Origin of the sequence: Streptomyces sp. A012304, from assembly GCF_026008495.1 — a bacterium.
Classification (GTDB): Bacteria; Actinomycetota; Actinomycetes; order Streptomycetales; family Streptomycetaceae; genus Streptomyces.
In genome coordinates, this window is sequence record NZ_BQUN01000005.1 from 1 (window position 1) to 55,980 (window position 55,980).

Sequence of the window (55,980 nt, forward strand, 5' to 3'; positions counted from 1 at the left end):
CCGCCACGACGCGGCCGCCGTGGCGATCGGCAGGCGCGCCCTGGGGCACCCGATCCGGCGACGGGCGACACCGCCCCCGCACGACCAGAGTGATCGTGCGGGGCATCGGACCGTCCAGGCCCGACCGGAGGCCCCGGGGCGTGAGGAACCCCGCCCCCGCATCCCCGGACCACGGACACGATCCGTGCACGCCGGACGCGGAGCGAACGCGGGAGACCAGGACGCCCAACACCGTTCGGAGCGTCCGGCTGAGCATGGGTTCTGGCAGCAGGACTCACTCCCGCTCAGTCTTTAGGAACGGTGTGCAGCTGGTACACGTTGAACGCCCGCCGGATGACCGGCTGGGCCACGTTCCGCACCCGGACGCCGCCGGCCGTCATCCCGTGCTCGCTGCCCATGTGGGCGTGGCCGTGCACGGAGAGATCGGCGCCCGCCGTGTCGATCGCCTCGGCCAGCAGATAGCTGCCGAGGAACGGGTAGATCTCCGGCGGCTCACCGGCGAGGGTGTCGGCGACGGGGGAGAAGTGGGTGAGCGCCACGCGCAGCTCGCAGCCGTCCCGGTCCAGCTCCTCCAGCGCGCCGTGCAGGGCGTCCGCGCAGCGGCGGGTGTAGCGCACGAACTCCTTCATCAGCGGCTCGCCGAACTCCCCGGCGCTGCGGCCGACGAAGCCGCCGCAGAAGCCCTTGGTGCCGGCCACGCCGACGCGGGTGCCGCCGCACTCGACGACGGTGCCCTCGCCCTCCAGGACCGTCACACCGGCCTCCTGGAGGATCTCGGTCACCTTCTCGGGCTGCTCGTCGTGGTGATCGTGGTTGCCGAGCACGGCCACCACCGGCACCGGCAGGTCCCGTACCTCCTGGGCCACGACGCGTGCCTCGTCCGGTGTGCCGTGCCGGGTCAGGTCGCCCGCCAGGAGCAGCAGGTCGGCACAGTCGTGCAGGGTGTCGAAGGCGGGCCGCAGCAGGCCCTGGCTGTCGGGGCCCATGTGGATGTCCCCGACCGCGGCGACACGGATCATGGCAGGTCCTCCGCATGGTCGGGGGAGGCGGTCTCCGCCACCACGACGTCGGTGTGCACGGCCAGTCCGGCCAGCTCCTCGCGGACAGTCCGCAGCAAGGTCTCGCGGCACTCCGCCGACGGCACCGTGCCGGTCACCACGACCGACCCGGCCCGCACCTCGGCCCGTACGCCCAGCTCACCCAGTTCCTCGGCGGCCAGCCGGTCGCGCAGGTGGGCGACGCGGTACTCGACGTTCTCCGAGGCAGCGCCGGTACCTCCGGCATGCTCTGCCACGGGCTCACTCATGGCCGTTCCTCCTTCGGCCTCGGCGGGATGACCTCCAGTCGCTCCAGGAAGTAGAAGAACGCGTCGGGCATCGGCTCGTCCCCGCAGGCGCCGCGCACCCTGTCCCAGTCGACCTTCTCCCGCAGCGTGCGGGCGATGGGCAGCACCGCCCCGAAGTCGCAATGGTGCTCGGAGAAGGCGGCCACCAGGCTGTGCACCAGGTCGGTCGGCGCCAGCACCGGCATGAAGACCGAGTCGACCGACAGCTCCTGGGCTCTGGCCAGCAGCTCGGTGGTGACCGGCTGGTGCGCCAGCTCGAAGATAAGGTCGACCTGCTGACCGAGGCAGGTGGACTTCAGCAGCCAGTCCTCCGGCGGCGCGTACACCGGAAGCCCGGCTTCCTTGAGGGTCTCGGCGACGGCGTCCGCGTCCTCGGGGCGGAAGCAGAAGTCGACGTCGTGCTGGAGGTTCTGGGAGCCGCCGTGCGCGTACACGGCGACACTGCCCGCCAGGGCGAACGCGTGCCCCTTCCGCTTCAGGATCCCGCCGACCTGCTTCGCGGCCTGGAGGATCGCCTGGTTGCGGTCGAGCGGCAGGTCCGCCTCCCCGAGCACGTCGTTCTGCGGGACGAGACCGGGGTCGCCCGACGCGAGACGCAGTTCCGCGACGCCCGCGTCCCGGGCGAGAGCGTTGTCGTCCGCCTGCTGCGTCATCACTGCCCTTCCTCCTGTCGGCCGGCACGCCCGGCGCACCGACTCCGAAGCACCGAGAGCCCCGAGTACCCGCCCCCCGCCCCCCGACACAGCCCGACGACGGACGACGCCCACCCCGGCCGCGGGTGCCATCACCGGCACGGATGCCGGTGGCGGCCCGTACCTGTGCCGGAACGGCGGACTCAGCCGGGCACGCCCGGGCCGACGAGACAGGCGCCCGACGACGGACCGCCGCACGCACGACGTACCGACCGCCGACGCAGCCTGCGCCCCGCGCCCGCGCGACGGCGGGGCGGGCCCGAGCGGCGGGGGAGCGGTGAGGGTCGCCGCGCGTACCACTTGCCTCCCGCCGGGGCAGCAACGGTCGGTGGCCGTCGGGGGCGTGGTCGGCAAGGGCTCGACGCGGTCGTCGGCATGCGCCTCGCCGTCGCGCGACGGCCGGGCCGTCCCGTCCGAGCCACGATGGCCGGGGCCTTCCCGAGCGGCGGGCCCGGCCCGGGGAGGGGCCTGGCGGCGCGTGGCGTCGACGTGCCCCCGGCACTTGCGCGGGGGGCCGTGACGTCGACATGCGCCCCGCACTCGCGCGGGGGCCGGGCCCGCCCCGCCGGCGGGAGTCGCAGCGCGGCCCGGTGAGCGCGCGTCCGCGTGGCTCGCGGGCGGGTGCCGTTCGGCCTTCCGGGGCACTCGGGACGCATGGACGGCAAGGACACGCGGGTGTGGGCCTCCGGAGCGGAACGGGAGGTCGTCGGGCGGATCGTCGAGGCGTGGCTGGCGGAGGCCGAGCGTCATGATCCGGGCGCGGCCCGGGAGGCCCGGGACGGGTGGGAACAGGGGTCGATGTCGGAGCGGGCCGCCCAGGAGCTGGCCCTGTGGGTCACCGCCCGCGTCACCGACACCGGTTTCAACGAGGACGAGGGCCCGCAGGTCGACGGCCCGCTCCGCATCACCCCGGCCGACAAGGAGACCGTCCACCGCTGGCTGGCGGCTCAGGGGTACGCGATCTGAGCCGCCGAGGACGCGGGCCTACTGGTCCGGCGCCGCCAGCCCGGCCCCGGTGGCCGGATGGGGGTTGAACACCGGGTGGTAGCTCTCCGGCGGCGCCAGGTACGCGGCGGGCAGACCGCCGGTGTCGATGACGATCTGGTCGACGGCGATCGCGGGATCGACCATGAACAGCCGCAGGACGTGCTCGCCGGGCCGCCCGACCGTCACCGTGGCGGTCAGCTTCTCGACGCCCTCCTCCACGTTCCTGGCCCAGGCGTCGCCCCGGTTGCCGGTGGCGACGGCCTGCCCGGACAGCACGGTCACCGGTTGGTCGTCGAGGGCGAGCGCCAGCCGGCGGTGGCCGCGCTCGTCGAGGGAGGGCAGCCGGAAGACCGTGACCGGGAAGGTCCCCGTACTGGAGAACCGCACCCGGTACCGCAGCTCGGCCGCCGCGGTGGCGAAGTCCCCGGTGACCGGAGCCGCCGTCGACGGCACCGCCTCCACCGCGCCGCTGCGCCGGCCCAGGCCCCGCACGGTCCGCCAGCACGCGCCACCCCGCGCCACGCGCTGGTCGGTGTGCACGGCGTCGATCGACACGAGACCGTTGGCCTCGACGAACCCGCGGGCCCGTCGGCGCGCCCGCTCCCCGTCGTTGCGCACCCGCAGCGGTACGGCGATCTCCTGCCCGCCCCCGCGCACGGTGACCGTCGCCTCGTGCGCGCCCTCCGGCACCCTCGCCCAGTCGATCTCCACCCACAGCCGGACCTGCTCGGTCAGCGAGCCGCCCGCCGCGCTGAGCCGCACCCACGGCAGGTCCGCCTCCGCCGCCCAGTCCACCGGCAGGAACCCGGTGTTGAAGACATCCACGAAACGCCGGTCGCGGGTCCAGGAGGAGAACGACAGCGGCCGGGCCGATCCCGTCTCGTTGCCCTCGGCGGCCACCCCGAGCCCCGAGGTCTCCTGACGGGCGATCCGGGTCACCGTGGGACGGCCCGGCGCCTTGGGGATCTGCGAGGGGTACGGGTTGACGATCCCGTCCCATTTCCCGCCCGCCACCTGGGTGTTGTACCGCTGGGTGATCGCCACCTCCTCGGCGTGGGCCGCGTGCGCCAGGTCGGCGAAACGGTTCGTGCCGGCCCCCCGGCCCTGCCGCACGGCGAGCGCGTTGCGGTCCGCCCAGTAGTACTTCAGGTTCATCAGGTACGCGCCGCGCACCGGGTACTCGACCAGCTCGAAGTACGCGTCCCGGTACGCCTCCGGCAGTTCCGCGCCGAGGTCCCGCACCCGCGTCAGCAGCCGCTCGTACGCGGCCAGCCGGCGCCCCGCCTCGTCGCCGTGGTGGACGACGGAGAAGATCCCGCGGTCGATGAACTCCGGCCGCCGCTCCGCCGCCAGCCGGTAGTACTCGGTGCGGATCGCCGCGATCCGCGCGCCGTTGCGGCGGCCGAACTGCCGGCCGGCCCACTCGGCCAGGAAGTCCTCCACGTCGCCGGCCCGCCACCGGTCCACGTCCCAGGCCATGTCCATGCAGAAGGACAGACCGGTCTCGATCGACTTGACGTCACCCACGTTGAAGATCCACATGCGGTCGGCGCCGTGCTCGTACACCCGCCGCAGCTCCTGCCACACCTTGGACAGCTGGGTGGTGTCCAGCCACAGATAGCTGCGGGGCCGGCCCCAGTAGGAGAGGTGGTAGTAGATGCCGTTGCCGCCCGCGCGTGCCCGCTCGGCCGCGTCGGGCAGCTGGCGCATGTTGCCGTGGTTGTCGTCGGGCCATATCAGCGTGACGTCCTCGGGCACCCGGACGCCCGCGTTGTACAGCTCCAGGACCTCCTTGTACGGGATGAAGATCTGCGGCTGGGCCGCGGCGCCCACCTCCTCGGCCAGGATCCGCCGCTGCTCGGCGATGATGTCGTTCATCACCGCGACCTTCTCGGGGACGGTGGTGGCGTGCTTCGTCTCCAGCGCGCTGTCGTGCAGCCCGCGCATGCCGAGCGTCCAACTGCTCTCGTAGCCGGCGTTCTGCCGGGCCCGGGCCCTCCAGTAGTCGGAGATGACCCCGGGGTTCACCGTGTAGTCGTACACCGGCAGGGCCCCGTCCGCGCCCCGGTGCTCCTCCGCCCAGGGCGCCCACTCGTGGACGCCGTTGCGCAGCAGGGCCTCGGGGTGGCTGGAGCCGACGACGATGCCGTAGCGCTCGGCCAGCTCCGGGTTCTCACGGTGCTTGTTGAAGAAGTCGGAGTACGGATGCATGGCCGGCCAGAGGTAGTTGGCCTTCAGACGGAGCAGCAGTTCGAAGATCCGCTCGTAGGTCCTGGGGCCGATGTTCTTGTCCGGTTCCTGGGTGCGGTGCGACCACGTGGTCAGGTTCTGCTCGTCGTTGATGAAGACGCCCCGGTAACGGACGGACGGCTCGTACCGCTTGAACGGCCCGGCCGGCACCGTCACCGAGGCCCGCCGCTCGACCGGGACGTCGGCCCACCAGTACCAGGGCGAGACGCCGATCCGTTCGGAGGTGTCGTAGACGCCGTAGACCGTGCCGCGCCGCTCGCTGCCCGCGATCACCAGGGCGCGGTCCACGCCCGGGAGCGGACGCTCGACCACCTGGGTGACCGAGGCCTCCCACCGTCCGCGCACCCGTGTGACGTCCAGCCGCCCCTGCGCGACCAGCCGGTCGACGACCGGGCTCGCGCCGAGGGTTCCCACCAGGACCAGCCCCGCCGCCCGCTCCGGCAGTGTGTGCCGCATCGCCGGGCGCACTCCGGCGACCCGTTCGACGTCGGCCAGGAGATCGCCGGCCGCCCGGATCACGGCGGCGTCGTCCGCCGCGTCCACGAAGACGTCGACCGGGACCCCGTCCCGCACCAGCGGGAAGTCCGGCCGCCCGGAGACGGCCCGGGCGGCCGATGGGGACACCCCGGGCAGCAGCGGGGCCAGTCCGACGGCCGTCACACCCCGCAGGAACGACTTGCGGGTCCAGCCCTGCGCGGGGTCCTGCGGTGCGGCGTGCGGCATGGTCGCTCCCTCGGCCTGGGGTACCTCGACGGTGATGGCATGGGCATGCTAGAAAGCGCTTTCCTTGCACCCTAGGACCACTGCGGCCGCGCCGTCCAGAACCAAGTAGGCTCCGAAGCATGCGGATCTCCGTCTCCTCCGACATGGACGAACCCGTGGCCCGCGCCCTCGTCGCCCAGCTGCGTGAGCGTGGGCACGACGTCGTCACACACGGCGCGCTGCGCCCCGGCGCCGACCCGCAGTGGGCGGTGTGCTCCGAGGCGGCCGCCCGGGACGTGGCCGACGGGACCTCCCAGCAGGCGGTGGTGTGCTGCTGGACCGGCACCGGCGCCTCGATCGCCGCCAACAAGGTGCCCGGCGTACGCGCGGCCCTGTGCGCCGACGCCTACACCGCCGAGGGCGCCCGCCGCTGGAACGACGCCAACGTCCTCGCGCTCAGCCTGCGCCTGACCTCCGAGCCACTGCTGAAGGAGATCCTGGACGCCTGGTTCACCGCTGAGGCCAGCGACGACGCCGAGGACCGGGGGAACGTCACCCACGTCGACCGGCTGGACCGGGGCCGGACGGGTACCTGACGGGCGGTCGCCCCTGGCGGGGACCCGGAGGCCGGGACAGGGTGGGGGTACGGACCGGCACCACCCCCCGTCGCACCCGATCCGGAAGGAACCGAGATGCCCGTCGACCCGCAGCAGGCGTCCGCCCCGCTCACCGACGAGGAGCTGAGGACGCTGGACGCCCACTGGCGCGCCGCGAACTACCTGTCCGTCGGCCAGATCTACCTCATGGCCAACCCGCTGCTCACCGAGCCGCTGCGTCCGGAGCACGTCAAACCGCGGCTGCTCGGCCACTGGGGCACCTCACCCGGCCTGAACCTCGTGCACACCCACCTCAACCGTGTCGTCCGGGCCCGGGACCTGGACGCCCTGTGCGTCTGGGGCCCCGGCCACGGCGGGCCCGCGGTGGTCGCCAACTCCTGGCTGGAGGGCTCGTACACCGAGATCTACCCCGATGTCACCCGGGACGCGGCCGGCATGGCCCGGCTGTTCCGGCGGTTCTCCTTCCCCGGCGGCATCCCCAGCCATGTCGCCCCCGAGACGCCCGGCTCCATCCACGAGGGCGGCGAACTCGGCTACTCGCTCTCCCACGCCTACGGCGCCGCGTTCGACAACCCGGACCTGCTGGTGGCCTGCGTGATCGGCGACGGAGAGGCGGAGACCGGGCCGCTGGCCGCGTCCTGGCACTCCAACAAGTTCCTCGACCCGGTCCACGACGGCGCCGTCCTGCCGATCCTCCACCTCAACGGCTACAAGATCGCCAATCCGACGGTCCTCGCCCGCCTTCCCGAGCCCGAGCTCGACGCGCTGCTGCGCGGCTACGGCCACGACCCGGTCCACGTCACCGGCGACGACCCCATGGCCGTCCACCGCGCCATGGCCGAGGCCATGGACACCGCCCTCGACCGCATCGCCGCCCTCCAGCGGGCCGCCCGCGAGGACGGCGTCGGCGAGCGTCCCCGTTGGCCGGTGATCGTGCTGCGCACCCCCAAGGGCTGGACCGGCCCCGGACAGGTCGACGGCCTGCCCGTGGAGGGCACCTGGCGCTCCCACCAGGTGCCGCTGGCCGCCGTCCGCGACAACCCCGAGCACCTGCGGCAGCTGGAGGCCTGGCTGCGCTCCTACCGGCCCGAGGAGCTGTTCGACGAACACGGCTGCCCCCGGCTCGACGTGCTGGCCTGCGTCCCCGACGGCCCCCGCCGGCTCGGCGCCACCCCGCGCGCCAACGGCGGCCTGCTGCTGCGCGCGCTGCCGCTGCCCGCCCTGGAGCCGTACGCCGTCGCCGTCGACAAGCCCGGCGCGAGCCTGCACGAACCCACCGCCGTCCTCGGGGAGTTCCTGGAGGAGGTCATGCGCTCCACCGCGGAGCGGCGCGACTTCCGCCTGGTCGGCCCCGACGAGACCGCCTCCAACCGCCTCCAGGCCGTCTACGGCGCCAGCGGCAAGGCCTGGCAGGCCCAGACCCTCCAGGTCGACCAGGACCTCGACCGGCACGGCCGGGTGATGGAGATCCTCTCCGAACACACCTGCCAAGGCTGGCTGGAGGGCTATCTCCTGACGGGCCGTCACGGACTGTTCTCCTGCTACGAGGCGTTCGTGCACATCGTCGACTCGATGGTCAACCAGCACGTCAAATGGCTGCGCGTGACCCGGCGGCTGCCGTGGCGCGCCCCCATCGCCTCCCTCAACTACCTGCTCACCTCGCACGTCTGGCGCCAGGACCACAACGGCTTCTCCCACCAGGACCCCGGCTTCGTCGACCACATCCTCAACAAGAGCCCCGAGGCCGTCCGCGTCTACCTCCCGCCGGACGCCAACACCCTGCTGTCCGTCGCCGACCACGTCCTGCGCAGCCGCGACTACGTCAACGTCGTCGTCGCCGGCAAACAGCCCTGCTTCGACTGGCTCACCCTCGACCAGGCCCGCGTCCACTGCGCGCGCGGCGCCGGCGTCTGGGAGTGGGCCGGCACCGAGGACGGCACCCGCGAACCGGACGTCGTCCTCGCCTGCGCGGGCGACGTCCCCACCCAGGAGGTCCTCGCCGCCGCCCAGCTGCTCCGCCGCCACCTGCCCGAACTGGCCGTGCGGGTCGTCAACGTCGTCGACATCGCCCGCCTGATGCCCGGCGAGGAACACCCGCACGGCATGAACGACTTCGAGTACGACGGCCTGTTCACCGCCGACAAGCCGGTGATCTTCGCCTACCACGGCTACCCGTGGCTGATCCACCGCCTCGCCTACCGCCGCACCGGCCACCGCCACCTGCACGTGCGCGGCTACAAGGAGATCGGCACCACGACCACGCCGTTCGACATGGTCGTCCGCAACGACCTCGACCGCTACCGCCTGGTCATGGACGTCATCGACCGGGTGCCCGGCCTGGCGGTGCGCGCGGCGGCCGTACGGCAGCGGATGGAGGACGCGCGGCTGCGCCACGACGACTGGATCCGGGTCCACGGCACCGACCTTCCCGAGGTCGCCGACTGGTCCTGGGACGGCTGAGCCGCGCCCCGGGCAGGGCGCACGGAACGGGGCGGACGGCGCAGAAGCAGGGGCAAGGGACCGTCGGGTGTGCGCCCTGTTACGGCGTCCCGCAGGGCGCTTACATTGGTCGGCCCAGCCCTGCGGCGCGGATCCGGCGGGGCGAGTCCCACCACTCCCGTGGTCACCGGCCGTCCCGTCCGGCACCCGCCCGGACCCGGGTACGGCCCGCACACCGGCGCGGCTTCAGGGCGACGGGTGCGCGACCACCCGCGCGACAGGCACCACCCCGTGACCCCGCTCGGGCCGTGCTATCGGGTGCCCGCGGTACGAGCGCGTGTCGAGAGCCACTGGAGGCCGTTGTGTCCCGACCGTGCATCGCCCTGATCGCCGACCCCACCTCGCCCGAAGGCTGCCGTGAGTACCTCGCCGAGGCGGTGGAGCTGCTCACCGGCGCACCGCCCGTGCGCGTCGACTCCCGGCACTTCGCGACCGGCGGCAGCGGCCGCGGCATCCGCGACGCGGGCCGGTTACGGCTCCAGGTCCCCGAGGAGCGGCTGGACTTCGTACCCGACATCGTCCTGCTCTACGAGATCCCGCCGCACCGCCGCCGGGACCTCGTCGGCTTCCAGGAACTCCTGGAGCACCACGACGTGGTCACCCTCGGCACCGGCCCCGACGCCTGGCGGACGGCGACCGAGAAGAACCTCACCGTCGAACGGTTCCGCAGGGACGGCATCGCCCAGATGGAGACCGTCGTCCTGTCCCGCCCCAGCGAGCGGGAGGCGGCCGACGCCTTCGAACGGCTCGGCGGCGACACCTGGGCGCGGCCCGTCGTCGGAACCGGCGGCAACGACACCTTCCACGTCACCACCCCGGGCGAACTGGACGACGCCGTCGCCTACTACGCCAAGCACGGCACCGACTGGCTGCTCTCCCGCGACGCGGGCAACGTCACCGCCGACGGACAGCGCCACCAGTTCCGGGTCTTCGTCCTCGGCGGCCGGGTCGTGCACGCCCGTGAGCACCTCCAGCCCGCGCCCGACACCCCGTGCAACACCTGTCAGGGCGCCACCCCCGTGCCCATCGCCCCGCCGGACCTGCCGCCGCGCCTGGCCGAACTCTCGGTCGCCGCCACCGCGTCGGTCGGCCTGCCCTTCGCCGGTGTCGACCTGGCCGTCGAGAACGGCGGGGTGGTCTTCGAGGTCAACGTCCAGCCGGCCTTCGTCGACGGCGAACTGCACACCGTGGCCGTGCCGTACGTCCAGGCGCACCTCGACGCCCACGCGGCGGCGGAGCGCGCCCGGTGGACGCCGCCGCTGAGCCGCCGGGGGTTCACAGCCTCAGCGTGAACCAGGTCGTCTTGCCCTCGTCGGTCGGCCGCACGCCCCAGCCGTCGGCGAGGGTACGGACCAGCAGCAGGCCCCGTCCGGACTCCTCATCGCGCTCCGCCGGACGCGGCTGCGGCAGCTGCGGACTGCGGTCGCCGACCTCGACCGTGAGGCCGGTGGCCGTACGGTGCAGATGCAGCGCGATCGGGCCCTCGCCGTGCTGGACGGCGTTGGTGAGCGTCTCCGACAGCAGCAACAGCGCGTCGTCGGCGACACGGTCCGCGCACCGCCACGAGGCCAGCGCCCGGCGCAGGAAGGCACGCCCCTCCGGCACCGAGGCGGGCACGGCCGGCAGATCGGTGGAGACGGCCGCGAGCGGCCCGGCCGGGAGCCGGGCGAGCAGCAGGGTGACGTCGTCGTTGTGGCTGTCCGGATCGGGCAGCAGGCCCGCCAGCACCTGGTCCGCGGCGGTCTCCAGCGACGGCGTGCCGGCGAACAGCTTCTCCAGCAGCACGGTGAGTTCGCCGATCCGCGACTCGATGTCGCTGCCCGGCGTCTCGACCAGGCCGTCCGTGTACAGCACCAGGGTCGCGCCCGGCGGTATCTCCGAGCTGCCCTGCTCGAAGAGCACGTCGCCCACGCCGAGGGGCGTGTTGACCGGGGCGACGAGCGGGCGCACCCCGTCGCCCGCCCCGGCCACCAGCACCGGGAGATGGCCCGCCGAACAGACGGTGACCGTCCCCGCGTCCGGGGCGATCACCAGGTAGCAGCAGGTGACGAGCTGGTCGGGCACATCGAGGTCGGCGACGCACGTGTCCAGCGCCCGCATCAGCTGCCGCGGCTGCATACCGGTCTTCGCCAGCGCGTGCGCCGCCGAGCGCAGCTGGCCCATCACGGCGGCGGCCTCCAGCCCCCGGCCCATCACGTCGCCTATCAGCACGCCCACCCGGTCGGCGCCCAGCGGTACGAGGTCGAACCAGTCGCCGCCCACCCCCGCGCCCTGGGTCGCCGGCCGGTAGCGGCTGGCGGTGGCCAGGCCCGGCAGCGCGGGCGGGGTGCCCATCAGACTGCGCTGGAGGGTCAGCGCGATGTGCCGCTGCTGCTCGTACAGGGCGGTGAGTTCGGCCTCCGCGCGCTTGCGGTCGCTGATGTCCCGCACGATCGCGCACGCCCCGACCACCGCGCCGTGGGTGTCCCGGGTGGGCCACAGGGTGACGTCCACGTCGAGCAGCGCCCCGGTGCGGGTGACCCGCAACGTCTCGAAGTGCTCGACCTTGCGGCCGCGCCGCAGCCGCTTCAGCAGCGCCCTGACCTCGCCCCGCAGCTCCGGCGGGGCCAGCAGGGAGACGTGCCGGCCGATGGCCTCCTCGGCGGTGTAGCCGTACAGGCGCTGGGCGGCCGCGTTCCAGTAGGTGACGTACCCGTCGAGGGTGTGGGCCAGGATCGCGTCCTGGGAGGACTCCACGAGCGCCGCCAGCTCGTTGATGCGCGCCTCGGCCGCCTTGCGGTCGCTGACGTCGCGCACGGCCGCCGACACCAGCAGCCCGTCCGCGGTCTCCAGGGGGCTCAGACTGATCTCGACGGGGAACTCGGTGCCGTCCTTGCGCAGCCCGTGCAGTTCGAGACCCGCGCCCATGGGACGCACCTGGCGGTTGGCGGTGTACCCGCCCCGGTGCGCGGTGTGCTGGTCACGGAAACGGTGCGGGATCAGCAACTCGACCGGGCGGCCGAGGAGTTCCTCACGGCCGTAGCCGAACAGCGCCTCGGTCTGGGCGTTGACGAGGCGGATCGTGCCCGTGTCGTCGACGATGACCATCGCGTCCGGCGCCGCCTCCAGCAGCCCCCGGAACCGCTCCTCGGCCCCGCCCTCCGGCCCGGCGGTACGCCGCCCGTACCGCCGCCGTGCCACTGGTTCCGCCCGCACCAAGTCGGCCATGATCCACCTCACCTCGCGCGATGTTTCAGGCCATCACAGCGCCTCCACACCGTCTCCGCTCCGCGATGTCGCTTACTGACCGTTCATGCCCGAACCCGCCCATGAGCGTCCCCGGTCTGTCACCGCGCCGGCGAACTGCCGGGTTCTCCCGCTGAGTCGCCGCCGCGTCGCCGTACCCTGGGCGCCGTGTACACGTCCGACAGTCCCGGTGCCGCGGCGGCCCGGCTCACCGGAGGCGCCGTGCTCCGGGAACGCCCGCTGTCCGCGTCCCTCACGGAGGCCGACCTCGACGGCGGTCCGACGGTCATGGTCAAGCGCGCCGACGGCGCCGGCGCGGCGCGGGCGGAGGCCGCCGGTCTGCGCTGGCTCGCCGACGCCGGCACGGTGCGGGTGCCGGTGGTACGCGGGCATGACGAACGCTGGCTGGTGACCGACCGGGTGCCGACGGGCCCGCCGAGCCCCGAGGCCGCCCTGCGCCTCGGCCGGGATCTCGCCGCCCTGCACTCCGCCGGCGCCCCCGCGTTCGGCGCCCCGCCGCCGGACGGCCCCAAGGACGCCTTCATCGGCCTCGCCCCGATGCGGAACGTCACCGGCGACGACTGGCCGGGCTGGTACGCCGAGCACCGGGTGCTGCCGTACCTGCGCAGCGCGGTCGACGACGGCGTGGTGCGCCCGGGCGAGGCGGCCGTCGTCGAGCGGGCCTGCGAGCGGCTGCCCGGGCTGGCCGGCCCGGCCGAGCCGCCCGCGCGGCTGCACGGCGACCTGTGGAACGGCAACGTGCTGTGGGGCACGGACGGACACGCCTGGCTGATCGACCCGGCCGCGCACGGCGGGCACCGCGAGACCGACCTCGCCATGCTGGACCTGTTCGGCTGCCCGTACCTGGAGCGGATACGGGACGGCTACCAGCAGGCCGCGCCGCTCGCCGAGGGCTGGCGCGACCGGATCGGTGCCCACCAGCTCTTCCCGCTGCTGGTGCACGCGGTGCTGTTCGGCCGCGCGTACGCCGAGCGGGCGCTGGCGGTGGCCGAGCGCGTCGGGTAGCGGGCGGGCAGCCGTGAGGGACAGGGCACGGGCCCTGTCCCTCCTCGACGACACGGCGCGCGGCCGGCCGGTCGGCGTTACGTCCGGTTGCCCTTCGGCTTGCCCCGCTGGTCCGGGGTGCCGTGCGGCGGCGGGCTGGACGGCTGCGGCGAGGTCGCGGGCGACACCGGCGAACCGCCGTGCCGCTCGGACCGCTCGGGACGCAGCGCGCCCGGATCGCCGGACGTCGGCTCGGCGCCCGCCTTCAACTGCTCCAGACGTGACGTCAGCAGCTCGGTGACCGGGAGCCGGTCGGCATGCGTGCGCTCGTAGGCGAGCAGCTCCTCCACCTCCCCGGCGGTGAGCGACCGTACGCGGCTCTCCAGACCGCCGATGGGCAGGTGGTCGTAGTCGGGCAGGGGCAGGGTGCTGCGGCCGTGGTCGGCCATGAATCTCACTTCCGTTCGCTCAGTCGCCTCGAGCGGTCGTACGGTCGCGGTGCGCGGCGTTCGCGATGGCGGCCTCAGCGGGGCGGGCGCGCCCAGCCGCCGGGTGGGCGCGTCGCCCCAGTGAGGCGTCCGCGAGCAGGGCACCGCCTCAGTGGGCGCCCAGGCCGCCTCCGCCGAACGAGCCGCTGCTGCCCGGGCTCCAGCGCCGCCGGGCCTTGGACGCGCTGGTCCGGGTCTGCATGTTGGTCAGTTCGTACGGGGTGAGCGGGCGGCCGCCCTCGGGCATCCGGGGCACTTCGTCGGGCTCGCGGATCTCCCGGACCTCGTGCACCGGACCCTCCGGCGGCAGATGCGGCTGCTCCTCGGGGCGCGGCCGGGGCGGCTCGCGCAGTTTGATACGCGCGCCCAGCCAGAAGCTGCCGGCCAGCATGGCCACAAGGACGACGCCGACCAGGAACATGCCCAGGCTGAGCAGGCCGCTCGGCGCGGCCAGCTGCTGAGTTGCGGTACTCATATCAGGCGAATACCCCTGTTACCACCCGCGAACCACGAGGCGACGGCCGTCGCCACACGCATCCGGAGCCTCACGCACGGTGTCCGGCGGCGAGCCCGCAGAGGGGTCGGCGAGGGGTTTGACGCGGGCCGTCGCGGCTACCCGCGTCTTGTGACTTCGACGACATCCCAACAGGAACTCTTCCGGTTCCTGGAGGACCGCTTCGCTTGCGCACAGGCGTGCACCGAGTGTGCCCGGGCCTGTGCGCTGCGCGCGAGCCTCGTGGATCCGGACGGAACCGAACAGCAGGAACTCATACGACGCAAGGGCATCATGTGCGCGGAGGTCTGCGACGCGACCTGCCGGGTGCTGTCCGAGGACAACCGGATGGACGAGGACAGCATCCGCGTCCAGCTGGAATGGTGCCGCACCGTCTGCCTGGAGTGCGCCCACGCCTTCGACAAGCAGCCCGGCGCCGAGGAGAGCGCGGCGGCCTGCCGCGCCTGCGCCCAGGCCTGCACGGACTTCATGGCCACGCTGACCTAGGCACCTCGGCGACCGCTCCCACGCTCATCTCGTGGAGTGTCCGGCGCACGACCGCGACGGTCGGGGCGCCGGATCGTCACGGGCGCCGGATGTCGGCCCGGCCCGCTCCTGCCATTCCCAATTTCTGGAACACGTTCTACGGTGTGCGCCGTCAGGACACCGGCCTTGGGAAGCCAGGAGGCGCCGTGCACCTCGACCAGACCCCCGAGCAGCAGCGGCTGCGCAGCGAACTGCGCGCCTACTTCGCCGAGTTGGTGCCGGACAACGCCTACGCCCGGCACACCGACCCGGTCGCCGCCAAACGCTTCTACCGCGCGACCATCCGCCGGCTCGGCGCGGACGGCTGGCTCGGCGTCGGCTGGCCGAAGGAGTACGGCGGGCGCGGCCTCACCCCCGTCGAGCAGTTCGTCTTCTTCGACGAGGCCGCCCAGGCCGGCGTGCCGCTGCCGCTGATGGCCCTCAACACGGTCGGCCCGACGATCATGCGCTACGGCACCGACGAGCAGAAGGCGTACTTCCTGCCGCGGATCCTCTCCGGCGAGATCGACTTCGCCATCGGCTACAGCGAACCCGACGCGGGCACCGACCTCGCCGCGCTGAGGACACGGGCCGTGCGGGAGGGGGACGAGTACGTCGTCAACGGCCAGAAGATCTGGACCACCAACGGCGACACCGCCGACTGGGTCTGGCTCGCCGTGCGGACCGACCCCGACGCACCGCCGCACAAAGGCATCAGCATGCTGCTCGTCCCGACCACCGACCCCGGCTACTCCTGCACTGTCATCCGCACCCTGGCCTCCCACGACACCACGGCCAGCTACTACGAGGACGTCCGCGTCCCCGTCTCCCGCCGCGTCGGCGCCGAGAACGAGGGCTGGCGGCTGATCACCAACCAGCTCAACCACGAACGCGTCACCCTCGCCGCCCACGGCACCATGGCGATCCGCGCCCTGCACGACGTGCAGCGCTGGGCGACGGAGACCAAACTCGCCGACGGCCGGCGCGTCGTCGACCTGCCCTGGGTACGCCGCCGGCTCGCCCAGACCCACGTGAGGCTCGACGCGCTCAAACTTCTCAACTGGCAGATGGTGGGCGCCCTCCAGGACGGCACCCTCACCCCGCAGGACGCCTCCGCCGTCAAGGTCTACGGCTCCGAGGCGCGCCGCGAGGCCTACGCCTGGCTGCTGGAGGTCGTCGCGGCCCCGGGCGCCCTCCAGGAGGGCTCGGCCGGCGCCGTCCTCCACGGCGACCTCGAACGCGGCTACCGCTCCGCCGTGATCTTCACCTTCGGCGGCGGCAACAACGAGATCCAGCGGGAGATCATCTCCTGGATCGGGCTGGGGATGCCACGCGTACGACGCTAGTCCGCTGTGGCGAGGCTTTTTGGCCGGCGCGTGATCAGCCGAAGCACAGGGTTTGGCCGGCCCGTCGGCTTCAGGGCCCTGTGCGGTGGCTTTGAGAACGATGCCCCGGTGCTCGACTGTCTTGCGGTTCTCGAACCGGGACACGTTGACCGATGCGAGGCCGCGGTCGTCCGGGGAACTGGCGGCCTTACGGTGGTACGCCGGGTGAAGGGTGCGTGCGATAGGGCCGACCGGTCCTGGTGCCCGGGTCCGGTAGGGCCTTCCTCATGCGGTCGTGGACAGGCCGCCGGGGAAAGCCTCCTGTCCGGTCGTCGGACGGGGCCGACCGGCCCATGCGCCGCCCACCAGGCCGCGACAAGCTGGATATGCGGTGCAATCCCGGCATCATGCCCACGGCAGGAAGGTGGGAACGCCATGAAGGGCTATGTTTTCCACGGCCCCGGACAGTCAGCCTGGGAGGACGTCCCGGACCCCGGTATCAAGGAGGCGACGGACGCGATCGTGCGTGTCGACGCCGTCACCATCTGCGGGACGGACCTGCACATCCTCAAAGGCGACGTGCCCGAGGTACGCCCAGGCACGGTGCTGGGGCACGAGGCGGTCGGTGAGATCGTCGACGTAGGCGGTGACGTGCGCACTGTGCGGCCGGGGGACCGAGTACTGGTCTCCTGCATCACCGCCTGCGGCCGCTGCCGGTACTGCCGGGAGAGCATGTACGGCCAGTGCCGGGGCGGCGGAGGCTGGATCCTGGGCCACCTGATCGACGGCACCCAGGCCGAGTACGCGCGCGTGCCGTACGCCGATCTCTCCGTGCACCCGCTGCCCAACGCCCTGGACAGCAGGGACGCGGTACTGCTGGCCGACATCTTCCCGACCGCCTACGAGGTCGGTGTGCTCAACGGGCACGTACGGCCCGGGGACACCGTCGCCGTCGTGGGCGCCGGTCCCATAGGGCTCGCGGCCATCGCCACGGCCAAGCTGTTCGCTCCGGAGCGGATCGTCGCCGTGGACCTCGTCGCCGCGCGACTGGAAGCGGCCAGGCAGCTCGGCGTGGACGCGGTGGCGGACGCCCGGGAAGCCCCCGAGCAACTGATCGAGGACCTCACCGACGGGCTGGGCGCGGACGTGGCCGTCGAGGCCGTCGGCGTGCCGGAGACCTTCGAGACGTGTACGCGCATGGTGCGGCCTGGCGGGCACGTGGCCAACGTCGGCGTGCACGGCAGGCCCGCGACCCTGCACCTGGAAGACCTGTGGATCAAGAACGTGACCATCACCACGGGCCTCGTCGACACGTACTCCACCCCCACCCTGCTCCGGATGGCGGCCGCCGGCCGACTGCCCACCGAGCAGCTGGTCACTCACACCTTCCCGCTGACACGCATGCAGGAGGCGTACGACGTCTTCTCTCAGGCATCCGACACCGGTGCGCTCAAGGTCGTGCTCGGCGGGGAGCAGCACGAGGTCGTCCCAGCTCGGGCGGCCTGAACTCCGGCCGACCTCGGCGGCTGCGGCAGGAACCGCCGGACAGGCCATAGGCTCCGACTACGGGGTTCCGCTTTCAGGTGACAGGGCCATGGGAGATGTGGATGAAGTGGTTGGTCTCGCTGGCCGGCGCCGGGCTCGTCATGCTCACCCTGCGGGACCTCTTCCATACCCTCTGGCACCCCACCCGTCACGGTGGCCTGAGCCGCCTCGTCATGACGGCGTTGTGGCGTCTGGCCCGGCGCTTCCGTGCGCGCAGGCGGGTGGTCGGGCTCGTCGGACCGCTCGCCATGGTCACGGTGGTGGGCATGTGGGCCTTCACCGTCGTCCTCGGCTGGGCCATCATCTACTGGCCCCACATGCCCGGGGCGTTCGCCTTCTCACCCGGTTCCAAGGCGGCGCAGGAGCCCGCGCTGCTCGACTCCGTGTACCTGTCGCTCGTCACGGTGGCCACCCTGGGCCTGGGAGACATCGCACCCGGCGAGGGCTGGCTCCGCCTGGTCTCCCCGTTGGAAGCTCTCGTCGGCTTCGCCCTCCTGACGGCCACTGTCTCCTGGGTGCTGGAGATCTACCCGGCGCTGACCCGCAGGAGGGTCCTGGCCATCCGGCTGGCGCTGCTGCGCGACTCGGACCCGACGCCGCAGCAGATCGACTGCACGGCGGGGGCGCTGCTGCTGGACAGCCTGGCCACGGAAGTCGTACGCGTGCGTATCGACTTCACCCAGTACGCCGAGGCGTACTACTTCCATGACGGGGAGGACCATTCGTCGCTGGCGGCCACGGTCGGCTACGCCGCCACCCTCGCCCAGCGCGGACAGGCAGCCCAGCGGCCGGAGGTGCGCCTGGCAGGTGACTTGCTCGCCGGTGCGCTGAAGGACCTCGCGGCCATCCTTGACCAGCGCTTTCTCCACACCGGTGGCACGGCGACGGAAGTTTTCGCAGCGTACGCCGCGGACCACGGGCGCAGCCTCGCACAGCCCTGACCGACCAGCCCATGCCCGATACACCGGCCACTGGCCGCATTGCTCGTGGCAGGGGCCCGGCTTCGGCTGGACCGGGCGGCGCTGGACCGCGAGCTGCCGCGCGTGGAGGAGATTCCGCTCGACAGCGGCCGCAAGCGCGTGACGACCGTCCACCGCCTGCCGGACGGAGCAGAGTGAATGATCCAGCGGCGCCCTGGGGAGGCTCCGAGGTGATGTCGTGGTGGGGGATGTGCCGACGCAGGCGAGTGAAGGATCTGGGGGCCAGGTCGACGTGATGCTCAGGAGACACCTGGCGGCTGTGGTCCCATCTGCCGGTATGACAGGCGACCCGGGGCTGTTCGGACCGAACTCCGTGACCTGGCAGCTCCACGCCGACCCCATGATGTGGGTCGCCGGCATCCGCGCGCTCTACCTCCAGGCCCTCCACCCGCGCGCGGTACGCGGCGTCATGCAGAACTCCGACTTCCGGCGTGACGCCTGGGGCCGCCTCATGCGCACCGCCCACTTCGTCGGCACCACGACGTACGGCACCACCGAGGCCGCCGAGCGGGCCGGGGCGCGCGTCCGGAAGATCCACCGCATGCTGTCGGCGACCGACCCGGACACGGGGGAGCGGTACCCCGTCGACGAACCCGCGCTGCTGCGGTGGGTGCACTGCGCCGAGATCGACTCCTACCTGCATGTGCTGCGCCGCTCCGGCTATCCCCTCTCCGACGCCGCGGCCGACCACTACCTCGCCGAACACCGCGTCAGCGCCCGCCTGGTGGGCCTCGACCCCGACGCCGTACCCGCCGACCGGGCCGGGATGGACGCCTACTTCGAGAAGGTGCGCCCCGAACTCGCCGCCGGAGAGGAGGCCCGCGCGGTGGACGACTTCCTGCTCCGCCCGCCCACGCACCCCCTGCTCGTCCCGGCACGCGCCCTGCTCTGGCGGCGCGTGGCCCACCTGGCGTACGCCTCCCTGCCGCCGTACGCCCACGAGCTGTACGGCAGACCGGCCCCGCCCCCCGCCACCGTCACCCGGCGGCTGCGGGCCACGGGTGCGGCGCTCCGCGCCGTTCCGGCCCAGGTGCGCTGGCAGCTGCCGCCCAAGCATGTCCTCACCGCCGTGGCGCGCCTCGGCCCAGGGACGCGTCCGGCACCGCACAGGGCCGCGCGGTAGACCCCTCAGTCCCAGCCCCGTTCCGCCTCAGTCCCAGCCCAGCTCCGTGTACGGCCGCCCTTCCCGGATCCCGTCGAGGGCCGCCCGCGCGTAGCCGACCATCGGGTCGGGCAGCGCGTCGAGGGGCCACCACCCCCAGCCGAGGCACGCGTCCGGCTCCAGCACCCGCGGCTCACCCGCCCACCGCCGGGCCCGGAACACCAGCTGGAGGCGCGGCGGGGCACCGGGCGCGTCCACGACATGCACGGTGTGGACGAGCTCGACGTCCGCCGCCTCGATCACCAGCCCGGCCTCCTCCCGCGCCTCCCGGATCAGGCAGGCCACCGCGGACTCCTGCTCGCAGTGACCGGCGAGGAAGTGGTGCTGCGAGGGCGCGAAGGGCGACTCGGGGTGGCGCAGCCCGAGGAGCACCTTGCCGTCCCGCTCCAGATGGAGGTGCACGCCGACGACATGGGCGACGGCTCCCTGCCCGTGCCCCCGCGGCGGGCGCTCGGCCCGCTCGGCCCGATGGCGGGCGAGGACCTCCGCCACCCAGGGCGCAATCGTCAGCCGGGCGGTCGTCGCGGCGTCGAAGAAGGCGAACATGATGCCCTCGGTGACCGGCAGCCGGGACGGATCGCCGTCCCAACGGCCCAGGAACACCTGCATGGTGTCGTCGACGACGGTGAACCGGGTCAGCCCGTCGACGACGAGGCCCGTCTCCTCCAGCAGCTCACGCGCCACGGCCTCCTCCAGCGTCTCGTCGCCCTCCCTGGCCCCGCCCGGCAGGGACCACATACCGGCATCGTTGATCGGCTTGTGCGCGTCCCGCAGATGGAGCAGGTACTGGCCGTCCCGGTTGACCAGGAGGGCGGCGGTCCAGCAGGGCTCGGCGGTCATGGGGCTCCTTCGGGCGCGGCGTGATCGGCGACCCCTTCTGTCTGCCCGACCACCGTCCCGTCCAAGCTGCTTGGATGACGGGATGACCGCCGAGACCGCGTACCACGGAGAGATGGGCGAGCAGTTCGCCGCCCGGGCCTCCACCAGCGTCTACAACGCCCACACCGACCGCCCGGCGATGCTGGGACTCGCCGGTGACGTGAGCGGACGGCACGTCCTGGACCTCGGCTGCGGCGCCGGGCACTACGCCGCCGCCCTCCTCGACCGCGGCGCCGCACACGTCGTCGGCGTGGACGGCAGCGAGAGCCTGCTGCGCGCGGCACGCGAACGCCTCGGCGACCGGGCCGTCGCCCTGCACCACCACGATCTGGAGGAGCCCCTGGCCTTCCTGCCGGACGGCTCCTTCGACCTGGCGCTGATGGCCCTCGTCTACCACCACGTGGAGGCCCGCGCACAGCTGCTCTCCGAGATCCGCCGCGTCCTGCGGCCGGGGGGCACCCTGCTCGTCTCCACCACCCACCCCACCGCCGACTGGACCTACTACGGCGGCTCCTACTTCGCCGACGACCGGGTCGCCCTGCCCTTCGGCACCGAGTACGCCCTCAGCTACCGGCGGATGACGCTGGAGGCGTTCCTCGGGGAGCTGCTCGGCGCCGGGTACGTGCTGGAGAGGCTGCTGGAACCCCGGGCCACCGAGACCGCCCGCCTGGTGGACCCCGGCCGGTACGAGAAGACGCACCGGTCCCCGACCTTCCTGGCCGTGCGCCTGCGCCGCCCCTGACCGCACCCGTACCCCTGGCCGGTCTTGATCGTCCCGTGTTACCAAGAACCATGCCTGCACACGAGGGACACCACGGACACCCGGGACACCGCGCGTACGACGTCGCCATCGTCGGCGGCGGACACAACGGCCTGGTCGCCGCCGCCTACCTGGCCCGGGCCGGACGGTCCGTGCTGGTGCTGGAGCGGCTGGACCACACCGGGGGAGCCGCCGTCTCCACCCGCCCGTTCGCCGGTGTGGACGCCCGGCTGTCGCGCTACTCCTACCTGGTCAGCCTGCTGCCGCGGAAGATCGTGCGGGACCTCGGCCTGGACTTCCGCGTCCAGGGCCGCACCATCTCGTCGTACACACCCGTCGAGCGCGGCGGCAGGCCGACCGGGCTGCTCGTCGGCGGGGGCGAGGAGCGCACGCGGGAGGCATTCGCACGGCTGACGGGCGGCGAGCGCGAGTACGCGGCCTGGCAGCGCTTCTACGGCATGACCGGGCGCGTGGCCCGGCGGGTGTTCCCGACGCTCACCGAACCGCTGCCGACCCGTGAGGAGCTGCGCCGCCGTGTCGACGACGAGGAGGCCTGGCGGACCCTCTTCGAGGAGCCGATCGGCGTGGCGATCGAGGAGCGCTTCGCCGACGACCTGGTGCGCGGCGTGGTCCTGACCGACGCGCTCATCGGCACCTTCGCCGACGCCCACGACGCCTCCCTCAAGCAGAACCGCTGCTTCCTCTACCACGTCATCGGCGGCGGCACCGGCGCCTGGGACGTGCCCGTCGGCGGCATGGGCGCCCTCACCGACGCCCTGGCCACGGCCGCCCGGGACGCCGGCGCCGTCCTCGCCACCGGCCACGAGGCCGTCCGGATCGCCACCGACGGCCGCAGCGCCGAGGTCACCTACCGCACCGCGGACGGCGAGGGTGTCGCCACCGCCCGGCACGTCCTGGTCAACGCCTCCCCGCAGGCGCTCGCCGCCCTCACCGGCGACGAGCCGCCCGCCCCCGCCGAGGGCGCCCAGCTCAAGGTGAACATGCTGCTCAAGCGGCTGCCCCGGCTGCGGGACACGGCCGTCGACCCGCGCGAGGCCTTCGCCGGCACCTTCCACATCGCCGAGGGCTACCGGCAGCTCGCCACCGCCCACGCCGAGGCCGCCGCCGGCGGGCTGCCCACCGCCCCGCCCTCCGAGATCTACTGCCACTCCCTGACCGACCCGAGCATCCTCGGCCCGGAGCTGGTCGCGCGGGGTCACCACACCCTGACACTGTTCGGCCTGCACACGCCCGCGCGCCTGTTCGAGAAGGACAACGACGCCGTCCGCGAGGAACTGCTCGGGGCGACCCTCGCCCAGCTCGACGCCCACCTCGCCGAACCCCTCGCCGACTGCCTCGCCACCGACGCCGACGGCCGCCCCTGCATCGAGGCGAGGACCCCGCTGGACCTGGAGCGCGACCTCGGCCTGCCCGGCGGCAACATCTTCCACCGGGATCTGGCCTGGCCCCACGCGCAGGAGGGCACCGGCCGCTGGGGCGTGGAGACCCGGCACGCCAACGTCCTGCTGTGCGGGGCGGGCGCGGTGCGCGGGGGAGGGGTGAGCGGGGTGCCGGGGCACAACGCGGCGATGGCGGTGCTGGAGGCCGAAGAGGGCTGACGGCTCGCATGGGCGGGGGCGGGGAGGGGTACTGCGGCACAACGGAAGAAGACCGCACCTGTGACAGGAGGCTGTCATGGCGGAAGTCAGCCCCATCGACCTGCAGAAAGCCCTCAGCGGCATGGACTACCCGACGGACAAGCAGCACCTGGTGGAGCGTGCCCGGAAGAACAAGGCCGACGACAAGGTCGTCAGCCGCCTCAACGGTCTGAAGCAGGACCACTTCGACGGGCCGAACGAGGTGCAGAAGGCCGTCTTCAACGAGTAGTCGACCGGAGCGGAGCTCCCTCGGGCCGGCCGACGGACCGTCCTCGGCCGGCCCGAGGACAATAATCTGACGGAGCATCAGAAAAAGTCTTCCGTCGGCACGGCCGCTGCGGCATCCTGCGCCCATGCAGACGGAGCTGAGCAACCTCCTGGGAGTCGAGCACGCCGTCTTCGGCTTCACGCCGTTCCCTGCCGTCGCCGCGGCCATCAGCCGCGCGGGCGGCTTCGGCGTGCTCGGCGCGGTCCGCTACACCGCCCCCGACGACCTCAAACGCGACCTCGACTGGATCGACGCCCACGTCGACGGCCGGCCGTACGGGCTGGACGTCGTCATGCCCGCGAAAAAGGTCGAGGGCGTCACCGAGGCGGACGTCGAGGCGATGATCCCCGCCGGGCACCGGCAGTTCGTGCGCGACACCCTCGCCAAGTACGGCGTACCGGAACTGGCCGAGGGCGAGGCCTCCGGGTGGCGCATCACCGGCTGGATGGAGCAGGTCGCCCGCAGCCAGCTCGACGTCGCCTTCGACCACCCCATCCGGCTGCTCGCCAACGCCCTCGGCTCCCCGCCCGCCGACATCGTGGCCCGCGCCCACGAGCGGGGCGTCCTGGTCGCCGCGCTCGCGGGCAGCGCCCGGCACGCGCTCAAACACAAGGAGGCGGGCATCGACATCGTCGTGGCGCAGGGCTACGAGGCCGGCGGACACACCGGCGAGATCGCCTCCATGGTGCTCACTCCCGAGGTCGTCGACGCCGTCGCCCCGCTGCCCGTGCTGGCGGCCGGCGGCATCGGCAGCGGACGGCAGATCGCCGCCGCCCTCGCGCTCGGCGCCCAGGGCGTCTGGTTGGGTTCCCTCTGGCTGACCACCGCCGAGGCCGACCTGCACTCGCCCGCCCTGACCCGCAAGCTCCTCGCGGCCGGCTCCGGCGACACCGTCCGCTCCCGCGCCCTGACCGGGAAACCCGCACGCCAGCTCCGTACCGAATGGACCGACGCCTGGGACGACCCGCACGGACCCGGCACCCTCCCGATGCCCCTCCAGGGCCTGCTCGTCGCCGAGGCCGTCTCCCGCATCCAGAAGTACGAGGTCGACCCGCTGCTCGGCACACCCGTCGGCCAGATCGTCGGCCGGATGAACGACGTCCGCAGCGTCCGGGCCGTCTTCGACGACCTCACCCGCGGCTTCGAGCGGGCCGTGGACCGCGTCAACCGCATCGCCGGAAGGAGCGGCCAGTGACCAGCACACCCCCCACCGGCTTCTGGAGCCAGGCCACCGCCGACCCCGACCGCGTCGTCCTCGTCGCCCCGGACGGCGAGGAATGGACCGCCGGCCGCCTGCACGCCGCCGCCAACCGCCTCGTGCACGGGCTGCGCGCGGCCGGCCTCGCACGCGGCGACGCCTTCGCCGTCGTCCTGCCCAACTCGGCCGAGTTCTTCACCGCCCACCTGGCCGCCACCCAGGCCGGCTTCTACCTCGTCCCCGTCAACCACCACCTCGTCGGCCCCGAGATCGCCTGGATCGTCTCCGACTCCGGCGCCAAGGTGCTCATCGCGCACGAGCGGTACGGCGACGCCGCCCGTCGTGCCGCCGACGAGGCCGGCCTGCCCGCCGGCCGGCGGTACGCCGTCGGCCGGGTCGAGGGCTTCCGCCCGTACGCCGAACTCCTCGACGGGCAGCCCGCGTCGGCACCCGCCGACCGCACCCTCGGCTGGGTCATGAACTACACCTCGGGCACCACGGGCCGCCCGCGCGGCATCCGCCGCCCGCTGCCCGGCAAGCCGCCGGAGGAGGCCTACCTCGGCGGCTTCCTCGGCATCTTCGGTATCCGGCCGTTCGACGACAACGTCCATCTGGTCTGCTCGCCGCTCTACCACACGGCCGTCCTCCAGTTCGCGGGCGCGTCCCTGCACATCGGGCACCGCCTGGTCCTGATGGACAAGTGGACGCCCGAGGAGATGCTCCGCCTCATCGACGCCCACCGCTGCACCCACACCCATATGGTCCCGACCCAGTTCCACCGCCTGCTCGCCCTGCCGGAGCCGGTCAGACGGGCCTACGACGTCTCCTCCATGCGGCACGCCATCCACGGTGCCGCGCCCTGCCCCGACCACGTCAAACGGGCGATGATCGACTGGTGGGGCGACTGCGTGGAGGAGTACTACGCGGCCAGCGAGGGCGGCGGGGCCTTCGCCACCGCCGAGGACTGGCTGAAGAAGCCCGGTACGGTCGGCAAGGCCTGGCCCATCAGCGAACTCGCCGTCTTCGACGACGACGGCCACCGCCTGCCGCCCGGTGAACTCGGCACCGTGTACATGAGGATGACGACGGGCGGCTTCAGCTACTACAAGGACGAGGCCAAGACCCGCAAGAACCGCATCGGTGACTTCTTCACCGTCGGCGACCTCGGCCACCTGGACGAGGACGGCTACCTCTTCCTGCGCGACCGCAAGATCGACCTGATCATCTCCGGCGGCGTCAACATCTATCCGGCCGAGATCGAGTCGGCGCTGCTCGCCCACCCGGCCGTCGCCGACGCCGCCGCCTTCGGCATCCCGCACGACGACTGGGGCGAGGAGGTCAAGGCCGTCGTCGAGCCGGCCCCGGGCCACGCGCCCGGCGCCGGCCTCGCCGCCGACCTCCTCGCCCACTGTGCCGACCGCCTCGCCGGCTACAAGCGGCCGCGGAGCATCGACTTCGTCACCGAGATGCCCCGCGACCCCAACGGCAAGCTGTACAAACGGCGGCTGCGGGAGCCGTACTGGGAGGGCCGCACCCGGCCGCTGTGACGGTCACCGGCGCTCACCGACCCGCACGACCTTCAGCGCCGGCGAGGACAGGATGTCCTTCTCGCAGAACCGGGACGTCACCCACCGCTCTCCGGAGAACAACCGGGTCTGGTCGGTGTGATGGGGCGAGCCGGGGTTCGAGGACTGGGAGTACGTCAGCAGCGTCCGGGCCACCGGGCAGCGGCCGCCGTCCCAGCCGACGGCCTGGAGGTAGCTGGTGCCGGTCGTCACCTCGGTGTAGCCGCCGCCCGCCGGGTTCCACACCTGCTCGACCTTGTTCCACACGCCGAGGGACTCGGTGCCGCCCGGTACCGGGATCCGCTTGCCGTCGCGTACGACGAACTGGTGGTCGCCGAGCGGCGCGTCGAGCGGGATGCCGGCCGCGCGCAGTTCGGCGACCGCGTCCGCGAGGGCGGTCCGGAACGCCGGGGCGTCCGTGTCGAGTGTGTGCGGGGTGCGCACGGGGTCGGCCGCCGAGAAGGGCACCTTCCACTGCTGGGCGGTGGGGAACCTGCGCCAGAACCGGTCGAAGAGCAGCGCGCCCCGGCTGCCGGTGTCGGCCCTGCGGTCCCACGCGGCCAGCACCCCGCACGCCTCACCGACGTCGACGGCCTTGCCGTCACTGCCGGTCGCCGTCCCGTCCGGCAGCGCGGCGCACGCCTTCGCCGCGTCCGTGGCGGCGAGATCGGCGGCGGGCACCCGGTTGGCGTACTGCTGCCGTTGCAGGTCCCGCACGGTCAGGCCGCCGCGCCGGGCCATCGCCGCCACGTCCTCGATCGCGCCGCGGGTGCGCAGCGAGCGGGCGGTGCCGATGGTGCCGAAGACCCGCTCGTAGCCCGTCAGTGGCCGGTCCGCGTTGGCCAGCCAGGCACTGTCGTTGGAGTTCTCCGCGTACGGCGCGTCCGTCAGGGTGGGCAGTTTCGCGGGCCCGAAGACACCCGGCTGCACGGCGTCGGGGTCGCTGCCGAGGGCGCAGTCGCCGCGCGAGCCGTCCAGGACCGCCACTCCGGACGCGGGGTAGGTGGCCCTGCCGAGCGGGGTGGAGCAGCGCCGGTCCAGCTCGTCGGTGACGCGGGGCAGCACCTGGGACTGGGTGAACAGGGTGTGGCCGGTGGAGTCGGCGGCGACGGTGTTCACCCACGGCAGGCCCTGGGTGCGCCGCAGGGCGGCGAGGACGTCGGCCGTGCTGTGGGCGGTGGCGAAGCCGAGAGCGGTGTCGGAGGCGCGCAGGTTGGTGGCGTTGGGGTCGTTCAGGGCGTAGGCGGTGGTGGTCGTCCAGGGCAGCGGCAGGGCGGGGCCGAGGGAGGTGACCACCGGGCCGTAGCGCGTCCACCACTGGGTGCGGGTCACCGAGGTGCCGTCCCGCACGGGCACGGTCACCGCGCGCCGGGTCATCCGCTCGGGCCGGCCGTCCACCAGGTACACCGTCGGGTCGGCCGGATCCAGTGTCAGCTGGTGGAGGTTGAGGGGCACACCGGTGGCGACGGTGTGGCTCCAGGCCACGTGCGCGGTGTGGCCTATGGACACCGTCGGGGTGCCGAGCAGCGAGGCGCCGGAGACGTTCAGCCGGCCCGGGACGGTCTGCTGCGACTGCCAGAAACGGCGGCCGCCCTGCCACGGGTAGTGCGGGTTGCCGAGCAGCAGACCGCGGCCGTTCGCCGTGGTGGCGCCGCTGAAGGCGACCGCGTTGGAGCCCATGTCGGCGGTGTCCGCGGCGAACAGCTCCGCGGCGGCGCGCGCGGTGTCCGCGGCGTCGATCGGCGCGGGGGAGGGCGCGGTGGGCGGCTGCGCGGCCGTGATGCCGTCGACGGCCCGGCCCTGCCCGCCGAGCACGGCGAGGGCGAAGCCGCGCGTCGCCACGTCCAGTGTGGTGATCGGGCGGACCCACGCGGCGCCCCGGCAGGCCGGGTCGGTGATCTCGTTCTGCCGCAGCCAGGCGTTGTACCCGGCCGCGAAGCCCCGCATGAGGTCCTTGGCGCTGCGGCTCGGACCGGCCGGCGCCGGCCGCGCCAGCAGGCCCTCCACCGTGCCCGCCTCCCGCACCCCGCGGAAGTACAGGTCGCTGGAGAGGTTCCTGGTGGCGGAGGAGAGCGAGAAGTCGGGCGCCGCGTCGGGCCCGAAGAACCGCGACCGCTCCCCGCGCACGGTCACGAAACCGTCGGCGAGCGTGCACACCTGGTCGGCGGCCTGCGCCCAGCCGGTGCCGAAGCCCAGGTCCGCGTAGTCGCGCGCGAGGATGTGCGGAATGCCGTACTCGGTGTAGCGGATGACGGCGGACAGGCCGCCGGCGGAGGGGTGTTCCGGGCGGGACGGGTGGTCCTGCCGCCCGGTCGCGGTCGCCGGTGGCGTCGCCGCGACGGTGAGCAGGGCGACGGCGCCGACGACGATTCGTCTCAGGCGGGTACGCATGGTGCCTCCCAACGTCCTTGAGGGAAGGGGCGGTTGAGCGTACCAGCGGGTATGTGATCGGGCCGGGAGGAGAGTCGACGGTTGAGCGTGAACCGGACTCGGTCGCCGTCCGCCGCCACGCCCGCCTCGTAGGCGAGCAACGTGTCGAGGAAGAGCCGCCGCTGATCGGGCGTCAGCGGGGCCGGCGCCCTGCGCCAGGCTTCCGCGCCTGGCGCGAGCCACGCCGAGATCGCCGGCTCGTGCTCCGCCGCGAGGGCGACGATCCGCCGACGCCGGTCCCGTTCGTCCTCCCGGCGCTCCAGGAACCCCTTCCGGCTCAGGTCGCCGATCAGCTGGCTCACCGTCGTCGGCGCAGGTACGCACCCACGCGAACGGAGACGCACCATGCCGCACCACACCGTGCACCTCGGCGAGGAAGCCCTCGACGGGACCGTGGAACCGAAGCTGATCGCGGCCTGACGATCGTGACCGTCGTCGGCGTCCCCGACGGACGCACGGGGGTGGCGGGCGCGGTGGCCTGACCCCCGGCCGCGGGAGGCGACTTGACCCGCCCCGGCCGCCCCGCCGAGGATCATGCGTCATGACGCCCGGACACGGCAGCACGGTCGACGGGGCGCTGCGGCGCAGCGCCCGGCGCACCCCGGCACGCGTGGCGGTCGAGTACCGCGACCGCTCCTGGACCTACGAGGAACTCGACGAGGCCGTCTCCCGCGCGGCGAGCGTCCTGCTCGACCAGGGCCTCGCCCCGGGCGACCGGGTCGGCGCCTACGGACACAACTCCGACGCCTACCTCCTCGCGTTCCTCGCCTGCGCGCGCGCCGGCCTGGTCCACGTCCCCGTCAACCAGCACCTCACCGGCGACGACCTCGCCTACATCGTCGGCCAGTCGGGCAGCACCCTGGTGCTGGCCGACCCCGACCTCACCGACCGCCTCCCGGACGGCGTACGGACGCTGCCGCTGCGCGACACCGACGACTCGCTCCTCGCCCGGCTCACCTCCGCCCCCGCGTACGACGGCCCCGAGCCCCGCAGCGAGGACCTCGTCCAGCTCCTCTACACCTCCGGTACGACGGCCCTGCCCAAGGGCGCGATGATGACCCACCGCGCCCTGGTGCACGAGTACCTGAGCGCCATCACCGCCCTCGACCTGAGCGCCGGCGACCGCCCCGCCCACGCGCTGCCGCTCTACCACTCGGCGCAGATGCATGTGTTCCTGCTGCCCTACCTCGCGGTCGGCGCCACGAACACCGTCCTCGACGCGCCCGACGGCGACCGGCTGTTCGACCTGATCGAGGAGGGCCGGGTGGACAGTCTCTTCGCCCCGCCCACCGTCTGGATCGGCCTGGTGAACCGGCCCGACTTCACCACCCGCGACCTGAGCGGCCTGCGCAAGGCGTACTACGGCGCCTCGATCATGCCCGTCCCCGTCCTGGAACGCCTGCGCGAACGCCTGCCGAAGCTGGCCCTGTACAACTGCTTCGGCCAGAGCGAGATCGGACCGCTCGCCACCGTCCTCGCCCCCGAGGAGCACAAGGGCCGCCTGGAGTCCTGCGGACGCACCGTCCTGTTCGTGGACGCCCGGGTCGTCGACGAGAACGGCCAGGACGTGCCCGACGGCACCCCCGGCGAGATCGTCTACCGCTCGCCCCAGCTGTGCGAGGGCTACTGGGACAAGCCCGAGGAGACCGCCGAGGCGTTCCGCGACGGCTGGTTCCACTCCGGTGACCTCGCCGTGCGCGACGCCCACGGCTACTTCACGATCGTCGACCGCGTGAAGGACGTCATCAACTCCGGTGGCGTGCTGGTCGCCTCCCGCCAGGTCGAGGACGTCCTCTACACCCACGAGGCCGTCGCCGAGGCCGCCGTCATCGGACTGCCCGACGAGAAGTGGATCGAGGCGGTGACCGCGGTCGTCGTCGCGCGCGGCGAGGTCTCGGAGGCCGAACTCCTCAGCCACGCCCGCGACAAGCTCCCCGCCTTCAAGGCGCCCAAGCGGGTGCTGTTCGTGGACGAACTGCCGCGCAACGCCAGCGGGAAGATCCTCAAGCGGGAGCTGCGCGAGCGGTTCACCCGGGACTGAGCCGCCACCCGCCCGCCCCCGGACCATGCCGCGAAAACCACGTTGCACGACGTCCACGACCCCACCGAGGATCCCCTCCATGCCCACCTTCACCGCACCCGACGGCACCCGGCTCGCCTACCACCTGCGCGGCGAGGGCGCCCCGCTCGTCGTCCTGCCCGGCGGCCCGATGCGCGCCTCCGCCTACCTCGGCGACCTGGGCGGTCTGAGCGCCCACCGCCGGCTGGTCCTGCTCGACCTGCGCGGCACCGGCGACTCCGAGGTGCCGGCCGACCCGGCGACGTACCGCTGCGACCGGCTCGTGGACGACGTGGAGGCGCTCCGGGACCACCTGGGCCTGGAGAGCATGGACCTGCTCGCGCACTCGGCGGGCGGCAGTCTCGCCCTGCGGTACGCCGCCCGCCACCCGCGGCGGGTGGCACGGCTGGCACTGATCACCGCGACCCCCTGGGCGCTGGGCATGCCGGCCACCCCCGAGGACCGGCTGGCCGCCGCACGGCTGCGCGCGGACGAGCCGTGGTTCGCGGACGCCTTCCCGGCGTTCGAGGCCTGGCTCGCCGGGAAGAGCGACTTCGACCCGGCGTTCGCGCCGTTCTTCCACGGCCGCTGGGACGAGGCCGCCCGGGCGCACGCCGCCGCCGACGACGAGCAGAGCAACGACGAGGCGGCCGAGGTGTACGGCTCCGACGGCGCCTACGACCCGCCCGCGACCCGCGCCGCGCTCGCCGGACTGTCCGCCGAGGTCCTCGTCCTGGCCGGCGAACTCGACGGCGGACCCCGCCCCGGACTGGCGCGCCGCACCGCCGACGTCTTCCGCCACGCGCAGCTCGCCGTGCAGCCCGGCGCGGGGCACTACCCGTGGCTGGACGACCCGGAGTGGTTCGTCCGCCGCACGGTCGCCTTCCTCGACGGGAAGTGACTGACCCCGGTGCGGGCCGTAGGGGGCGGTGCGTTCGCGGATTCCGTGCGGGCCCCGGCCGCTGCCCGGCCCGTCACCCGCGGGGCGTGAGGCCGGCGTCGGCCGCCGCCACCTCCCGCGCCCACCGGTAGTCCGCCTTCCCGCTCGGCGAGCGGCGGACGGCCTCCGTGATCACCAGCCGACGGGGGATCTTGTACCCGGCGAGACGGGTGCGGCAGTGGGCCTGGATGTCCGCGAGGGAGGGGCGCGGCACTCCCGTGCGCAGCTGGACCACGGCGGCCACCTGGCTGCCCCACCTCGCGTCCGGCACTCCCGCCACCAGGGCGTCGTACACGTCCGGATGCGACTTCAGGGCCTGCTCGACCTCCTCCGGGTACACCTTCTCGCCACCGGTGTTGATGCACTGCGAACCGCGGCCGAGCACGACGACCACGCCGTCCTCGTCGACCGTGGCCATGTCGCCGAGCAGCACCCAGCGCTCGCCGTCCTTCTCGAAGAACGTCTCCGCCGTCTTCGCGGGGTCGTTGTAGTAGCCGAGGGGGACGTGCCCGCGCTGGGCGACCCGGCCCATCTCGCCCGCCGCGACCGGCTCGTGGGTCACCGGGTCGACCACCCGGGTACGGGAGTTGACGCGGATTCGGAAGCCGCGTTCGGGACCGGCGTCGTCCGTCGCCGTGCCGTTGAAGCCGGACTCGGAGGAGCCGAAGTTGTTCAGCAGCATCGCGTTCGGCACGAGCGCCCGGAACTGCTCGCGGACCGTGTCGGACATGATCGCCCCGGACGAGGAGACGCTGAAGAGGGACGAGCAGTCCGTGCCCTTCATCGGGCCCTCCAGCGCGTCGATCAGCGGCCGCAGCATGGCGTCACCCACCAGGGAGACGGCGCTGACCCGCTCCTTCGCCACCGTCCGCAGCACCTCCTCCGGTACGAACTTGCGGTGAATCACAACCCGTTGGCCGAAGTTGAAGCCGATGAACGCCGTCAGCGTGGAGGTGCCGTGCATCAGCGGGGCGGTGGGGAAGAAGGTGATCCCCGACCCGCCGGCCGCCACCCGCTCGGCCACCTCCTGCGGCTTCCGCACCGGCTCACCGGTCGGCGCGCCACCGCCCAGACCGGCGAAGAACAGGTCCTCCTGACGCCACATCACACCCTTGGGCAGGCCGGTCGTCCCACCCGTGTAGATGATGAACTGGTCGTCCCCCGACCGTGCCGGGAACCCCCGCTCCGGTGACCCGCCCGCCTCGGCCTCCGTGAAGCCGACGGCCGCGACCTGCTCCGCCCCCGCCCCCACCCGGATCAGCCGGCGCAGCGCCGGGGCCTGCGGCACGGCCGCCGCCACCCGGTCCGCGAACTCCGCCTCGAAGACCAGGGCCACCAGGTCGGCGTCCCGGTAGAGGTACACCAACTCCTCTTCGACGTACCGGTAGTTGACGTTCACCGGCACGATCCGCGCCTTCAGGCAGCCCAGCACCGTCTGGAGGTACTCGACCCCGTTGTAGAGATGGAGCCCGACGTGCTCGCCGGGGCGGACGCCGCTGTCCAGGAGATGATGACCGATGCGGTTGGCCGCCGCGTCCAGTTCCGCGTACGTCAGCCGGCGCTCCGCACCCGTCCCCGGGTGGTCGACGTACACCAGCGCCTCACGGTCCGGCACCACGTCGACGACCGACTCGAACAGGTCGGCAAGGTTGTACTCCACCGTTCCTCCTGACCTCGGACGGCCTGGCTCCCTGAGGGTTGCCGGTCATCAGAGCAAAGGGCGCACCAAGTGTGAAGGGCTCCCACCAAGAAATCTGACTATGTGTCAGAAAACCCTTGAAGTGCCTCCCGCCCTCCTGCAACCTGTTCTCGTTCTGTCAGAGGGGAGATGGGTGATGGGCGGTACGGAACACCTCACCGTGCGGCGCGAAGGCGCCACACTCGTGCTCACGCTCAACCGGCCCGAGGCGAAGAACGCGCTCTCGCTCGCCATGCTCGTCGGCCTGTACGACGGCTGGATCGAGGCCGACGAGGACGACTCGGTCCGCTCGATCGTGTTCACCGGCGCGGGCGGCACGTTCTGCGCCGGCATGGACCTCAAGGCCCTCGCCGGGAAAGGCATGGAAGGCGAGCAGTACCGCCACCGGCTCAAGGCCGACCCCGACCTGCACTGGAAGGCGATGCTGCGCCACCACCGCCCCCGCAAGCCGGTGATCGCCGCCGTCGAGGGCCACTGCGTGGCGGGCGGCACCGAGATGCTCCAGGGCACCGACATCCGCGTCGCCGGCGAGTCCGCCACCTTCGGGCTCTTCGAGGTGCGCCGCGGCCTGTTCCCGATCGGCGGCTCCACCGTTCGCCTGCCCCGCCAGATCCCGCGCACCCACGCCCTGGAGATGCTGCTCACCGGCCGCCCCTACAGCGCGCGGGAGGCCGCCGCCGTCGGTCTGATCGGACACGTCGTCCCGGACGGCACCGCCCTGGAGACGGCCCTGGAGATCGCCGAACGGATCAACTCCTGTGCCCCGCTCGCCGTCGAGGCCGTCAAGGCGTCGGTGTACGAGACCGCCGGGATGACCGAGACCGACGGCCTCGCCGCCGAACTCACCCGCGGATGGCCCATCTTCGACACGGCCGACGCCAAGGAGGGCGCCCGCGCCTTCGCCGAGAAACGCCCGCCCGTCTACAAGCGGGCCTAGCAGGTGCCACCGCCCCACGCCCTCCAGCCCCCTGAGCGAGGGAGTCACCGTGCCTGACGTCCTCCGAGCCCCCTGAGCGAGGGAGTCACCGTGCCCCACGTCCTCAAAGCCCCCCTGGTCGTCCAGTTCCCCTTCACCCGGTCGCTCGGACCCGTGCAGAGCGCCTTCCTCACCGGCCTGCGCGAGCGCGTCGTCCTCGGCGTGCGGGCCACCGACAGCCGCGTCCTCGTCCCGCCCGTCGAGTACGACCCCGTCACCGCCGAAGAGCTCCGCGACCTCGTCGAGGTGGCCCCCACCGGCACCGTCACCACCTGGGCCTGGAACCACGCCCCCCGCCGCGGCCAGCCCCTCGACACACCCTTCGCCTGGGTCCTGGTCCGCCTCGACGGCGCCGACACCGCCCTCCTGCACGCCCTCGACGCCCCCGGCCCCGACGCCGTGCGCACCGGGATGCGGGTCCGCGTCCGCTGGGCGCGGGAGCCCTCCGGCGCCATCACGGACATCGCCTGCTTCGAGCCGTACGACGGTGATCCGGTCCACGTCGCGGGCTCCTCCGGCGAGTTCGAGGAGCCGGTCGGCGGCATCGTCGCCGAGGCGCGCCTCGACTACACCTACTCACCCGGCCGCGCCCAGAGCGCCTACATCGACGCCCTCGCCGAACACCGGATCGTCGGCGAGCGCTGCCCCTCCTGCCGCAAGGTGTACGTGCCGCCGAGGGGCGCGTGCCCCACCTGCGGCGTCGCCACCGCCGAACAGGTGGAAGTGGGCCCGCGCGGCACGGTCACCACGTTCTGCATCGTCAACATCAAGGCCTCTCATACGGCGAACGCGGACATCGAGGTGCCCTACGTCTACGCCCACATCGCCCTCGACGGCGCCGACCTCGCGCTGCACGGCCGCATCGGCGGCATCCCCTACGACCAGGTGCGCATGGGCCTCAGGGTCGAGCCGGTGTGGACGCGAGGAGCCCGTCACCCCGACCACTACCGGCCGACCGGCGAACCCGACGCGCAGTACGACACCTACAAGGAGCTGCTGTGACGCGTGACATCGCGGTCGTCGCCTTCGCCCAGTCCGCCACCCTGCGCACCACCGAGGAACTCTCCGAGGTGGAGATGCTCATGCCGGTCCTGCACGAGGTCCTGGACCGCACCGGCCTGAAGACCGCGGACATCGGCTTCACCTGCTCCGGCTCCAGCGACTACCTCGCCGGCCGCGCCTTCTCCTTCACCCTCGCCCTCGACGGCGTCGGCGCCTGGCCGCCCATCTCCGAGTCCCACGTCGAGATGGACGGCGCGTGGGCCCTGTACGAGGCCTGGACCAAACTGCTCACCGGCGACGCCGACACCGCGCTCGTCTACTCCTACGGCAAGTCCTCACCCGGTTCGCTGCGCGACGTCCTCACCCGCCAGCTCGACCCGTACTACGTCGCCCCCCTGTGGCCCGACTCCGTCGCCCTCGCCGCCCTCCAGGCCCAGGCGCTGATCGACGCGGGCGCCACCGACGAACCCGCCCTCGCCGCGATCGGCGCCCGCAGCCGACGCGCCGCGACCCTCAACCCCCACGCCCAGCTGCGCGGTCCCACACCCCACGGCGACTACGTCGTACGGCCCTTGCGGACCGGTGACTGCCCGCCCGTCGGCGACGGCGCCGCCGCCGTGATCCTCGCCGCGGGGGAGCGGGCCCGCGAGCTGTGCTCCCGCCCCGCCTGGATCCGCGGCATCGACCACCGCGTCGAGGCCCACGCCCTCGGCGTGCGCGACCTGACCGACTCGCCCTCCACCCGCCTCGCCGCCGAGAACGCCGGCGCCTTCCAACGACCGGTCGACACCGCCGAGTTGCACGCCCCCTTCACCTCCCAGGAGGTCGTCCTGCGCAAGGCGCTGCGGCTCGACGACAGCGTGCGCGTGAACCTCTCCGGCGGTGCCCTCGCCGCCAACCCGATGATGGCCGCCGGCCTCGTCCGCGTCGGCGAGGCCGCCGCCCGCGTCCACCGGGGCGACTCCGACCGCGCCCTGGCCCACGCCACGTCCGGCCCGTGCCTGCAACAGAACCTGGTCGCCGTACTCGAAGGGGATCCGCGATGAGCAAGGAGCCCGTGGCCGTCGTGGGCATCGGCCAGACCAAGCACGTCGCCGCCCGGCGGGACGTCTCGATCGCCGGACTGGTCCGGGAGGCCGCCCGACGCGCCCTCGACGACGCCGAGTTGACCTGGGCCGACATCGACGCCGTCGTCATCGGCAAGGCACCCGACTTCTTCGAGGGCGTCATGATGCCCGAGCTGTACCTCGCCGACGCCCTCGGCGCCGTCGGCAAACCCATGCTGCGCGTGCACACCGCCGGGTCGGTCGGCGGCTCCACCGCACTGGTCGCCGCCAACCTGGTCGCCGCCCGCGTCCACGCCACCGTCCTCACCCTGGCCTTCGAGAAGCAGTCCGAGTCCAACGCCATGTGGGGCCTGTCCCTGCCGATCCCCTTCCAGCAGCCCCTGCTGGCCGGCGCGGGCGGCTTCTTCGCGCCGCACGTGCGCGCCTACATGCGGCGCAGCGGCGCCCCCGACACGGTCGGTTCGCTCGTCGCCTACAAGGACCGCCGCAACGCGCTGAAGAACCCCTGGGCCCACCTCCACGAGCACGACATCACCCTGGAGAAGGTGCAGGCCTCGCCCATGCTCTGGGACCCGATCCGCTACTCCGAGACCTGCCCCTCCTCCGACGGCGCCTGCGCGATGGTCCTCACCGACCGCGCCGGAGCGGCCCGCTCCCCGCGCCCGCCCGCCTGGATGCTCGGCGGCGCGATGCGCAGCGAACCGACCCTGTTCGCCGGGAAGGACTTCGTGTCGCCGCAGGCCGGCAAGGACTGCGCGGCCGACGTGTACCGCCAGGCCGGGATCTCCGAACCGCGCCGGGACATCGACGCCGCCGAGATCTACGTGCCGTTCTCCTGGTACGAACCCATGTGGCTGGAGAACCTCGGCTTCGCCGACGAGGGCGAGGGCTGGAAACTCACCGAGGCAGGCGTCACCGAACTCGACGGCGACCTGCCCGTCAACATGTCGGGCGGCGTGCTCTCCACCAACCCCATCGGCGCCTCCGGCATGATCCGCTTCGCCGAAGCGGCCCTCCAGGTGCGCGGACAGGCCGGGGAACACCAGGTGGACGGCGCCCGCAGGGTCCTCGGACACGCCTACGGCGGCGGCTCCCAGTTCTTCTCCATGTGGCTCGTCGGCGCGCAACCCCCGGACAGCTGAAAGGTCGCCGCCATGTGCTCTGTCCGGGCCCGGTGACGATCGCTAGGCTGGCCGCGGACGACGAACCGGGAGGAGCACGGACGTGGCCGAGAGCACCATCCAGCAGCAGCCGTTCGCGGGCTGGGAGAAGCCGGAGCTGGACCTCAGCAACGCCGAATGGCAGTCCAGCAGCCGAGGCCGGGGGGATGTCCAGATCGCCTTCGTCGAGGGCTTCATCGCGATGCGCAACAGCGGCCGCCCCGAGAGCCCGTCCCTGATCTTCACGCCCGCCGAGTGGGGCGCGTTCGTGTCGGGGGCGCGGGAAGGGGAGTTCGACCTGACCTGAGCCGCCGACCGCACCCGGCCCCGCCTCGACGGGCCGAACCGGCGGTGTTCGCCCTCAATTTCCGGACACGCGACCCACGGGACGCGGCCGGGGCCGATGCCTGAGCCAGGCTGGCCCCAGCAGGACACGGGTCGTATCCGGAGGTGGGACCATGAGCACCCTGCCGGTCGTCGCGGCGGTCGACGGTTCCGACGACAGCTGGCGCGCCCTGGACTGGGCCCTCGACGCCGCACGCCGTCGCGGTGCCCCCCTGCGCGTGGCGCACGTACGCCAGTACGACGCCTGGGCCCACCCCGGCGCCCCTGTCGTCCTCCCCCCGCCCCCGGACGAGGATCCGGTGCTCGCCGAGGCCCGCGCCCGGCTGGCGGGCACGGCGGAGGGGACGGAGGTGGAGTACGCCGGGCTGGACGGGGCGCCGGGCGCGCTGCTGCCGGAACTGGGGGCCGAGGCCGATCTGCTCGTCCTCGGGTCCCGGGGCCGCGGCGGCTTCGCCCGACTGCTGCTCGGCTCCAACGGCCTGACCGCCGCCCGGGACGCCGAGTGCCCGGTCGTCATCGTGCCGCGGCCCGGCCGCGAGGTCGACGGCCCACCGCCGCGGCCCGGCCCCCGCGTGGTCGTGGGCCTCAAGGTGGACGGCCCCGACGACGCCACCCTCGACCTCGCCTTCACCGAGGCCGCCCTGCGCGACGCCCGCCTGGAGGTGGTCGCCGCCTACCCCTGGCCCCTCCAGACCTGGGCCGCCCCCGGCGAGCTGCTCCCGCCGCCCGTCGACCAGCAGGCCGTCGAGCACGAGACGCGCACCCTCGCCGAGGGATTCCTCGCCGCCCACCGCGAGCGCCACCCCGAGGTCCCTGCCGAGCCCCGCCCGGTCCCCGGCGACGCGGCCGGCCACCTCGTCGCCGCCTCCCTCGAGGCCGACCTGGTCGTCGTGGGCCGTCACCGCCGCCGCCTGCTGGCCCCCGCCCGCATGCTGGGCTCCGTCACCCACGCGGTCCTGCTGCACGCGGCGAGCCCGGTGGCCGTGGTGCCGCCCGCGCCGGCCGAGGACCACTGACCACCCACGCGTCTCCGTCCCACCCACCGCACGTGACCTCCCGCACATCCTGGAACGGCACCACGTACCATGGCCGCATGTCGTTCCTCCGCCGCCGCAGCGCCACGCCCGCCGGGCCCGACTTCGACGTACTGGCCATGGACCCGGGCGACTGGCCCGGCAACCTCGGCGCCGGACTGCTGCCCGCCCCCGACGGCAGCTGCCAGGGCGTCTTCCTGCGCTACGACCTGTTCGGCGGCCGGGGCCCCGCGATGATCATCGGCAATCTGCCGGAGGGCTCCCCCGCCCGTGACGTCGCCGAGGGCGAGGTCCCCTTCGAGGTCGCCCAGCTGCTGCTCGCGCTGGAGAACGACGAGGAGGTGACCGTCGTCGGCACCGAGGACATGCCGGTGATGCAGGGCGACAACCTCCTGATCGTGCGCCGCCTCAAGCTCTCCGAGAGCCGCATCTCCTGCGTCCAGTTCGACCGCAGCGACAACGTCCTGGTGACCATCGCCGCCTGGGACCGCCCCATCACCGACGACCTGTACGCCCTGCTGAAGCCGCTCCCGGCGGAGCTTTTCCAGCAGGGCTGAGCGATCCGGAGGGCTCTTCCGGACCCCTAGACGGCCGACAGGCGGACGTCCGCCGCCCGGACGAACGCCACCCGGTGCCCGTACTGGATCTCGTAGTACAGCTCCTTGCCCACCACGACGCGGTGCGCGTCGGTGGCGAAGCCGCCCGCGTAGTAGTACTCGCCGGGCACCTTGCCGCCGACGACGTACTTCTGCCCCTTCGGCAGCCGGTACGGCAGCGGTGACAACGGCTGGGCCGGGACCCCCGCCGGATAGGCCGACGCCTCCGGATAGGCGCGGCCGTACACCGGGACGCTGTCCAGGCCGTCCTTCGGGGTCACCACCGAGCCGGACGCGGGCACGGCGGCCGGCTGCCGCGCCGGGTTGCGGAACCACGCCTTCTGCCCCAGGTACCAGATCGCCGTCCACTCGCCCCACCGGTCGGCCACCGCGAACCGCTGCCCGGTCGAGACCCGCGAGGAGAGGTCGTTCACGCCGGTCGTGGGGGCCGTGCCCAGGCCGACGTCCTTGATCAGCGGCGATGTCTCGTCGTGGTCGGAGTACAGCCGCACCGCGCCGGAGCCGTGCGCCGCGCACGGCTCACCCCGGGTGCGGCAGCCCGTGAACACCGGCCGGTTCGTCGTGTACTCCGGCAGGATCGTCACCAGCCCGCCGCCCACGCGGGCCGTGGCCTCCAGGGGCCGGCCCAGCAGCTCGAAGTAGTGCCGCCAGTCCCAGTACGGGCCCGGGTCGGTGTGCATGCCCGGCGCGGACGCCGCCGTCGCGCCGGGCACGGTGTCATGGCCGAGGATGTGCTGCCGGTCCAGCGGAATGCCGTACTTCGCGGCCAGGTACGTCACCAGCCGCGCCGACGACCGGTACATCGCCTCCGTGTACCAGGCGTCGGGGGAGGCGAGGAAGCCCTCGTGCTCCAGACCGATCGACTTGGTGTTGACGTACCAGTTCCCGGCGTGCCAGGCCACGTCCTTCGCCCGCACATGCTGCGCGACATGGCCGTCGGTGGAGCGCAGCGAGTAGTTCCAGGACACGTAGGCGGGGTCCTGGACCAGGTCGATCACTCCCTCCCAGCCGCCCTCGGTGTCATGGACGACGATGTACTCGATGGACTGCGAGGCCGGGCGGTCGCCCAGGTCGTGGTTGCCGTAGTCGTCGTCGCCCCACCGCGCGTACGGTGCCGGGACCCACTCGCAGGACACGGTCGCCGGGCACTCGGTGCCCGCCGCGGTGGCCGTCCGCATACCGCTGTGCCGCAGCTGGCCGGTGTCGGGCCGCAGACCCGGATGCGCCGGCAGGGTGACTTGCTGCCCCGCGTCCGTGGTGCGTCGCGCGCCGGTGCGGATCACCTCGTACACGTCGTTCGCGTAGGCGGCGCCCGTCGCGGTGTCGTCGGCGCCCGAGAAGCGCGCCACCGCGCCGTACCACTCCGCCGGGTCGGCGCTCAGCGGCTCGCCCAGGTCGCGCTGGGCGGCGGCGAGCAGGGCGGCGCCGCCGGAGATGTTGGCCACGGGATCGGCTCGCACCGTCTCGATGCTCACGCCGATCAGCTCAGCCGCCGACACGAGCGTCTTGAGCCGGGCCGGGATCTCCGCGTCGTCCGGGAGCGCCGCCGAGGGGCGCAGGGGCCGGCGCGCCTCGTCGCCGCGCGGGTCCTCCGCGCCCCCGCTGTGGTGCGGGGCCGTGGTCAGGGCGGTGCGGGCGTCGGTGAGGTGCATCGGGCCGTAGCCGCCGATCACGCTCGGCGCCCCGCCGTGCGTGTCCCAGCGGGACTGGAGGTAGGAGACGCCCAGGAGCACACTCTGCGGCACCCGGAACTGGGCCGCCGCCGCGGTGAAGGCGTTCTGCAGCGAGTCCGGCGGCTCGGGCGCGGGCCGGCCGAGGGGTGGTGCGGCGCCGCCCATCAGGGGCAGCAGCAGGGAGACCGCGGCGAGGGCGCCGGCGTTCCTGCGGGTGCGTCTGTGTCCGGTGAGGGTGCGGGGGTCGGTGACGGATCCTCGCAAGGCGGCCTCCTGAGGCGTGCGAGCGGGGCGGGCGTGCGGAACCGGACCTGTGTGCGCGGTACCGGTTTGTCCGACGATCCGTCAATCATGCCGACCGATGGGTCATTTCCCACGGTACGAGGGGTTCGGCGCGTTTCGTGGTGGTCCGGACAGACGAAGGCCCGCGGTGCGCCGCCGCTCTGGCGCACCGCGGGCCTCCCTCCCCTCAGCGAGTGCCGACCGCCGCCCGAACGGCCCGTCGGGCCAGCTGGCAGTCGTCGTGCAGCCGCCGCAGCAGCAGCCGCTGCTCCTCGCCGGACGGCGCGGCACCCGGGTGGGCCATCCCGGGAGCCGTCGGGGCCGTGTCGTGCATCGAACGCTGCACGGCCGTCTCGTAGGTGCGGATCTCCCGGGTCAGGACCAGCATCAGATTCACCAGGAAGGCGTCCCGCGAGGCCGGGCCCGCGGACTGCGCGATCTGGCTGATCTGCCGCCGTGCCACCGGCGCGTCGCCCAGGACCGACCACAGCGTGGCCAGGTCGTAGCCCGGCAGGTACCACCCCGCGTGCTCCCAGTCCACCAGCACTGGACCGGCCGGTGACAGAAGGATGTTCGACAGGAGGGCGTCGCCGTGGCAGAACTGGCCCATGCCCTGACGGCCCGCGGTCGCCGCGATGCCGTGCAGCAGCTTCTGCAGATCGCCCAGGTCCCGGTCGGTGAGCAGACCCAGTTCGTGGTAGCGGGAGATCCGGGCCGCGTAGTCCAACGGTGCGTCGAAGCTGCCCGCCGCCGGCCGCCAGGAGTTCAGCCGGCAGATCGCGGCGACCGCGGCCCTGATGTCCGCGCGCGGCGGGGCCTCCGTCGGATGCCGCTGGAGCGCCGCCGCCCGGCCGGGCATCCGTTCGACGACGAGTGTGCAGTTGTCCGGGTCCGCCGCGATCAGTCTCGGCACCCGCACCGGAGGGCGCTGCCGGACGAACGTGCGGTATGCGGCTATTTCATGCCGGATCCGCTCGGCCCATACCGGGGAGTGGTCCAGTAAACACTTGGCGACGGCCGTGCTGCGTCCCGTCGTGCCGACCAGGAGCACGGACCGTCCGCTGCGGCGCAGCACCTGCACCGGGGAGAACTCCGGGCAGATCCGGTGCACCGACGCGATCGCCGTGCGCAGCTGGGCGCCCTGGGGGCCGGACAGGTCGAGCCTCCCGCTGAGCGGTTGCGTGCCGATCCCCGCCGCGCGACGGGCCCGGCCCGCGCCGAGCGCGGGGGCCGCCGACCGCGCGGGGTCGAGGTAGGGGCCGCCGCCGCCCGGGCGAGGGTGCAGCGACCGGGGCGGGGCGGACACGGAGGACGATGCTGCGTACATGGGCGAAACAGATCCCTTCGTGTGCCAGAAGTCAAAACGCTGCCCCGACCGGCCTTCGCGGGTGCACCCTGGGGAATGTCCCTCGGCGACCGGGTCGGGGTGGCGCGTTCCTACCTGACACCCGATGCCCAGTGGCACACCATCTGGCGCACCCTGGCGAACCCTGGCGAATAGTCGCCCGGCAACTTTCACGGGGCTACTGTCAACTCAGCCGAGAACCTGGGGGCTTGACGTGAGCGGACAACCCAACACCCGCCTTGCGGACCTGTTCGGCCTGGCCGGCTGGTCCAAGGGTGAACTCGCGAGGCTGGTCAACCGGCAGGCGGCGGCCATGGGCCACCCCCAGCTGGCGACGGACACCTCCCGGGTGCGGCGGTGGATCGACATGGGAGAGATCCCGCGCGATCCGGTGCCGCGGGTGCTGGCGGCCCTGTTCACCGAGCGTCTCGGCCGTGTCGTGACCATCGAGGACCTCGGTCTGGTCCGGCACGGGCGTACGGGAAAACGGCCACGCGGCGGGAGTGCGGAACATCCCGACGGCGTGCCGTGGGCGCCCGAACGGACTGCCGCGGTCCTCACCGAATTCACGGGAATGGACCTCATGCTCAACCGACGCGGCTTGGTGGGCGCGGGTGCCGCGCTCGCCGCGGGATCAGCACTCAGCAGCGCCATGTACGACTGGCTGCACACCGACCCCACCCTCTCCGCCGACGCTCCCGTCATCGACCACCCCCTCCTGCACGCCGACTCCGCCGGGTTCGACCGCTACGAGGCCGCCCCCATCGGCAGGGAGGAGGTCGACGAACTCGAGCGCTCGGTGGAGGTGTTCCGAGCCTGGGACGCCGCCCGTGGCGGCGGCCTCCAGCGCAAGGCCGTGGTGGGCCAGCTCAATGAGGTGGGCGGCATCCTCGCCTACCGTCATCCGCCCCACCTTCAACGGCGCCTGTGGGGCGTCGCCGCCAACCTCGCCGTGCTCGCGGGCTGGATGTCGCACGACGTCGGTCTGGAGCCCACGGCCCAGAAGTACTTCGTGATCGCCGCCCATGCCGCCCGGGAGGGCGGTGACCGGCCGCGGGCCGGGGAGGCGCTCTCCCGGGCGGCCCGTCAGATGGTCCACCTGGGCCGGCCCGACGACGCCCTCGACCTGATGAAGCTCGCCCAGTCCGGCGCCGGCAGCGAGGTGCTGCCGCGCACCCGGGCGATGTTCCACACCATCGAGGCCTGGGCGCAGGCGTCGATGGGCAAGGGCCAGGCCATGCGCCGCACCCTCGGCCAGGCGGAGGACCTGTTCGTCTCCGACAAGAGCGACGTGGAACCGCCGTCCTGGATGCAGACCTTCAAGGACGAGGACCTGTACGGCATGCAGGCCCTGGCCTACCGCACGCTGGCCGAGTTCGAGCCGGGAGCGGCCGTGCACGCCCAGTACTACGCGCAGAAGGCGCTGGCGCTGCGGGTCGACGGACGGGAGCGGTCGAAGATCTTCGACCACCTGTCGATGGCCTCGGCCTGCTTCATCGCGGACGACCCCGAACAGGCGGACCGGTACGCCCGGCTGGCCCTGATGTCGATGGGGTCGAACTCCTCCCGCCGTACCTGGGACCGGCTGCGCCAGATGTACCGGCTCACCGGGGAGTACGCGAGCTACCCGAGGATCAGCGAGCTGCGCGAGGAGATCCGTCAGGCGCTGCCGAAGCAGAAGGGGGGCAGGCAGGGCGGCTCGGCCCAGGCATAGAGCAGCCCTGCGGTGCCCGGGTCATCCGGTGACCCGGGCGACGAGCACGCAGGCCTCGTCCTGCCGTTCCTCCGTCTCGCACTCCTCGACGACCATCCGCAGGCAGTCCTGTGCGGTGGGCGCCCCGGCGAGGCGGGGGGCCAGTTCGAGCAGGGGGGTCGGTTCACCGTCGCGGGGCACGAGTCCGTCGGTGTGCAGCAGGAGCAGGTCGCCCGTCTGGAGGTTCTCCTCGGCCTGTCCGTACTCGGCGCCCGAGGTGGCGCCGAGGAGAACGCCCTCCGGCGCGGTCAGCCGGCGCCCCGTCCCGTCGCGGAAGAGCAGCGGGGCGGGGTGTCCGGCCTGCGCCCACAGCAGGGTGCGGGTGCCGGGGAGGTAGCGGCAGCAGACGGCGCCGGCGAGGGCAGGCTGGACACCTGCGTCGAGTAACTGGTTCAGCCAGGACATCAGTTGGGCCGGCCGGGCGCCGGCCATCGCCATGCCGCGCAGGGCGCCCAGCATCATCGCCATGGTGGAGGCGACGGCCGGGCCGTGCCCGGTGAGGTCGCCGACGCTCAGGAGCGTCTCGCCGTCGGAGAGTTCGAGCGCGTCGTACCAGTCGCCGCCGATGAACGAGGTGGTGGAGGCGGGCAGGCAGTGGGCGGCGAGGTCGAGGGACCGGGGGCCCTGGTGCGCGAGCCGCAGGGAGCCGCGCCAGGGCGGCAGCACGGCTTCCTGGAGCTCGACCGCGATCCGGTGCTCGGTCTGTGCCACCTGCCGGTCGCGCCGCAGCGAGTCACGGGTCTCGCGCACCGCCCGCCGGCCGCTGTGCAGTTCGCTGACGTCACGCAGCACGGCCCACATGGAGGCGGTGCTGCCGTCGGCGTCGAGCACCGGTTCGCCCATCATGTGCACGGTACGGACCTCGCCGTCCGGCCGGACGACGCGGAACTCCCCGTCGATGGGCCGGGCGTCGACGAGACACCCCGTGACCATCGCCGTCAGCCGCGGCCGGTCCTCCTCCAGGACGAGGGAGGGTAATTCGTCGAGGGTGAGCGCGGGGGCGGCCGGGTCGCGGCCGAGGATCCGGCAGAGCTCGGCGGACCAGACGGCCTCGTCCGTCAGCAGGTTCCACTCCGCGGTGCCGACCCGGCTGAGCTGCGCGCCGCGCCGCGAGCCCGTCGGTGCGGGGGCGGCGGGCGCGGCCTCGGCGGCCGGCTCGGGGCCGTCCCGGAGCTGCGCCAAGTGCGCGTCCAGATCGTTGAGCTGATGCAGCGCCAGGTCGTAGAGAGCGCGCTGCCAGCGGCCCTGCGGGTCCGTTCCGTCGCCCTGTGCGTCCCGCCGTACGGCGTCCACGTCGCCCTTGAGTCGCCTCGTCTGCGTGATCAGCGCGTCGACCGGGCCGCGTCCTGGTGGCTGGGCGGCTGGGCGGTCCGCAGAGCGAGGGGACGGCATGACGCACTCCGATGCGGGGGACGGGACGGCCGGGGGGACGGAAAGGGCCGTTACGACTGTTGCACAGCCCGCGACTCCGTGTAAGGGATTTGGCAACACACGATACGGTGGTGCATCCGGCATATGCCACAGTCTTCACGGGGGGATCCCGGGGCCCGAACGGCGTACCCCGTTCCCCTGGTCAAGTCGTAGACAGCGTACGCGACTTGACGGATGTGACGGTGGCGCGGGGCGCACTTCACGCCCCTGTTCGACGGTCGTGTGTTCCATGGTGCGGGGGCGCTCTCGAGCGCGGCTGGGCGCGCGTGACGCAGCTCACATCAGTTACTCACGGGTTTCGCGTAATGCAAAACGCCCCCGCGAAGTCCTACAAGCATCACGCCGAAACGAACCGACGACCTCTCACCGCTGCGGAGATCGACCATGGACATCGCTCACGTCACCGTCCGACAGCCCGTCCGCGCCCAGCTCATCACCCTGGAGGAGCAGGAGCTCCCGGTCTCCGCCACGCTCCGCTACAGCGCCGCCGATCCGCTCGCGGTGCACCTCGACTTCCCGCCGGAGGCATCCCTGCACGGCGAGGCGGTCACCTGGACCTTCGGCCGCGCGCTGCTGGAGGAGGGGCTCGGCGGTCCGGCCGGCGGCGGCGACGTGCACATCTGGCCGTGCGGACGGGCCCGTACGGTCCTGGAGCTGAACTCGCCGTACGGGCTGGCCCTGCTCCAGTTCGACACGGTCGCCCTGCGGCGCTTCCTGCTGCGCAGCTACGCCGTGGTGGCGGAGGGCAAGGAGGACGTCGGCGCGGCGGTCGACGAGGGGCTGCACGCCCTGCTGGGCAATGTCTGAGGCGCCCCTGTGTCAGCGGTACAGGTCCGGGCGCGGAGCGAGGCCGACGGTCACGCGCGTTCCGCCCTCCAGCGCCCGTACGCCTGCCTCGGCCACGGCCGAGGCCGCGTAGCCGTCCCAGGCGGTCGGGCCGGTGACCCGGCCCTGCCGGGCGGCGTCGACCCACGCCTGCACCTCGCGGTCGTAGGCGTCCACGAACCGCACCAGGTAGTCCTGCGGCACCTGGGTGCCGGCGGTGCCGCGCGCGGTCACCTGCATGCCGTGGTCGTCGCCGACCCGGGCGCTGCCCGCCTCGCACACCGCCTCGCAGCGCACCTGGTAGCCGAAGCCGCAGTTGACGAACACCTCGACGTCGACCAGGGCGCCGCCGTCGGTCTCGAACAGCACGAACTGCGGGTCGAGCAGGCCCTCGGGCGCGCCGGCCGACGGGCGCGGGCGCAGCACGGTGACCGCGGTCAGCTCCTGGCCGAGCAGCCAGCGGGCCGCGTCGATCTCGTGCGACACCGAGCTGTCGATCAGCATCGCGCTGGTGAATCCGGGCGGCGAGGAGACGTTGCGGTGGACGCAGTGCAGCATCAGCGGCCGTCCCAGCCGGCCGTCGTCCAGCAGCGCCTTGAGCCCGCGGTACTCGGCGTCGTAGCGCCGCATGAAACCGATCTGCGCCAGCCGCCGGCCCCGCCGCGCCTCCGCCTCGACCACGCGCAGCGCTCCGGCGGAGTCCGGGACCATGGGCTTCTCGCACAGCACGGGCAGACCGCGGGCGAAGGCGGCGAGCAGGGCCTCCTCGTGCGCGGGGCCGGGGGAGGCGATCAGGACGGCGTCGACGCCGGGGGCGTCCAGCGCGGCCGCCACCTCCGTGTGGACAAAGACGCCCTCGATGCCGGCGACGGCTTCCTTCGCACGGTCGGCGTCGAGGTCCGCCACCGCGGCGACCCTGGCCCCGCTCACCACCCGATCCAGGCGACGTATGTGGTCGGCGCCCATGTGTCCGGCGCCCAGTACGGCCACGCCCAGCAGGTCACCCACGTGCTCTCCCTCCGGCCGGCGATCACGCCGTAGCGTACGCCGCCGGAAAGGAGCACCGAGAGGTCAGTAGCGCAGCACGCCCGCGATGCCGTTGGCCTCGCCCAGGGTGCCGTCCGGGACGAAACGGACCTCGGCGCCGGTCTCCAGGCACTGCTCGACGATCTCGTCCACGATGTCGTCGCGGGCGTCCAGGTCGCCCGTCGCGGCCGGGATCAGATGCTCGCCGTCGTCCCGCACGGTGACGCGGTAGTTCTCCTCGACGGCCAGCAGCCGGACCCGGCCCTCGCGGGCGCTCTGCCACAGCTCGTCGACCCCGGCGGCGAAGGTGCGGTGGCCGCGGGCGGAGTCCAGCTCCCGGGCCACGGCGGCGGTGTCCCGGCGGGCCTCCGCGTCGTGCAGGGGGCGCACCGCCTGCCACACGGCCTCGGGGGTGGCGTGGGTGAGGCCGCCGTGCGGGACGTGCACGGCGTCGCGGGTGACGCCGCCCAGTTCGTCCAGCAGGGACAACGCCGCCTGCTCGCCGGTGACGTACAGCGGGCGCGGGTCCTCGCGCAGCAGCCGGCCCATCGCCGCGTCGGCGTCCTTCAGGAAGTGGCGGGTGTCCTCGTCGCGGAAGGTGCTCGGCAGGTCGCCGACGCGTTCCATGCGCTCGGCGTCGAAGTTCTCCCGGCTCCTGGTCTTCGGGAAACCGCCGGTGCGCTGCTCGGTGACCCGGTCGGCGCCACCGTTCCACAGCGTGACGCGGTCGGCGGAGACCGACAGCACCCAGAACGGCCGTTCGGAGGCCTGCGCCGAGACGAGGTTGCGGGTGAGGAAGGTGTCGGAGAGGACGATCCGCTCGGGCACGGGACGGGCCAGGGACCACACCTGGTGCTCGCCCGGGGCGGCGAAGATCACCAGCCCGTCCTCGGCGTGCGTCAGGTCGACCTCGGCCAGGGCCCGGTCCAGCTGCTCGGCGACGTCCGCGCGCCGCTCCCGGGTGACCGACGGATCGGCCTCCAGCTGTTTCTTCGCCTCCGCCACCACATTGCGCAGCCGCACCCGGTCCTGGGCGTTGTCGGGTTCCCGGCGGTGCGTCGGTGTCAGCACGGACACCGCGGGATAGGGGCGCGGGCGGCGCAGTTCGGAGAGGGTCGCGGGGCTGAGTGCGTGCTCCATGAACAGCACGATAGGCCGGATTCACCTATGGGGCATTTGGGGCGGATGGGATCTCTTCGCCTTCGGTGCGTGGCTGCCGGTGAGGGGGCGTCGCGTTCCCGCGAGAACCCTTCGCGCACGGCAGTGACGACGAGCCCGGCCGCCCGTTACCGTACGCGTCAGTAACCGGACGGCACCGCACCGCAGGAGGCACCCATGCCGCAGCTCGAAGTCGACGGCGCAGCACTGACGTACGACGACGAGGGCCCGCGTGACGGCGGCGGGGTGCCGCTGGTGTTCGTGCACGGCTGGACCGCGAACCGGCACCGCTGGGACCACCAGATCGCGCACTTCTCCACCACGCGCAGAGTGGTCCGGCTCGATCTGCGCGGGCACGGTGAGAGCGGCGGCGCGGGCGTGAAGACCATCGACGAGCTGGCCGCCGACGTGCTGGCCCTCCTCGACCACCTGAAGATCGAGCGGTGCGTCCTCGTCGGCCACTCGATGGGCGGGATGATCGCGCAGACCATCGCCCTCGCCCACCCCGGCCGCGTGGAGCGCATGGTGCTGGTCAACTCCATCGGCCGGATGGCCTACAACCGGGGCCGGGGCCTGCTGATGGCCGCCTCCACCCTCGTCCCGTTCAAGCTGTTCGTCGCCGCCAACATCCAGCGCGCCTTCGCCCCCGGCTATCCCCGCGAGGAGATCCGCGCGTACGTCAAGGCCTCCGCGGACACCCCGCGCGAGGTGGTCATGACGCTGTACGGCGCCATGCGCGCCTTCGACCTCCTCGACCGTGCCGGGGAGATCGCCGTCCCCACCCTGATGATCCACGGCTACCACGACATCCAGCTGCCGCTGAAGCAGATGCTGCGGATGGCCAAGGCCTACCCGGACGCCACCGTCCGCGTCCTGGACGCCGGTCATGAACTGCCCGTGGAGAAGCCGGCCGAACTGACCGCCGCCATCGACGCCTTCGTGCGCTGACCGCCCGCGCCGGCGGGGCCTCAGTCCTCCTCGTCGGCCCCGCAGGAACTGCCGCTCGGCGGCAGTTCCCCGTACAGCAGGAAGTCGTCGACCTTGCGGTGCACGCACTTGGAGGAGCCGTATCCGGTGTGGCCGTCGCCGCGGTTGTCGAGCACCACGGCCGACGGCCCGAGCCGCTCCGCCGTCTGCACCGTCCAGCGGTACGGCGTCGCCGGGTCGCCCCGGGTGCCGACGAGCAGCATCTTCGGGGTGTCGAGGTCCTTCACCTCGTCGCGGATGAAGTCGGTGCCCTTGGGGCGGCCGTAGCACAGCAGGACCTGGGTGAGGCGGTAGCGGCCGAAGACGGGGGAGGCCTGCTCATAGGCGGCGCGCAGCCGCTTGAGGTTCGCGACGACCTGGGCGGCGGTGGGGCGGTCGGGGTCGTCCGCGCAGTTGATCGCCATCAGCGCCGCCGGAAGGTTGTCCAGGGGCACGTCCTCCTCGTCGACCAGGCCGCCGCTGGGATCACCGCCGCCCGGGTCCTTCACGGGCAGCCCCAGACCTCCGGTGGCGAACGCCACGACCCCGCTGGTGTCGCCGTGCTCGACGAGTTGGGCCAGCGCCCGCTCCAGGGACGGCCACAGCTCCCTGCTGTACAGACCCTGACCGATGGCGCCCACCAGGTCCTGTCCGCTGAACGGCTCACCGAAGTCCGTCGGCACCGGGTCCTCGTCGAGGGAGCGCACCAGCCGCAGGACCTCCTCCCGCGCCTTGCGCGCGTCCTGTCCGAACGGGCAGGCGATGTCCTTCACGCACCAGTCGACGAAGTCCTCCAGCGCCATCTGCTGCCCCCGGGCGCCCGCGATCCCCTGTTCGGTCAGCGGCTCGGTCAGTGTGTCCACGCCGTCCAGGACCATCCGGCCCACCCGGCCGGGGAACAGGGCGGCGTACACCGCGCCGAGCCGGGTGCCGTAGGAGAAGCCGAGGTAGTTGAGCTTCTTGTCGCCGAGCGCCTCGCGGATGACGTCCAGGTCCCGTGCCGCCTCGACCGTGCCGATGTGCGGCAGCACCGGCCCGGAGTGCTCGGCGCAGGCGGCGGCCGCCTTCTTCAGCTGCTCCAGCAGCGAGCGCGGGTCGGCGAGATCGTCCGGGCCCTCGTCGATGGCCGCCAGCCCGCTCTCCTCACCGTCGCCGCAGCTCACCGGGGAGGACCGGCCGACGCCCCGGGGATCGAAGCTCACCACGTCGTAGCGGTCGGTGAGATCCATGAACTCCTTGGCCCCGTAGGCGAGTTCGGGGACCCCCGGCCCGCCGGGCCCGCCGAAGTTCAGCAGCACCGAGCCGCGCCGGTCGCCGGTGGCCCGGTAGCGGGCGAGCGCCAGGTCGAGGGTGCCCGCCTCGGGCCGGTCGTGGTCGACGGGCACGGTCACCTTGCCGCACTGGAGATCGGCGGGCATCCCGTCGCCCGTGCACTTCTTCCAGGCGATCTTCTGCTCGTGGATCCGGGACGGATCGGAACCGGGAGCCATGTCCGCGGCCGCCGTCGGCAGCGCCGCGCCCAGCAGGGTCAGCGCGGCGGCGGCGGCGAGCGCGCCGCGCCGCAGGGCGGGCCGCGTCGACAGCTTGGCCAGCATCAGTGCCTCCAGAGGCGCCCGGCGGCGGACCGGTGATCGGTGCCCTGGCCCACGATAGGCGGCGTGCGCGGGGCCCGCCTCCGGGGCGAGCCCGCCCCCGTCGCGCGCTCCGCTCACCCATGTGCTGAAGACATGAGCCGGTTTTGCTACTAGTTCTACTCTTGTGGCGCCCGATGGGGTGAAAGACCCGTTGGCCATAACTCGGACGGTTCCGCCGCGTTCTACGGGGTGCGGGCGAGCGCCCGCGACATGTTCTGGAAGGCAGGGACCCCATGAGACGGGTTACCCGAAACGGTGTGATCGCCGTCGCCGCCGCCTCGGGCGCGATGGCCGTGACGATGCCCGCGTTCGCCGACTCGGCGGCCAACGGAGTGGCGGCGGGTTCGCCCGGAGTGATCTCCGGCAACACGATGCAGGCGCCGGTGCACATCCCCGTGAACCTGTGCGGCAACACGGTGGACGTGGTCGGCGTGCTGAATCCGGCCTTCGGCAACAGCTGCGCCGACAAGGGCGGGGCCGCCGCATCCGAGGAGCCCGGGAGCGGCGCCGAGGCGTCCGGCATCTCCACCGACTCGCCGGGTGTCGTCTCCGGCAACGGCGCCCAGGTGCCCGTCGACGTCCCGGTGAACGCCACCGGCATCAGCGTGGACGTCGTCGCGATCCTGAACCCGGCGTTCGGCAACCAGTCCGTGAACGACTCCGGCAAGCCGGAGTCGCCCTCGGAGCCCGAGCCCGTGCCGCCGGCGGAGCCGGCGCCGCCCACCGCGTCGCGCCCCGAGCCGAAGCCGATGCCCGCGGCCCCCGCGCCGCAGGCCCCCGCTCCGGCTCGGGCGGTCACGGCCCCCGCGCCGCAGGCCCCCGCTCCGGCTCGGGCGGTCACGGCGCCGGCCCCGACTTCCGAGACGACGTCCGCCCTGGCCGACACCGGAGCGGACGCCATGATCCCGGCCCTGGCGGGCAGTGCGGCCCTGGTCCTGGGCGGAGCCGTCCTGTACCGGCGGTTCCGGGCGGGAGCGCAGGGCTGAGCGGGTCCGGGCGCGGCTGAAGCGCCCCGGGACGACGGCCGCGGGTCCCCTGTCACCGGGCGGGGGGCCCGCGGCCTCTCCTGGGGCGTCGCCCGGCCGGCGCGGGCCGTCATGGGCGTTAATCGCTTTGAGGCGCGCCGCTCGGCGTGCTGGAGTGGGCGGATGGATCATGCCGCGGTACTCGCCCTCTACGACCGGGACATGCGCGAAGGCGCCCGTCCCGACGGCCCCGACGCCCGTGTGGAACACATCGGGAGCCTGGTCCGCCAGGTCGGCTCCGCCCAGGGCTGGAACGGCGTCCTGTGGTACGACCTCGATCCGGCCGACGCCGACGCGGCGATCGCCGAGCAGATCGCCCACTTCACCGGGCTCGGCCTCGACTTCGAGTGGAAGGTCTACGGCCACGACCGGCCGGCCGACCTCGCCGAGCGGCTTCTGGCGGCCGGGTTCACGCCCGAGCCCGAGGAGACGCTGATGATCGGCGAGACCCGCGATCTGCTCCTCGACGTCGAACTCCCCGACGGCGTCCGCGTCGTGCCGGTCACCGACCGGGCCGGCGTGGAACTCGTGGCCGACGTCCACGAGAAGGCGTTCGGCACCGACGCCTCGCGGCTGCGCCACCAGATGCTGGCCCGTCTCACCGCCGATCCGGACACCGTCGTCGCCGTCGTGGCCCTCGCGGGGGACGAGCCGGTGAGCTCGGCGCGCATGGAGCTGGTGCCCGGGACCCGGTTCGCCGGCCTGTGGGGCGGCGGCACCGTCGAGGGCTGGCGCGGCCGCGGCATCTACCGCGCCCTGGTCGCCCACCGCGCCCGCGCCGCCGCCGACCGCGGGTACCGCTACCTCCAGGTCGACGCCTCCGACCAGAGCCGGCCCATCCTCCAGCGGCTCGGCTTCGCCGCACTGAGCACGACGACGCCGTACGTGTACGTGCCCTAGGCCCCTGGTCGCCCTCGTCTGTCCACGACTCCGGCTGTCCTGACCTCGCGGACGGGATTCAGGGCCGTCCCGTCAGCGGCGGGCCTTCGCCCGGTCCAGGCCGGCGACGCCGAGCGCGGCCAGGCCGATCTGGATCAGCCACTCGACCCAGTCGACCCCGTCGGTGTCGGCCACGCCCAGGCCCGCGGCGACCGCCGAACCGATCAGCGCGGCCACGATGCCGACGGCGATCGTCCACAGCACGCCGATGCGCTGGCGCCCGGGCACGACGAGCCGGCCCAGCACGCCGATGACGATGCCGATGAATATGGCACTGATGATGCCGTCGATCTCCATCCTCGCCCCTCCTCCTCAGGACCCCGCTGGTCCGCGTCTGCCCGCTGAGGGGCGGGACAGTCCGTTCCGCCCCTCGGGACGTGGGTCGCGGCTGCGGCTACGCGGTGCCCCAGCCGGTGGCGGCCAGCACCTCTTCGGCGATGTCGGGCACCGAACGTCCGTCGGTCGCCACCCGGACGGTGTCCGCGGGCGCCCGCGCGTCCAGCATCCGCGCCTTGCGGAGGCTCCCGGCCAGCTCGCTGTCGAACTCCGAGCCCAGCTCCCGCCCCGCCAGCCGCCGCTCGGTGGTCTCGTCGGTGGCGGTGAGCAGGACCCGCACGAGCCGCACCCCGTCGCCCAGGGCCCGGCGGAAGCAGCCCGTCAGGTCGTCCAGCACACAGACCGTGTTCGTGTACACGAGCCGCCGGTAGCCGAGCTCGGCGTAGTTCCCCCATACGGCGGTGAGGTTGCGCTCCGCGATCGCGGTCCGGGTGGGGTCGCCCTCGGGCGCCGGATGGACCTGGCCCATGTAGTCGCCGTCGATCACCGCGTGCGGTACGCCGACGGCGCGCAGCCGGGCCGATACCTCCCAGCCGACGGTCGTCTTGCCGACGCCCGCGCGTCCGCCGATGAGCAGGGCTTCCGAATGCTGCATCCGGTCATCGTGGCAGCCGGCCCGGAGGGCGGACCAGCGCTTTTCATCCGGGGCCGGGCCGGCTCTCCGGGCCGGTGTCCGCGCGCAGGGCCCAGGTGCGCAGCAGGACGTCCCGGTCCTGGTGCGAGCGCCGCACGGCAGGCTCGTCCGTGAGGGCGAAACCGCACGAGCGCGCGACACCCTCGCTCGCCGCGTTCCCGGCCTCGACGCACAGCACCACGCGCCGTGGGCGCAGTACCCGCACGGCGTGCTCGGCGACCAGCCGCACCGCCCGCCCGGCCAGTCCCTGCCCCCGGTGGGCGGCTCCCACGCCGTAGGCGAGTTCGGCGTCCCGGCCGTCCGAGGAACTGCGGAAGAGCAGCACCTCGCCCTTGGGGCGCCGGCCGTCGGTGGTGACGGCGAGCTGCACCCCGCGCCCCTCGGCCAGGCCCGCCCGGGCCCGGTCGAGATAGGCGCGGGCCGCTCGTGCGTCGAACGGCGAGACCACCGGGGTCCACCGGGCGATCTCCGGGTCGTCGTACATCGCGACCAGGTCGTCGAGGTCGTCGTCCGACCACGGGCGCAGGACGATGCCGTCCCCTTCGAGGCGGAGCGTCGCGGGCAGGGTGAACGTCCCGTCGGTTTCCATGAGTCGATCCTGCCACCGGTCCGGGGCGAGGGGGCGCGGCGGACGCGGACGCGGCCCGGCCGGCCCGAGGGGCCGGGCCGGCCGGGCCGCCTTTCCGGCGCGGGGGATGGTTACGACCTGGGGACGCTCTTCGCCGCCGTACCGGCGCACATCGCCCCGAGGATCAGGGCCAGAACACCGATGATGATGTTGTTGACGACGACACCGGCGTCCGGGCTGTCGCCGACGACCCACGGGGCGATGATCATCCAGATGCCCAGCGCGCACATGGCCCAGCTCAGGCCGTACATGCGGGCGGGGGCCGCGGTGAACCCGAGCGCCAGCAGACCGATCGCTATGCCGACGATCAGGTTGTGCGTCATGAGCGCGGGCTGGCTGGCGGTGTAGTGGAGGATCCACGGGGATACGGCGCAGTACAGACCGAGCAGGAACACCGGTCCGTCCACGAGCGCCACATCACGACCACCGAGCATCCGGTCGTAGCGAGACCGCATCTCGGGAACATCGGGGTGAGTCGACATATCGCCTCTGGTGGGCGAGACGTTGGCCATGACTCGTCTCCTTTGACTTGCAGGCCTGACCGCGTCTGGTGCGGTGTGCGGTAAGCGCCGCGCATGTTCATTCTGCGCTTATTTGGCCTTTATGTGTAGAGGTCAGCGCAGTGAGACGGACATCGGCCGGTCAGCCCAGGCGCTTCAGGAGTTCCGTGGCCAGGGGGGCCGAGGAGGCCGGGTTCTGGCCGGTGACCAGGGTGCGGTCGACCACCACCTGCGGCGCCCACGGCTCACCCGCCACCACCTCGACGCCGACCTCGGTCAGCCGGTCCTGGAGCAGCCACTTGGCCCGCTCGCCGAGGCCCGCCTGGAG

Annotated in this window: 52 protein-coding genes and 1 pseudogene (1 of these 53 only partly in view); 31 read left to right on the forward strand and 22 right to left on the reverse strand. The window is 73.1% G+C overall.

The window, feature by feature from the left end:
* Nucleotides 1-295: pseudogene (locus tag ALMP_RS02010) on the forward strand (IS200/IS605 family accessory protein TnpB-related protein); the annotation flags it as partial.
* On the opposite strand, the gene ALMP_RS02015 reads toward ALMP_RS02010, so the two are convergent.
* Genes ALMP_RS02015 through ALMP_RS02025 form a run of 3 tightly spaced genes read right to left on the reverse strand, consistent with a single transcriptional unit; the run spans nt 285 to nt 1,998 of the window.
* Nucleotides 285-1,019: a metallophosphoesterase gene (locus ALMP_RS02015; RefSeq protein ID WP_264924215.1), complete on the reverse strand. Its 735-nt coding sequence runs from the start codon at nt 1,017-1,019 to the stop codon at nt 285-287. The pseudogene ALMP_RS02010 and the gene ALMP_RS02015 overlap by 11 nt on opposite strands.
* Nucleotides 1,016-1,306, reverse strand: coding sequence for a BON domain-containing protein (locus tag ALMP_RS02020; protein WP_264924217.1), 291 nt, complete (start codon nt 1,304-1,306; stop codon nt 1,016-1,018). The genes ALMP_RS02015 and ALMP_RS02020 overlap by 4 nt, the downstream gene beginning before the upstream one ends.
* On the reverse strand, nt 1,303-1,998 hold the full coding sequence (locus ALMP_RS02025) for a nucleotidyltransferase family protein (RefSeq protein WP_264924218.1): 696 nt from the start codon (nt 1,996-1,998) through the stop codon (nt 1,303-1,305). Before ALMP_RS02025 ends, ALMP_RS02020 begins: the two co-directional genes overlap by 4 nt.
* A gap of 693 nt (nt 1,999-2,691) precedes the next feature.
* Between ALMP_RS02025 and ALMP_RS02030 the strand changes: the two genes are divergently transcribed.
* A complete protein-coding gene (locus tag ALMP_RS02030) occupies nt 2,692-3,003 on the forward strand; it encodes a hypothetical protein (RefSeq protein ID WP_264924219.1) in 312 nt (103 codons plus the stop codon).
* A gap of 18 nt (nt 3,004-3,021) precedes the next feature.
* Here ALMP_RS02030 and ALMP_RS02035 read toward each other — a convergent pair whose 3' ends face one another.
* Nucleotides 3,022-5,997 (reverse strand): glycosyl hydrolase 115 family protein, encoded by a 2,976-nt coding sequence (locus ALMP_RS02035; protein WP_264924220.1) that lies wholly within the window; start codon nt 5,995-5,997, stop codon nt 3,022-3,024.
* 119 nt (nt 5,998-6,116) lie between these two features.
* Between ALMP_RS02035 and ALMP_RS02040 the strand changes: the two genes are divergently transcribed.
* The 3 genes from ALMP_RS02040 to ALMP_RS02050 all read left to right on the forward strand — a co-directional run bounded on the left by ALMP_RS02040 (nt 6,117) and on the right by ALMP_RS02050 (nt 10,384).
* Nucleotides 6,117-6,572, forward strand: coding sequence for an RpiB/LacA/LacB family sugar-phosphate isomerase (locus ALMP_RS02040; RefSeq protein ID WP_264924221.1), 456 nt, complete (start codon nt 6,117-6,119; stop codon nt 6,570-6,572).
* 96 nt (nt 6,573-6,668) lie between these two features.
* A complete protein-coding gene (locus tag ALMP_RS02045; RefSeq protein WP_264924222.1) occupies nt 6,669-9,053 on the forward strand; it encodes a phosphoketolase in 2,385 nt (794 codons plus the stop codon).
* Nucleotides 9,054-9,394: 341 nt separating this feature from the next.
* The gene (locus ALMP_RS02050; RefSeq protein WP_264924223.1) at nt 9,395-10,384 is read left to right on the forward strand and encodes a RimK family alpha-L-glutamate ligase; all 990 of its coding nucleotides are present in this window, start codon (nt 9,395-9,397) and stop codon (nt 10,382-10,384) included.
* On the opposite strand, the gene ALMP_RS02055 is transcribed toward ALMP_RS02050, so the two are convergent.
* The gene (locus tag ALMP_RS02055) at nt 10,368-12,299 is read right to left on the reverse strand and encodes a PAS domain S-box protein (RefSeq protein WP_264924224.1); all 1,932 of its coding nucleotides are present in this window, start codon (nt 12,297-12,299) and stop codon (nt 10,368-10,370) included. The two genes, ALMP_RS02050 and ALMP_RS02055, sit on opposite strands and share 17 nt — an antisense overlap.
* Nucleotides 12,300-12,485: 186 nt before the next feature.
* Here ALMP_RS02055 and ALMP_RS02060 point away from each other — a divergent pair, with 186 nt between their 5' ends.
* Nucleotides 12,486-13,343: a fructosamine kinase family protein gene (locus ALMP_RS02060; RefSeq protein ID WP_264924225.1), complete on the forward strand. Its 858-nt coding sequence runs from the start codon at nt 12,486-12,488 to the stop codon at nt 13,341-13,343.
* Between the two features lie 77 nt (nt 13,344-13,420).
* Here the strand turns inward: ALMP_RS02060 and ALMP_RS02065 are convergent, their stop codons facing one another.
* Nucleotides 13,421-13,771 carry a hypothetical protein gene (locus tag ALMP_RS02065; RefSeq protein WP_264924226.1) on the reverse strand — a complete coding sequence of 117 codons (351 nt, stop codon included), beginning with the start codon at nt 13,769-13,771 and terminating at the stop codon, nt 13,421-13,423.
* 148 nt (nt 13,772-13,919) lie between these two features.
* Complete coding sequence (locus ALMP_RS02070; RefSeq protein WP_264924227.1) at nt 13,920-14,285, reverse strand: DUF6479 family protein; 366 nt, start codon at nt 14,283-14,285, stop codon at nt 13,920-13,922.
* A gap of 150 nt (nt 14,286-14,435) precedes the next feature.
* On the opposite strand from ALMP_RS02070, the gene ALMP_RS02075 reads away from it, so the two are divergent.
* From ALMP_RS02075 to ALMP_RS02100, 6 genes are all read left to right on the forward strand, one after another.
* On the forward strand, nt 14,436-14,810 hold the full coding sequence (locus tag ALMP_RS02075; protein ID WP_264924228.1) for a ferredoxin: 375 nt from the start codon (nt 14,436-14,438) through the stop codon (nt 14,808-14,810).
* A gap of 185 nt (nt 14,811-14,995) precedes the next feature.
* Complete coding sequence (locus ALMP_RS02080; protein WP_264924229.1) at nt 14,996-16,174, forward strand: acyl-CoA dehydrogenase family protein; 1,179 nt, start codon at nt 14,996-14,998, stop codon at nt 16,172-16,174.
* A 414-nt stretch (nt 16,175-16,588) separates the two neighbouring features.
* Complete coding sequence (locus ALMP_RS02085; protein ID WP_264924230.1) at nt 16,589-17,659, forward strand: zinc-dependent alcohol dehydrogenase family protein; 1,071 nt, start codon at nt 16,589-16,591, stop codon at nt 17,657-17,659.
* Between the two features lie 101 nt (nt 17,660-17,760).
* Nucleotides 17,761-18,639 (forward strand): potassium channel family protein, encoded by an 879-nt coding sequence (locus ALMP_RS02090; protein ID WP_264924231.1) that lies wholly within the window; start codon nt 17,761-17,763, stop codon nt 18,637-18,639.
* A gap of 45 nt (nt 18,640-18,684) precedes the next feature.
* Entirely contained in the window at nt 18,685-18,816 is a 132-nt protein-coding gene (locus ALMP_RS02095) for a hypothetical protein (protein ID WP_264924320.1), read from the forward strand.
* 139 nt (nt 18,817-18,955) lie between these two features.
* Complete coding sequence (locus ALMP_RS02100; RefSeq protein ID WP_264924232.1) at nt 18,956-19,801, forward strand: oxygenase MpaB family protein; 846 nt, start codon at nt 18,956-18,958, stop codon at nt 19,799-19,801.
* A 27-nt stretch (nt 19,802-19,828) separates the two neighbouring features.
* Here ALMP_RS02100 and ALMP_RS02105 read toward each other — a convergent pair whose 3' ends face one another.
* The gene (locus tag ALMP_RS02105) at nt 19,829-20,680 is read right to left on the reverse strand and encodes an NUDIX domain-containing protein (protein WP_264924233.1); all 852 of its coding nucleotides are present in this window, start codon (nt 20,678-20,680) and stop codon (nt 19,829-19,831) included.
* Between the two features lie 82 nt (nt 20,681-20,762).
* Between ALMP_RS02105 and ALMP_RS02110 the strand changes: the two genes are divergently transcribed.
* The 5 genes from ALMP_RS02110 to ALMP_RS02130 all read left to right on the forward strand — a co-directional run bounded on the left by ALMP_RS02110 (nt 20,763) and on the right by ALMP_RS02130 (nt 26,150).
* Complete coding sequence (locus tag ALMP_RS02110) at nt 20,763-21,461, forward strand: class I SAM-dependent methyltransferase (protein ID WP_264924234.1); 699 nt, start codon at nt 20,763-20,765, stop codon at nt 21,459-21,461.
* Nucleotides 21,462-21,511: 50 nt separating this feature from the next.
* Entirely contained in the window at nt 21,512-23,098 is a 1,587-nt protein-coding gene (locus ALMP_RS02115) for an NAD(P)/FAD-dependent oxidoreductase (RefSeq protein ID WP_264924235.1), read from the forward strand.
* Between the two features lie 76 nt (nt 23,099-23,174).
* Nucleotides 23,175-23,366: a DUF2795 domain-containing protein gene (locus tag ALMP_RS02120; protein ID WP_264924236.1), complete on the forward strand. Its 192-nt coding sequence runs from the start codon at nt 23,175-23,177 to the stop codon at nt 23,364-23,366.
* 124 nt (nt 23,367-23,490) lie between these two features.
* The gene (locus ALMP_RS02125) at nt 23,491-24,600 is read left to right on the forward strand and encodes a nitronate monooxygenase family protein (RefSeq protein ID WP_264924237.1); all 1,110 of its coding nucleotides are present in this window, start codon (nt 23,491-23,493) and stop codon (nt 24,598-24,600) included.
* Nucleotides 24,597-26,150 (forward strand): acyl-CoA synthetase, encoded by a 1,554-nt coding sequence (locus tag ALMP_RS02130; protein WP_264924238.1) that lies wholly within the window; start codon nt 24,597-24,599, stop codon nt 26,148-26,150. Before ALMP_RS02125 ends, ALMP_RS02130 begins: the two co-directional genes overlap by 4 nt.
* 3 nt (nt 26,151-26,153) lie before the next feature.
* On the opposite strand, the gene ALMP_RS02135 is transcribed toward ALMP_RS02130, so the two are convergent.
* On the reverse strand, nt 26,154-28,559 hold the full coding sequence (locus tag ALMP_RS02135) for a penicillin acylase family protein (RefSeq protein ID WP_264924239.1): 2,406 nt from the start codon (nt 28,557-28,559) through the stop codon (nt 26,154-26,156).
* Nucleotides 28,544-28,900 carry a hypothetical protein gene (locus tag ALMP_RS02140; RefSeq protein WP_264924240.1) on the reverse strand — a complete coding sequence of 119 codons (357 nt, stop codon included), beginning with the start codon at nt 28,898-28,900 and terminating at the stop codon, nt 28,544-28,546. Before ALMP_RS02140 ends, ALMP_RS02135 begins: the two co-directional genes overlap by 16 nt.
* Nucleotides 28,901-29,139: 239 nt before the next feature.
* On the opposite strand from ALMP_RS02140, the gene ALMP_RS02145 reads away from it, so the two are divergent.
* Both ALMP_RS02145 and ALMP_RS02150 read left to right on the forward strand, forming a co-directional pair.
* On the forward strand, nt 29,140-30,639 hold the full coding sequence (locus ALMP_RS02145) for an acyl-CoA synthetase (RefSeq protein WP_264924242.1): 1,500 nt from the start codon (nt 29,140-29,142) through the stop codon (nt 30,637-30,639).
* A gap of 79 nt (nt 30,640-30,718) precedes the next feature.
* Nucleotides 30,719-31,558 carry an alpha/beta fold hydrolase gene (locus ALMP_RS02150; RefSeq protein WP_264924243.1) on the forward strand — a complete coding sequence of 280 codons (840 nt, stop codon included), beginning with the start codon at nt 30,719-30,721 and terminating at the stop codon, nt 31,556-31,558.
* A gap of 73 nt (nt 31,559-31,631) precedes the next feature.
* Here ALMP_RS02150 and ALMP_RS02155 read toward each other — a convergent pair whose 3' ends face one another.
* Nucleotides 31,632-33,257, reverse strand: a complete 1,626-nt coding sequence (locus tag ALMP_RS02155; protein WP_264924244.1) for an acyl-CoA synthetase — start codon at nt 33,255-33,257, stop codon at nt 31,632-31,634.
* 175 nt (nt 33,258-33,432) lie between these two features.
* Between ALMP_RS02155 and ALMP_RS02160 the strand changes: the two genes are divergently transcribed.
* The 7 genes from ALMP_RS02160 (at nt 33,433) to ALMP_RS02190 (ending at nt 39,437) form a co-directional block, all read left to right on the forward strand.
* Entirely contained in the window at nt 33,433-34,233 is an 801-nt protein-coding gene (locus tag ALMP_RS02160) for a crotonase/enoyl-CoA hydratase family protein (protein WP_264924245.1), read from the forward strand.
* Between the two features lie 90 nt (nt 34,234-34,323).
* Entirely contained in the window at nt 34,324-35,274 is a 951-nt protein-coding gene (locus ALMP_RS02165; RefSeq protein ID WP_264924246.1) for a Zn-ribbon domain-containing OB-fold protein, read from the forward strand.
* Entirely contained in the window at nt 35,271-36,320 is a 1,050-nt protein-coding gene (locus ALMP_RS02170; RefSeq protein WP_264924247.1) for a thiolase domain-containing protein, read from the forward strand. The genes ALMP_RS02165 and ALMP_RS02170 overlap by 4 nt, the downstream gene beginning before the upstream one ends.
* Entirely contained in the window at nt 36,317-37,483 is a 1,167-nt protein-coding gene (locus ALMP_RS02175; protein WP_264924248.1) for a thiolase domain-containing protein, read from the forward strand. Before ALMP_RS02170 ends, ALMP_RS02175 begins: the two co-directional genes overlap by 4 nt.
* Before the next feature lie 82 nt (nt 37,484-37,565).
* Nucleotides 37,566-37,808 (forward strand): DUF397 domain-containing protein, encoded by a 243-nt coding sequence (locus ALMP_RS02180; RefSeq protein ID WP_264924249.1) that lies wholly within the window; start codon nt 37,566-37,568, stop codon nt 37,806-37,808.
* A gap of 151 nt (nt 37,809-37,959) precedes the next feature.
* On the forward strand, nt 37,960-38,862 hold the full coding sequence (locus tag ALMP_RS02185; RefSeq protein ID WP_264924250.1) for a universal stress protein: 903 nt from the start codon (nt 37,960-37,962) through the stop codon (nt 38,860-38,862).
* A gap of 77 nt (nt 38,863-38,939) precedes the next feature.
* Nucleotides 38,940-39,437 carry a hypothetical protein gene (locus ALMP_RS02190; protein ID WP_264924251.1) on the forward strand — a complete coding sequence of 166 codons (498 nt, stop codon included), beginning with the start codon at nt 38,940-38,942 and terminating at the stop codon, nt 39,435-39,437.
* 26 nt (nt 39,438-39,463) lie between these two features.
* On the opposite strand, the gene ALMP_RS02195 is transcribed toward ALMP_RS02190, so the two are convergent.
* Both ALMP_RS02195 and ALMP_RS02200 read right to left on the reverse strand, forming a co-directional pair.
* The gene (locus tag ALMP_RS02195) at nt 39,464-41,434 is read right to left on the reverse strand and encodes an N-acetylmuramoyl-L-alanine amidase (RefSeq protein WP_264924252.1); all 1,971 of its coding nucleotides are present in this window, start codon (nt 41,432-41,434) and stop codon (nt 39,464-39,466) included.
* A gap of 205 nt (nt 41,435-41,639) precedes the next feature.
* Nucleotides 41,640-42,779, reverse strand: a complete 1,140-nt coding sequence (locus ALMP_RS02200) for an aminoglycoside phosphotransferase family protein (RefSeq protein WP_264924254.1) — start codon at nt 42,777-42,779, stop codon at nt 41,640-41,642.
* Between the two features lie 232 nt (nt 42,780-43,011).
* On the opposite strand from ALMP_RS02200, the gene ALMP_RS02205 reads away from it, so the two are divergent.
* Nucleotides 43,012-44,511 (forward strand): hypothetical protein, encoded by a 1,500-nt coding sequence (locus ALMP_RS02205; protein WP_264924255.1) that lies wholly within the window; start codon nt 43,012-43,014, stop codon nt 44,509-44,511.
* Nucleotides 44,512-44,532: 21 nt separating this feature from the next.
* Here ALMP_RS02205 and ALMP_RS02210 read toward each other — a convergent pair whose 3' ends face one another.
* Nucleotides 44,533-45,942, reverse strand: a complete 1,410-nt coding sequence (locus ALMP_RS02210; protein ID WP_264924256.1) for a PP2C family protein-serine/threonine phosphatase — start codon at nt 45,940-45,942, stop codon at nt 44,533-44,535.
* 423 nt (nt 45,943-46,365) lie between these two features.
* Here ALMP_RS02210 and ALMP_RS02215 point away from each other — a divergent pair, with 423 nt between their 5' ends.
* Nucleotides 46,366-46,788 carry an SsgA family sporulation/cell division regulator gene (locus ALMP_RS02215; RefSeq protein WP_264924257.1) on the forward strand — a complete coding sequence of 141 codons (423 nt, stop codon included), beginning with the start codon at nt 46,366-46,368 and terminating at the stop codon, nt 46,786-46,788.
* A 12-nt stretch (nt 46,789-46,800) separates the two neighbouring features.
* Here the strand turns inward: ALMP_RS02215 and ALMP_RS02220 are convergent, their stop codons facing one another.
* Nucleotides 46,801-47,814, reverse strand: a complete 1,014-nt coding sequence (locus ALMP_RS02220; protein ID WP_264924258.1) for a Gfo/Idh/MocA family protein — start codon at nt 47,812-47,814, stop codon at nt 46,801-46,803.
* A gap of 63 nt (nt 47,815-47,877) precedes the next feature.
* Entirely contained in the window at nt 47,878-48,972 is a 1,095-nt protein-coding gene (locus ALMP_RS02225) for a chemotaxis protein (protein WP_264924259.1), read from the reverse strand.
* A gap of 195 nt (nt 48,973-49,167) precedes the next feature.
* Between ALMP_RS02225 and ALMP_RS02230 the strand changes: the two genes are divergently transcribed.
* Nucleotides 49,168-49,938: an alpha/beta fold hydrolase gene (locus tag ALMP_RS02230; protein WP_264924260.1), complete on the forward strand. Its 771-nt coding sequence runs from the start codon at nt 49,168-49,170 to the stop codon at nt 49,936-49,938.
* Between the two features lie 20 nt (nt 49,939-49,958).
* Here ALMP_RS02230 and ALMP_RS02235 read toward each other — a convergent pair whose 3' ends face one another.
* Complete coding sequence (locus ALMP_RS02235) at nt 49,959-51,551, reverse strand: alpha/beta hydrolase (protein ID WP_264924262.1); 1,593 nt, start codon at nt 51,549-51,551, stop codon at nt 49,959-49,961.
* Between the two features lie 272 nt (nt 51,552-51,823).
* Between ALMP_RS02235 and ALMP_RS44095 the strand changes: the two genes are divergently transcribed.
* Nucleotides 51,824-52,576 (forward strand): chaplin, encoded by a 753-nt coding sequence (locus ALMP_RS44095; protein WP_309299414.1) that lies wholly within the window; start codon nt 51,824-51,826, stop codon nt 52,574-52,576.
* 162 nt (nt 52,577-52,738) lie between these two features.
* The gene (locus ALMP_RS02250) at nt 52,739-53,515 is read left to right on the forward strand and encodes a GNAT family N-acetyltransferase (protein ID WP_264924264.1); all 777 of its coding nucleotides are present in this window, start codon (nt 52,739-52,741) and stop codon (nt 53,513-53,515) included.
* Nucleotides 53,516-53,587: 72 nt separating this feature from the next.
* Here the strand turns inward: ALMP_RS02250 and ALMP_RS02255 are convergent, their stop codons facing one another.
* The 5 genes from ALMP_RS02255 to ALMP_RS02275 all read right to left on the reverse strand — a co-directional run.
* Nucleotides 53,588-53,851 carry a GlsB/YeaQ/YmgE family stress response membrane protein gene (locus ALMP_RS02255; protein WP_264924265.1) on the reverse strand — a complete coding sequence of 88 codons (264 nt, stop codon included), beginning with the start codon at nt 53,849-53,851 and terminating at the stop codon, nt 53,588-53,590.
* 97 nt (nt 53,852-53,948) lie between these two features.
* Complete coding sequence (locus tag ALMP_RS02260; RefSeq protein WP_264924266.1) at nt 53,949-54,485, reverse strand: hypothetical protein; 537 nt, start codon at nt 54,483-54,485, stop codon at nt 53,949-53,951.
* 43 nt (nt 54,486-54,528) lie between these two features.
* Nucleotides 54,529-55,113 (reverse strand): GNAT family N-acetyltransferase, encoded by a 585-nt coding sequence (locus ALMP_RS02265; RefSeq protein ID WP_264924267.1) that lies wholly within the window; start codon nt 55,111-55,113, stop codon nt 54,529-54,531.
* Nucleotides 55,114-55,223: 110 nt separating this feature from the next.
* Entirely contained in the window at nt 55,224-55,664 is a 441-nt protein-coding gene (locus ALMP_RS02270; RefSeq protein ID WP_264924268.1) for an SPW repeat protein, read from the reverse strand.
* 130 nt (nt 55,665-55,794) lie between these two features.
* Nucleotides 55,795-55,980 carry the 3' portion of a type 1 glutamine amidotransferase domain-containing protein gene (locus ALMP_RS02275; RefSeq protein ID WP_264924269.1) on the reverse strand. 510 nt of this gene lie beyond the right edge of the window, so the window shows 186 of its 696 coding nt (coding positions 511-696); the start codon falls outside the window, past its right edge; its stop codon occupies nt 55,795-55,797.

What these genes read in the sequence shown, in the direction of transcription:
- ALMP_RS02015 (WP_264924215.1), bottom strand. Translation starts at nt 1,019, where the DNA reads ATGATCCGTGTCGCCGCGGTCGGGGACATCCACATGGGCCCCGACAGC.
- ALMP_RS02020 (WP_264924217.1), bottom strand. Translation starts at nt 1,306, where the DNA reads ATGAGTGAGCCCGTGGCAGAGCATGCCGGAGGTACCGGCGCTGCCTCG.
- ALMP_RS02025 (WP_264924218.1), bottom strand. Translation starts at nt 1,998, where the DNA reads ATGACGCAGCAGGCGGACGACAACGCTCTCGCCCGGGACGCGGGCGTC.
- ALMP_RS02030 (WP_264924219.1), top strand. Translation starts at nt 2,692, where the DNA reads ATGGACGGCAAGGACACGCGGGTGTGGGCCTCCGGAGCGGAACGGGAG.
- ALMP_RS02035 (WP_264924220.1), bottom strand. Translation starts at nt 5,997, where the DNA reads ATGCCGCACGCCGCACCGCAGGACCCCGCGCAGGGCTGGACCCGCAAG.
- ALMP_RS02040 (WP_264924221.1), top strand. Translation starts at nt 6,117, where the DNA reads ATGCGGATCTCCGTCTCCTCCGACATGGACGAACCCGTGGCCCGCGCC.
- ALMP_RS02045 (WP_264924222.1), top strand. Translation starts at nt 6,669, where the DNA reads ATGCCCGTCGACCCGCAGCAGGCGTCCGCCCCGCTCACCGACGAGGAG.
- ALMP_RS02055 (WP_264924224.1), bottom strand. Translation starts at nt 12,299, where the DNA reads ATGGCCGACTTGGTGCGGGCGGAACCAGTGGCACGGCGGCGGTACGGG.
- ALMP_RS02065 (WP_264924226.1), bottom strand. Translation starts at nt 13,771, where the DNA reads ATGGCCGACCACGGCCGCAGCACCCTGCCCCTGCCCGACTACGACCAC.
- ALMP_RS02070 (WP_264924227.1), bottom strand. Translation starts at nt 14,285, where the DNA reads ATGAGTACCGCAACTCAGCAGCTGGCCGCGCCGAGCGGCCTGCTCAGC.
- ALMP_RS02085 (WP_264924230.1), top strand. Translation starts at nt 16,589, where the DNA reads ATGAAGGGCTATGTTTTCCACGGCCCCGGACAGTCAGCCTGGGAGGAC.
- ALMP_RS02090 (WP_264924231.1), top strand. Translation starts at nt 17,761, where the DNA reads ATGAAGTGGTTGGTCTCGCTGGCCGGCGCCGGGCTCGTCATGCTCACC.
- ALMP_RS02100 (WP_264924232.1), top strand. Translation starts at nt 18,956, where the DNA reads ATGACAGGCGACCCGGGGCTGTTCGGACCGAACTCCGTGACCTGGCAG.
- ALMP_RS02105 (WP_264924233.1), bottom strand. Translation starts at nt 20,680, where the DNA reads ATGACCGCCGAGCCCTGCTGGACCGCCGCCCTCCTGGTCAACCGGGAC.
- ALMP_RS02110 (WP_264924234.1), top strand. Translation starts at nt 20,763, where the DNA reads ATGACCGCCGAGACCGCGTACCACGGAGAGATGGGCGAGCAGTTCGCC.
- ALMP_RS02115 (WP_264924235.1), top strand. Translation starts at nt 21,512, where the DNA reads ATGCCTGCACACGAGGGACACCACGGACACCCGGGACACCGCGCGTAC.
- ALMP_RS02120 (WP_264924236.1), top strand. Translation starts at nt 23,175, where the DNA reads ATGGCGGAAGTCAGCCCCATCGACCTGCAGAAAGCCCTCAGCGGCATG.
- ALMP_RS02125 (WP_264924237.1), top strand. Translation starts at nt 23,491, where the DNA reads ATGCAGACGGAGCTGAGCAACCTCCTGGGAGTCGAGCACGCCGTCTTC.
- ALMP_RS02135 (WP_264924239.1), bottom strand. Translation starts at nt 28,559, where the DNA reads ATGCGTACCCGCCTGAGACGAATCGTCGTCGGCGCCGTCGCCCTGCTC.
- ALMP_RS02145 (WP_264924242.1), top strand. Translation starts at nt 29,140, where the DNA reads ATGACGCCCGGACACGGCAGCACGGTCGACGGGGCGCTGCGGCGCAGC.
- ALMP_RS02150 (WP_264924243.1), top strand. Translation starts at nt 30,719, where the DNA reads ATGCCCACCTTCACCGCACCCGACGGCACCCGGCTCGCCTACCACCTG.
- ALMP_RS02160 (WP_264924245.1), top strand. Translation starts at nt 33,433, where the DNA reads ATGGGCGGTACGGAACACCTCACCGTGCGGCGCGAAGGCGCCACACTC.
- ALMP_RS02175 (WP_264924248.1), top strand. Translation starts at nt 36,317, where the DNA reads ATGAGCAAGGAGCCCGTGGCCGTCGTGGGCATCGGCCAGACCAAGCAC.
- ALMP_RS02185 (WP_264924250.1), top strand. Translation starts at nt 37,960, where the DNA reads ATGAGCACCCTGCCGGTCGTCGCGGCGGTCGACGGTTCCGACGACAGC.
- ALMP_RS02190 (WP_264924251.1), top strand. Translation starts at nt 38,940, where the DNA reads ATGTCGTTCCTCCGCCGCCGCAGCGCCACGCCCGCCGGGCCCGACTTC.
- ALMP_RS02200 (WP_264924254.1), bottom strand. Translation starts at nt 42,779, where the DNA reads ATGTACGCAGCATCGTCCTCCGTGTCCGCCCCGCCCCGGTCGCTGCAC.
- ALMP_RS02210 (WP_264924256.1), bottom strand. Translation starts at nt 45,942, where the DNA reads ATGCCGTCCCCTCGCTCTGCGGACCGCCCAGCCGCCCAGCCACCAGGA.
- ALMP_RS02215 (WP_264924257.1), top strand. Translation starts at nt 46,366, where the DNA reads ATGGACATCGCTCACGTCACCGTCCGACAGCCCGTCCGCGCCCAGCTC.
- ALMP_RS02225 (WP_264924259.1), bottom strand. Translation starts at nt 48,972, where the DNA reads ATGGAGCACGCACTCAGCCCCGCGACCCTCTCCGAACTGCGCCGCCCG.
- ALMP_RS02230 (WP_264924260.1), top strand. Translation starts at nt 49,168, where the DNA reads ATGCCGCAGCTCGAAGTCGACGGCGCAGCACTGACGTACGACGACGAG.
- ALMP_RS02235 (WP_264924262.1), bottom strand. Translation starts at nt 51,551, where the DNA reads ATGCTGGCCAAGCTGTCGACGCGGCCCGCCCTGCGGCGCGGCGCGCTC.
- ALMP_RS44095 (WP_309299414.1), top strand. Translation starts at nt 51,824, where the DNA reads ATGAGACGGGTTACCCGAAACGGTGTGATCGCCGTCGCCGCCGCCTCG.
- ALMP_RS02250 (WP_264924264.1), top strand. Translation starts at nt 52,739, where the DNA reads ATGGATCATGCCGCGGTACTCGCCCTCTACGACCGGGACATGCGCGAA.
- ALMP_RS02255 (WP_264924265.1), bottom strand. Translation starts at nt 53,851, where the DNA reads ATGGAGATCGACGGCATCATCAGTGCCATATTCATCGGCATCGTCATC.
- ALMP_RS02260 (WP_264924266.1), bottom strand. Translation starts at nt 54,485, where the DNA reads ATGCAGCATTCGGAAGCCCTGCTCATCGGCGGACGCGCGGGCGTCGGC.
- ALMP_RS02265 (WP_264924267.1), bottom strand. Translation starts at nt 55,113, where the DNA reads ATGGAAACCGACGGGACGTTCACCCTGCCCGCGACGCTCCGCCTCGAA.
- ALMP_RS02270 (WP_264924268.1), bottom strand. Translation starts at nt 55,664, where the DNA reads ATGGCCAACGTCTCGCCCACCAGAGGCGATATGTCGACTCACCCCGAT.